The organism is Priestia sp. 3CA3 (assembly GCF_056836725.1).
Genome location: NZ_JBXENJ010000014.1, coordinates 1 through 54,368, shown reverse-complemented (window position 1 = coordinate 54,368; position 54,368 = coordinate 1). Strand labels below are relative to the sequence as shown.

Sequence of the window (54,368 nt, the reverse complement as noted above, 5' to 3'; positions counted from 1 at the left end):
CGTGAAAAGTGTAGTTGAGTCAATTTGTATATCAGGCCTTTCTTCTTCAAAAGTAATGGACTACCTATCAAATTATTTTAGAAGAGGATTTAGCTTTGGCAGCACTGTGTATATGGGGGATATGTCCAATGAGCCAATTAGACACTTATACAAAAATATTGAGAAAGAGCGTGTCTCCACACGCTTAAAAGATGGGCATGGAGAAACGTATGATATCCTGAAACGCTTAGCTTATGCTTTGGATTGCTCTCCTGCATTAGCAGCATCTTTCTTAATTGAAGCCAGTATAAGAAATTCAGATTTTGTTGATGAGTACATGACTAGGCATTTAGAAGAAGAATTGGACCAAGGGAGAATAAAGGAGCTAAAAGAGGTGTTAAAATTCATCAATAAAAATAACCCTTATAAGGAAGAGTACAGTTTACACAATTTAATTTCTTATATTATGGATGAACTAAAGGTAGGAGCAACTAGCTTGGGATCTTCTGTCCAAAACTGGTTAGAGAGTATACAACATAAAAAATAATTTAATAAAAACCTTTGAATCTAATCTTCAAAGGTTTTTTGCTTATCTTTTATTTCATTATATAAAATTTTTGCACCTAACGGACTTAGAACCACGTTATCTGCATATCTACGGTTTTGGGATGTTATCTCACCAGTGGTTAGACATTGATTAGATTATTTGTATTTTTTTATTTCTATATGGTCATCTTCCAGTAAAATCTCTACTTCATCATCTTTACCTATATACATTAGCTTTCTTAGCTCAATGGGAATTACTATACGCCCCACTGTATTTATCTTTCTTAACGTACTTAGTCCCTTCATGCTGACTCTCCTTTTATATGGTCATAAGTACAACTTTCGTATTATACTATAAATGTATAAATCGACCAATATTAATTTTGCAAACTAGGTTTTAAGATACAGGTTTAGAACTTTTTCTTAGGTTTCTCTTGTACATAAGTACACGTACGCTCATGTTCACGTGAGAAGAAATGATCTTGTTTATGATAAACTTTCACTCCACAAGAGGGGCAAGCAAAGAAACCCACTTTAGGATCTTGAGTCACTTCATGTGCATAAAACTCACCAGGTGTTTCAAACATCACTACATGGTTCGCTTTCTCAATCTTAGCTCTCATACCAGCATCTCCCACCTTATTTTGAGTTTAATTCCATAATAAGGGTTAATAGTGTGAATTGTAAAAGGAAATGTATAGATATCTATTATGGAGAAAAAGAATTTTATACCAACTATCCATAGACATACAAACCTAGTTACATATGCGTTATATCTGACATGGTAGCTTTTATACATAAGCTGATAAGAATACGAATTGCCATTTTTAAACTATATGGGTTAAAAAAAGGCCTGTATCTACTTAGACACAGGCCTTTTTTTCAGTTACCATAAATTTGATTATAGGAAGTAGACTTTTCAATCTATTACTTTGCTAAAGTTCGTAAAACTACATGCATTTTAAAGAACGTTCATAAATTGTTTTCAATTTTAAACGAACGCCGAGAATGATAATTTTTTTATACAAACACACATTCCGCAAACGTATACTTTTGCGGACAAGATATTTGATGTTCCTCAAAATGTTGAAGGAATAAAGCTAAAGGTTCTTTTAAGCTTTTTTGCTTTAACCAAAACAAAAAAAGTAAATTAATCCTTTTCAAGAATTAATTTACTTATATCTAAAGCAAGTCTTTTTAATAAGATTTTTTGCACCTGAATTATTTATTATATATAAATCTTATTGAATTTAATGCTTATCCTTATTAATCTAAAAAGCTATAACGTTGATCAACATATGCTGTCTTTTTAGTTTTATTTAAGCTTACAAGTTTAATTGTACTTCTAATTTCAAAATATTTCGTTCCACTGAATAAGCCTGCTCCGCCTTTAACACTGTAATCTCCATAACCGTTGATATCTTGTCCAGCTTTTGAAGCAGTACTATCTGTAACTTCTGTACTTGCAGAAGTTATGTCAAATACACTTAAATAACTTTCTGTAGGGCTTTTTGACGTATATCTCATTTTTAAACCATAGTCTCCAACTGAATAATGATTAGCTAAAGATATTTTACCAGCTTTTGCTCCAAATGAAGTAAACGTAATTGTTGCTGTATAGCGTCTGCTTCCATAGCCTTTAGTCTCTTTTCTATAAGGGGATAATGATTGTCCTTGCAGTACATAGTCATCATCTTCAGAAACATCACTAGCTTCGAATTTAACATCACTACCATCAGATAAGGTAATCTCATTTGATGTGTATCCTGTTTTCTGTAATTCCTCTGAGTCGAGACCTTCAGAACCTTCTTGTAGCTCTTCCATAATCTCCTCTTCATATCCTTCTTTCGCTTCCTCAGTAGCATTTTCAAAAATAGATTCTGTAATCTCTATTTTGTCATCATGATTCAAATCTGCAACTTCTGGATTTTCATTAACTTCTTTTAATGTTTCCATCAGCTCTTGTTCAGTCTCAATCGGCGAATTTTGAATGAATTCTTCTTTATCCGAGCTAGCAGCACTTGCAGGAATACTATTTAATACTCCAAAAGCTAAAGTTAATGTAGTTACACCTGTAAGAAACCTTTTTTTATTCAATATAAAAACTCCTGTCATTTGGTATTAACTATTTTAGAAAAAATTGTTGAATAATTTCCATTATTTGAGCTTAATAATTCGATTATGGTTTCATTAGACAATAATACATCTCTTTGAGACGCGTAATCTTTTAATAAGGCTATGAAACCTGACAATAATGCTGTAGATTGGGAGGTCCCGGATGTATATTCAATATGTCCAAATTGATTAATACTTTTAATTTGATCACCAGGTACGTTAAGAATTGTGTTACTTGGGTTATTAGTAAAGTTAGATACCGATCCGTCTTTTGAAATTGATCCAACAGAAATTACATTTTTTTTACTTGCTGGAAACATCAAATCATTAGTTGAATAATCACCAGACGCAGCTACTACAGTTATTCCTTGTTTTGTAGCCTTGTCAATCATATTAGACACATCTTGGTTATACTTATAGCTTCCTAGACTCAAATTTATAATTGTACAATGCAAGTCAATAGATTTTTGAATAGCATCTGCCATTGTAGAAGGTTTGATTAAACCTTCTGAGTCTACTACTTTAAGAGATATTACTTCAACTTTCGGAGCAATACCTAAAATTTCATTTCTATATCCTTTAATAAGTGAATACATCATTGTCCCATGTCCGACTTCATCATACTCATTGTCTAAGTTAGTAACATTTAATTCATTATTATTTTCCGTTTGAAACTTTGATATCCCACTGTCTATAAGTGCTATTTTTTGTGTTTTCCCTGTAGAATACTGATGCAATTTTTTGTATTCCATATATTTTACATGCCATCCATAATCCACTATAACTTTACTGCTAAAGGGAATAACAAATAATACAGACAAAACTACAATTAAAGAAAAACTTTTTAATAAATTATAACCTTTTAACCTTAGACATAAGTAAACAAACACAAACAAGCTAAGCAATAAGTAGTTCATATAATATTTAATCTCTTTCTAATTAAAAGTACTTTTAGTTGAACAGGTATTTCAGATTATTTTTTTACAAAAAATCCTTATATGTACAACTTTAGAACTATTCCGGAATATGTTAAAAATAACATTTATGCTACCTTTTGTAAATATATAATTTTGACATTATATTTTATTATGGTTAATTTAATAGTCTAACATTACCCAAAAGTAAGGCATATATTAAAAGAACACTGCTGTATATCCTAAAATAGCAAAGAAAATTAATACAGCTTGCATACATATTCCTATTACACTAAAGATTCCTCCTGTAATTGCATATCCCTTTCCTTTTTCTTGAGTACTTTTTATTTCTTTGGTACTTTGAATAGAAAATATAAGACCTGCAATTCCAATGATTATACCAATATAAGGTATAATCATCGCCAAGACTCCTAAAATAATTGAAATAATTGACTTACCGTTGTTTTTTTCCATAATATGAACCCCCAAAAAGTTTTATAGTCTTTTATACCATATATAACTATATTTGGATATAGTTTTTAAAATTTTTACTAACTTAATTTTTTGGATTTATATTTTCAAAAATTTAAAACCATAGGTCATTTTAAAGAAGAATTAGAACCTTTTATAAATATACTAATACTCACGTTGTATATCGTATACAACTTAAAAACAGAAAAACTTCCCCAATCCATTAAGGAAGTTTTCTGTTTAAAATCTGAATAAAAAAGTCCGTAGATGCCTAACGGAGTCTTATGTCGTTCGTTCAAGGAGCAAAAATAATATGTATTATTTTCAAGAACAATTACTTATTAAAAAAATATGTTGACTGAGTTTGGACATTGTAGACATAGAAATGTAGTTAAGTATTTGTTTCTTTCATCCCTTTTTGAAACCATTTATTAAATTGATGCGCAACAAATAATAAAAAAGCGAAAATAGGAATATTCAAAAGCTCGTTTTTAAGTGGTCTTGCCAGTTCCGTATAGTGTCCAATAAAAAAAGCGTATTGATTAGCTATAATAACAAATAGAGTATAGTGGAAAATAACTTTTGTTCGGCTACTTGAAGATGGATATGTTACTTCAAAGAACATAGCAAAAGCCGGATAGATTAGATAGTGAAGGGAAAATCTTAGGTTTGTTGCATAGGGAAATTCTCTGAATGGAAATTTTACTCGTTTAAAATAGACAGATAAAAAGACAGATATCCATGCAATAGCTTGACCAAACAAGAATGCCATTTGAGCTCTTCCTTTTAAAGGTGCAGGAATTTTCCATAAATACAGGCTGATTACTACTATCCATGAACAAATTAAAATTATAATTTCTTTTTTCATATTTCACCCTTTTAACCACTTTTTTCTAAAGTATATGTAATATTGATGATTTTAAAAATAAGGAAATCCATACTGTAATAAAAGTCCAATACCATCTCCACTCATGATACTGAACAAGGTTTGTTTTCCATTCCAACAAAACTTCCATAAGTGTAAAGAAAACAATGATAACCGTATAGTAAAGAAACCTGAACCATAATGGTTGTTGAGAAGGATAATTTAAGCTAAATAAAATAGCTACTACAGGAAATAAGAAAAATTCAAAGCTAAAACTAGCTCTATTCACCTCATTTGTCCGTGAGAATAATGCTACTGGATAGCTAATCCACCTCATTTCTACCACGAAAAGTCCAGAAACCCACGTAATACTTTGAAGAAATAGTCCTATAACCCAAGCCTCTCTTGCTCTTTCTCTAGGGGTAAACTTCCACAATAAAAATATACCAAATAATAAAGAAGCTACTAGCAACCATCGATCTAAACTTATTATGTCCACCCTCTTACTGTAAATATTTTCAGTCTTAGCCATATTGAAGAATTTTATTTAGAACCAGGAGGTTTTGTTCTGGTAAGCCGTTTTATGTTAACAAAAAATGTATACCTTTACGAACTTTTCTTTATTATGCAAATGATTTTAGATTGATTATTAAAACCAATAATGTTAATTATAAAGTTTAAAAGATTAATATTACTATCAAGGTTATTAATTACATAAAGGATGAGTAACGATGCAAAAACATACCCATAAAGTAGCCTGGTGTTCCTTGTGCGATCAAGGATGGGTAGAAATTTGTAAAGATATAAAGACTAAGGAACTTTTTGTAGTATGTGATGAATGTGAATCAAGATGGGAACATCCTCTTGATACTGTGAAGAGTAGTATAGCTACTACAATCTTTGATGAGGATATAGAAATCTCAGAACCAACTGAAGAAGAGATTGTTTTAAAAGGTTGGAAGAAATATATTCTTGATTCATATTGAATAAAATCATTATTTTTATGTAAATAAAATGTATAATTTTATATTTTTCAGAATGTCATTATTGATATAAAAAAGAAGCCATTACGATAGTTTGGCTTCTTTTCACGTGTACAATGAATTTAGTTTCTATTTTCGTCAGACCATTTGTCTTCACTATCGATCCATTTGTTCTTTTTTAAATCAAAAGATTCTATATCATCATGAAAGTCTAGATAAGCAGGCAGCTTTATTCCACCATCGGCAGCTTTATTCCAACAAGAAATAAACCAGTTTGAAATCAATTCTTTCTCAGCAGCAGATATTTCTTCTTCATTTTGTTCATAAAAATCCCAAAACTCATCTGAATGCTCGTCGGCTAGCTCATAGTATTCAAACCCTTCAAGTAGCTCATAACTACCTGAAAAAATGGCACGATCGTTTCCTTCATAGAAAACTTCGTTCGCTTCATTGTCCATAGAAAACATCATAATAGACAAATCAAATGGCTGAATGAAGATTTCAAAGTCCAGTAAATCAATGCCCTTATAATAATGAAAAGTATGTACTTTTTTGATATTGTTAATTAACTTATCTTCATTTTGTTCAAGTGTTTTCTTTAATGAACCTATATATGAATCAACCGTAAATAACTTATCACCTTTATTTTCTTCGTTTGTATGCTTCCAAGTATCAAAACGCTCATTAATCTTTGTATTAATAGCCTCATAATTATTCCACGTATCTTCTACCTCATAAAGGGATTTTATATGAGGAAATATAGCTTCATAATCATCTAAATAAGTTCCTTTATCGAAATCAAAGTAATCTTTTGTAAAGGCCCTTCCTTCCGCATTCAGCATATCGCTGGCAAAGACGCCATCCCATTCCATATATATTTCAGTTCCGGTCATATTCTTTTGTTTAAACTTTATAATATCCTGCGCAGCCTCTTCCTCAAATTCTTTGCTATATAAGTTTTCTTCAATAATCCAACCGAGATACATTCCAGTATGAACGAATGCCTGTTTTTCACTCAAGTTACTCGGGAAATCCCCTTCATAATGCCATTTAGCTTTATCATAGACGGTTGTCATGGTCTCTTCCTCTTCCTCTTTCTCTATATCTATATCTTCTATTAAGGTAGTTTCTTCTTGTTCACGACTACTTTTTTTATTTAATGAGTCTTCGCAGCCTTGCAGGAACAAAATAATAAACACAAAAAATGGAATGCACTTTAATTTATACAAAATTCCCTCCATGAATTACATTAAAAGTAAACGATATACTGCATTATATACTGTAGGGGTTAAACAATATATACTAAACCAATGAAAATAGGATTATAGCAAAAAAATGTAGTCTCTAAAAAACTGGTTTAGCTTAATCATTGTTTGCGGCTATAACTACTTTTTAATTGCTTTGGATCTAGTGGAGGTACACGAAATAATTGCTTTAGAAAATCATCGAAAGTATCTGCTATTTTGATATACTCCCATTCTGTAGTATCGTGTGTTAAACCTGAGAAGTTTTCTGCGATGTACATAACAGTAGGATCTTGTGATCTATTACGATAATCCAACACGACCCAATAGTGAAAATCCGTCCACAAAACTACAAATTCACCGGTGAGCTTGACTTCTTCTAATAGTTCTTTGGAAGATAAGATACTTACATCATCGTTTTCAAAATGTATAGGGTCAATTGCATTAATGCTTGCTCTTCCTCCATAAGGAATACTTTCGGTATCTCCATCGGGTAACATAAAGTATGGATAGTTTAATCCCCCACCATTTCTTACTTTCATTAAATCCAATAATGAACTAGGTAACTTAACACCTAAAATAACTTCAGCTTGCTTTATGATTTCATCATTTATCGGATAATCTATACGCTTATATTCACTATCGACGCTCCAAAAACTATCTCCCTGATAAAATTCTTTTTTCAAAACTTCACCTTCTTCAATCTAATGTCCATAAACTTTATAATTTTACTTCGGATATACTTTCTAGATTATCTGTAATCCCCTTAATTAATCCTTCTAGTTTATATACAAAATCATCAATTTGGTTTAATTCAGTAATAAGATAAAAATTCACGCGTGTTTTATCATCTTAATCTATTAATTGGTCATTAATTTGTACTACTCTTGATCCTTCTGGGAAGGTTGAGCACACTTTTTGTATGGATGAATATCTATCCTCGTTTGAAAACAAGAAAAAACCTGCTCCATCATGGAAAATAGTTATGAATGTAGTATCTTCTTCTGTCTTAAAGATAGGGATAGATACATTTTTCCACCTGCCCCATTCCTTAACTCTCTTGAGCTCAAAACTTAAATTTTCAGAATAAGAAAGTGAATAAAATTCGTTCATATTAGCAAGATAAAAGGTATGTTCTAATACTAAGGATAATGTACGCGCGTCTTTAATTGGTAAAGTAAAGCGTCGAGGGTGATAGGTAACCCGTTTAAAAAATGTATAGTAGGCTTGTTTTTCCTCTAATAATTCATACCTATATTCTATACCTAATTGGTTAAATTCCTCTTCAAACTCCTCTGCCATCATATCATCACAAAGGAATGTAAGATATAAAGGATACCTATCCTGCCCAATTAAGAAATTGCGTAAGAATTCCCTTTGTTCATCCCTATCGTCAACACTTTCCATTGTTTCAGATATAAAGTAAACAGAATCAATAGGTCCTTCCAATTGAACATAGTGCCCCACCATTTCATCAAACTCCACATTTAACTGCTCTTGTTGAATCCAAATTTCGCTCATATAAAACCTCCTTCCCATATAAAAGAACCTGCAAAAAAAACAGTAATTTTTCTTATTTGACCTCAAAAATTTGCTGCATCTTATATAGAAAAATAGTTAGGGTTTGAATTTGTATGTCTAAAACAGCCGTACAAATAACATCTGGTTTCTACTTGAGGCTTATAATCTATAATAGGAGCTTTCCCCTTATAAATTTCTCTAACTGCATTTTTAATGAAAGTAATCTCTTCCATTGTTTCTTCTTCGTATTCATCTTTAAAATCTTCTTCCTCATCTGGATCTTGAATGACTTCCTTTATCTCTTTTTCTTTTCTTTGAATAGTTTTAGAAGCAATGTCTTCGATTTCTTTTATTTTTGAAAGCTTCCATAACGAGTAAAAATAAGTTGGAAGAAATGCTTCTGAATAAAAATCCCAATCTAACTTAGAGTAGATATCAACAAATTCCTCATAATCCCCCAGAATATAATATATTTCAGCTATATCAGCTTCCAATGCTTCTTCCTCTTTTTCACTCAAAAAAAGTAATTCTTTTGCAACTTTTCTTGCTTCTGATCCCCTTCCTAGTTGTGCTAGACAAATTCCATAGCTAAGTAACGGAAACAAACTATAATTGTTACAGGATCGTAGTGGGTGCGCTTTATGAAAACATTCAGCAGCTTCAGGTAACATTCCTTTTTTGTAGTAACATAACCCAAGATTATTTAGATTTTCTAGTGAAGGTGTTAAGTGGATCCCTTTTTTTAATACATTTATGGCTTCTTCATACTTTTCTTTTTTTATGTACATCTCACCCATTAAGTTATAGATAAAATAATGCCCAGGTTTATTTTTCAATAAATCTTCCACTATATCAAATGCTTCTTTATCTGCCATTTCCCATGTATAAGACATGGATTCTTCTTCTGCCTCTTCTTCAAAACCTTGTGTTTCTTTAGTATTACTCGTAGCCTCTATAATTGGTTTTCCTTCTGTAAAATAAAAATAGGCTAAATTATAAAGGGTTTGAACAGAAGGTTTAATTTTAGCAGCAGTTTGTAGTTGAAAAAATGCTTCTTCATATTCATTTGTCTCCATAAGCACTATAGCAAGCTCATTTCTTAGCTTTACGTTGTGAGGGTCCTGTTCAACTTGCTTTTGCATTTCAAGCGCAATCTCTTCAAAATCTATTTCATCATACTTGCTCATATTCATACTCCTTCTAAACATTAAACTCAATTTTATCTGTAGGCTTAGTAAAGTTCCTTATGTACAACAACAAAATAAAAAGCCACCCAGTATTTGCAGGACAGGTGGCTTTTTACTATAAAATGCATGTGCAGACATATAATAACACATTTTTTACCTTACGGACTATATTTTTCTGTACGAGCATATGAATAAAAGGTGTGTTTTTTATGCATCATCTCTTCAACTACCTGTAAGGAGAATTCCGTCATATCAACGATGTATAAAAAACTGCATATTCTATAAAAGTGACCCTTGAAGAACCCTTACTTCCATAAGGGTTCTCTTTTTTGATGTCTTCCGGAAAGAGTGATTATGTAAACTGGTTTTGTATATGATATTCACTCTTAGTTAACAAATAGATTTAGAATTAAACTGGTATTCTATCTTCTTTGGTTGTTGGTTGAGAAATAACAAGAAATTCAACGTTTTCATTAGATTTGTTCATCATTTGATGAGGAACATGAGGAGGAACTTCTACACCTTCAAGGGGTGCTATATTTTCTAATTGTCCATCTACCTCTAGTGTAGCAGTACCATTTAATACAAAGAAAAATTGGCGAGATTTTGTATGATAATGACGTACTTCGGAGGTATTAGGTGGCATCTGTTCGTGAATTACACTTAAATCATTTTGATTTACCAAACGCCATCCATCACATTTGTCTCCCCATATATAATGTTCTGCACTTTCTTTACTAATTTTCATTTTTATCAATGTCCTTTCGTTGTTATCAGATAATTATGTAAAAACCAATAATACAACTATAACTTTCAAGAAGTTTTTTTACAATAAATCCCTTCCGATAATACGTTTTATGTTAACTAAAAATGAATGAAATATACATAAAAAGAGAGCTCATTCATGGTGCCAAATTTATAACACCAAAACAAGCATGGAAAGAAGCATTTAAATATATAAAGCTCTATTACAATACCATAAGAATGCACCTTCTTTGTGTTACCTTTCCCTATTGGATATGAAAAAGACTATTTATTATAATAGCTTAACTTAATATCTAGTGAATATTGACAAGTCCACCTTAATGTTATTACATAGGACATTCTACGTAATGCTTCGGAGCTGTTTACTTAATCGTAAAAGAGTTTCTTTATCTTTATTCATTAAAGCTTGTTCCATCTGCATCAAAATTTCTGTTTTTTGAACGTCGCGTAGATTTTTCATCGACAAGAGTTTATCAAACGTAGTACTCATGTCTTATATTCCTCCTATCCTTGCGCAACTTTGCGCATCTGGCTTATTTTGGTTTCTACATCTTTCGCTTTTCCACGTTTGAAACCTTTTTATTTAAGGTAGTAAATAATAACTATTACCTAATTATTATCTCTTTATTTATAGTTTGATAATAAAAGCCCTCTGCTCAAAATCTCGACACGATGAGATCTTTTCATTAAAGCGATCCTTTCTCTTTAATTATTTTTCCTAATACTTTATTAATTAGTTCCATCTGTCTCTTACTTAATCAATGTGAAAGCAAGATTTGTTTGTAACTTTCTCTCCCTTAAATTAGATAAAGCTCAAATCCTTCTTACCGTTTTGATTCACAATACCCTTTACAATTCTTAATAACCCTTCTGCATCATTAAGGTTAACTAATTCTACAGGTGAATGTGAGTATCTGCGAGGAGTTGATAAAATGCCTACTGGTATACCTTTGTTTGATGAGCTCAAGCTTGCTGCGTCAGTTGTATATCCGTCCCCAATGAGTGTAAGGACTTGTAAAGGGACACTGGCTGCTAGGGCCTGCTCTTCGATTATTTCCCTTACCTTAGGATGAATGTATTGAAAATTCATATTGCCTCTGACGCCATCGGCTATCGGACACACTGGTCCTTTACCCAAATATACCGGCAAGGCCTTTTCTGTTTGAATGTCAGGTGTATCACCAGCTGGAATGGTGTCTAACACGATCGCATAATCTGGTTCAATTGAATTTGCCACCATCATAGCGCCTCGAAGTCCAACTTCTTCCTGAACGGTAATAACTCCAAATAAAGTTCCTGAAAAATCCATACTTTTTAATTCTTTAAATAGTTCAATTAAAATAGCACAGTGTATGCGGTTGTCCACCGATTTTGTACATACTAAATCTTTATTATCCATTTCCATAAAATCACTCTGAAAAACAATTGGATCTCCAATCTTGATGCCCATCCGTTCTACATCTTCTCTGGATGAGACCCCTACATCAATATAGCATTCTCGAGTTGTTTTAACTCGGGTACTCTCCTCTGGAGTTTGCATATGTCCTGCTTTAATTCCAATGATGCCTGGTAGCTTATTTCTGGTTACCCACACCTTCCTTCCTAATAGCAACTGGTCAGAAATCCCTCCTATCTTATCGAACATAATAAACCCATCCTGCAAAATATTTTTAACACAGAAGCCTACTTCATCGGAATGGCTGGATATCATTAATTTTGGCCCTGGTGTACGTCCATTTTTAACAGCAATAACATTTCCATAAGCATCAATGTTTACTTCATCAGCATAAGGTAATAAGCTATTCTTTAAATATTTTACAACATCCTGCTCTGATCCAGATACACCAACTAATCCTGTTAAATCTCTAAGCGCATTCTTTATCTTTTCTTTTATCTCCTGCTTTTCTATTGGCAATACTTCCACCTTTTTTTCAATGATATTCTTCATTTACTCTTCCTCCTTTTTATCTACACATGACTTTCTTCAGAAGTTCATTTTATCGTTTTAGTTGAAACCTCATTTAAAAACGTGGCAATAAATAATTTTCCGATAATTAACATAGATCGTTCATCCACATCGAAATTTGGGTGATGATGAGGATAAACTGCTTCCATGTCTAGATTTCTCCCTCCTACCCAGAAGAAACAGCCAGGCACTTCCTTTAAGTAGTAAGAAAAGTCTTCCATTCCCATTTGTGGCATTACCTTCTTTACATTCTGTTCCCCTACGACCTTTTTAGCAGATAATTCAACTCTTTTTGTTTCTTCTGGATGATTCCACAAAGCAGGATATCCTCTTTGGTAGGTGTAAACCCCAGTAGCTCCAGCACCTTCGCAGGTTGAATTTGTGATTCGCCGGATTGCTTTCTCAATTAAACACTGTACGTCCTCGCTAAATGTTCGAACCGTTCCTCTAATTTTTGCTGAATTCGCAATGACATTATAAGCATCACCACTATTAAGTGAACCAACTGTGAGAACAGCTGGTTTGAGTGGATCGACGTGTCTACTTACGATCTGTTGGAGATTTAAAGTAAGTTGGCTACCAACTATGACAGCATCTATCGTTAGTTCTGGTGTAGCACCGTGGCCCCCTTTTCCAATAATATCAATTTCAAACTTATCACCGGCTGCCATTAGGTACCCTTCGTTCACGCCTACTGTGCCAAACGGAAGATGAGAAGCCACATGAGCCCCATAAATTACATCAACTCCTTGAAGGCATCCATCTTCAATCATTGGCTTAGCACCTCCAGGAATAACTTCTTCTGCGAATTGATAAATAAATACAACATCTCCCTCGATCTCATCTTTTACTTCACTTAATACTTTTGCGACACCAAGCAAAGCTGCCGTATGAATATCATGACCGCAAGCATGCATTACACCAGGAATACGAGACTTATACGCAACATTTTTTTGATCTTGAATAGGCAAAGCATCGAAGTCAGCTCGAAAAGCTACTGTCTTTCCAGGCTTACCTCCTCTTAAAATTCCTACTACCCCTCTACCTCCGACATTTTCCCTTACTACCAAACCAAAACCTCTTAAAAGATTAGCAATTTTATTAGGTGTTTCTTTTTCATGAAATGATAGCTCCGGATACATGTGAAAATCTCTACGTAGTTGCACGAGCCTTGGATAGAATTCTTCTAAACTCTTAAACAAATTTTCAATCATACTGTACATCTCCTTTTCAAATAGATTGAGAACTTGTTACCTTTGAATCAGCTATTGATTTTTTTGTGAATAAACTAACAGTTGTCATTAGAATTATGTTTATAACTAAAGCGACAACACCTACATTTAAGTCTTTTAATACCTGCGGCAGTAGAGGAAACAATGTACCTATGGTTACATTGGTTAGAGTCATATAGGCAACAGTAGCAATTCCACCTATCATGCCTAATGCTGCGCCCTGTTTTGTAACAACATTATTTCTAAATATACTAAAGAGAATTGGAGGAAATAACTGAGTAATGAAGTTATAGGCCATAAGAAGAAGAGTTACAATTGAATTTCCGCCATTTAGTGTAAAATACACACAAATAAGTGAAAGAACAGGGACTAGCATCTTAGCAAGATTGGAAATCTGCCGATCTGTAGCTGACGGCACACAAACTTTATATACATTTTTTGAGAGTGAAGTAGCTGCAGCCATTAAAAGCATAGAACCTGGAACTAAGGCTGTTAACAAACCAGCTGCTCCGATTACACCCACAAACCAAGGATCAAATGTTTGAATTGACAAGCGAAGTAAAGCAAGGTCGGTATTAACTCCTTTGAGATTTGGTACTTGTTTAATAGCTGCAAATCCAACAAAAAAGATGAACAATAACATTAAGGTGTACAAGGGGGTAATAACTGCGTTTTTACGAATAGCCTTTGAGCTTGATGCAGAATATGTAGCTACAAACAAGTGGGGCCACATTAATCCACCAATACTTGTAATGATGACAGTAGAGATAAACCAGGAAATACTCAGTCCTTCATCAGGTAACGTAAGGAATTCGGGATTTGAAGTTTGAATTTCTCTAAACATGGGCTCTATTCCACCGTAATAATGGAATGGAATATATAGACCAATAAATAGAACGACACAAAATATTAAAATATCCTTAATAACAGCTGTCCAAGCTGATCCATGTATGCCTGAAATCATGACATAAATAGTAACTACTGCTACTCCAATCCAAACAGCAACAGTAGGTGAAATCATACCGTAAGATGCTTCCGAAACAATAATGCCTAAACCCTTTAATTGAAGAACAATATAAGGAATCATGGATACAACACCAATTGTTGCAGCTAAGATACCTAAATAAGGGCTTTTATACTTGCTTGCAAAGAAGTCTGATTGGGATACTAAATTATATTTTTTTGCATATCTCCAAATGCTGGGATAAAACCAATAAAAAACACAGTAAGTTAGACTTAAATAAGCAATAATATAAAGTGCTGGTCCGCCTTTTCCATATGCCCAGGAGCTTGCACCAAGAAAGGTAAAAGTAGTATAGGATTCTCCTGCCATTAAAAGAAAAACAAAAATAGTTCCAAATCCCCTACCTCCTACAGTCCATTGTTCAAGATCCATATTCTTTCCTTTCCTGGCTTTAATCCCCATATAAATAACTATTGTAAGAAAACCCATAAGAGTAAAAAGTGAAGCATTCATTCGATATCGCCACCTTCTTGATTAGATGGATCTAATTTAAAAACAATTCCCATTATTACAGACGTTAGAATAACCCATAATACAATCCAAAACATGAGAAACGGCATTCCTAAAACATAAGGTTCTACTCGATTAACAATTGGAAGAAAACAAAGCATTCCTATAAAAGGTAAAAAACTTAAAAAATGAATTCCCTTCATTCTTTTGCACTCCTCTACTCATATTTAGACCTTAATGGAAATCTTTGATGATTAAATTGATTATATATTTACAGATAAGTATAAATTTTCAGAAAAAATGTTGCAATATAGGTTTTTCACTTTTAAACTTTACTTAGATGTAGGTTTTTACAATAAGGAGGATTTATGAAATGGATAGTACAAAACTTCTCCTCTCTTACTTAGAGAAACAGGTATGTACTAATTCTTATGAAGTGTGGATTCGTACTTATCAATTGGGTTATCAATATTATAAAGATGGAGTAAAAAGTGACGTAGAAAAAAAACCACCTTTTATCTGTCTTAATTCAATGAATAGTATAAGAAACAAAACTTTTTTTCATTTTGACTATTTAAAAAACTGCGAGATATTCATTTTAATAAATAAAGTAGAAATTAATCTAAATATGGAGTATTTGAATATTATCTATCACCATCTCTCTCAGCAAGAATCAATTCGTACAAAAGATTTAGAGGTAAATAATCTTATCGCTGGAACTCAATCTATTACGTCCTCCTTGGAACTAGAGGAATTACTAATCAAAATTATAGAAAATGCAGTAAAAGTTATTCCTGCTACTAATTCAGGTATATTGCAACTATATGAATCTAATATTGATAGACTTGTTCCGAAGGCAGCTGTAGGGTTCAAAAAGAACATTGAGTTATTTAAAGTGAAGGTTGGTGAGTCGATTACAGGAAAAGTATTCGAAGATGGTAAAGCCCGAATTTATTATTCAAAAGACGAAGTTTATGATGGTATGAGTAATCACCACATATCAGGAGAGAATTTCCAACATATCTTATCTGCATCTCAAACGCCCGATATTAAAGGTGCTGTATGCGTTCCGGTTGAAATTGAAGAAAAAAGAATGGGCGTTCTTATTGTACATCAGCTTTATAAAGAAACAAAGTTAACAGACTATCACTTGCACCTTCTAAAAGGATTTGCTTCTCAAGCAGCGATCGCCATTCGAAATGCCCAGCTTTATTTCGAACTAAAGATTCAATTAGATGAAGTTACCCTATTAAGCGAACAATTAAAAAAGAACAACGAATTTCTTACTAAAAGAAATCAAGTACATGGAAAATTAACACAACTTTCCTTAAAAAATGAAGGACCAGAAGCCATTTTATCAGAAATTAAACGCATGCTTAGAAAACCATTTTTTTACTATGATTACTTAGAAAATCAATGGTTTCCAAATGACAGGGACTTTATCCCGTTCCTAAGCACATTGGAAATTGAACAGTTTGTTATGGAAAAAAATCGCCCTGTATATATTGATATTTCCAATGATGATAAGAGCTATTATTTATACCCTATCACGAACGGTGCAGTTTTCTTAGGATGCTTTATAATACCTATACACGAGTCACTCTCTCATCTTGATCAAATTATAATTGAACAAAGTAGCATCCTCCTTGCTTTAGAGTTAGGGAAAAAATTAACAGTAGCCGAGCTATATTATAAAAAAACACAAGAAGTCTTTAATAAAATCGTACAAAGCCAAGACCCTAAGTGGCTTCAATCAAAAGGGAAAGAGTTTAATTTAGATTTTAACTCTTTTTTATTTGTTGCTGTCTTTGAATTAATTGATTATGATGACCTTCAAAAGTTAGAAGTAACCATTCATATCTTAATATTGCAAATAAAAAAAAGATTAAAACATATAGCGTTGATGATTTATGGTTCTCATAACAAAATAGTAGTTCTTATTTCCATGCAGGATTCGAACTTTTTCCCTAATATTATAAAAGAATTTCGCATAATGATTAAACAATGGACAGATGATAAAAATCTTCGTTTAAGAATAGGAACAGGTAACTTGTACAAAGGCATTGAAAATGTAAGAAAAACATATGATGAGGCTGGCCAGTCACTTGACTATATGCAAAAACGAAACAAATTGGGGATTTTATCTTATGATAGAATTGGAGTAAACCGTTTATTCTTACAACAATCTGAAATCGAAATTTCGAAATTTTGGGAAGAAGTATTCACACCATTATATACAGAGTACGCAATAAATAATGATCTAGAGAAAACTCTCCTTTTTTACATTAAGAACAACAAGTCAGCAATTAACACAGCTAAGCAACTTCATGTACATATTAACACAATATACCAACGATTAAGAAAAATTGAATTACAATTGGACATGCGATTAGATGATCCTGAAGATTCTTTAAAGATCCAGTTAGCTTGCCACTTAAGAGATACGTTTCATAATTATAAATAGTTACGAGTTCATTCTTAATGGTATCTTGTCTTATTAGCCAAAGAGTTCTGGTGCAAAATCATTTCCTATAAACGTAGAGAACCCAGTTTCTTTAATTTGTTAGTTTATGAAACGATTCCAAACAATCTATGAATGATTTTTTGGGGACAGGCTTCTCCTCTTGAAGAGTCTGTCCTTTTTTATTTTGTTTATAGTCTCTATCCCTGCAATAATTCGTTTTGCAGTTCGTAAAGGCTTGAATCCAAGCATCGGATATGTCAGTTTTTTAATAAAATGATGAACCTGTTCTAAAATATTGTTGAGATATTTAACTTGCCTCAGTTTGATGCCTTGAGGCATCTTCTTTTCTTCTTTTAATTCCTGCATTGCTATAGGACAGGCCTGGTTCTTGTCTACTGTAATTACAAAAGGTTTAGAAACATACAAAAAAGCCAATGCTTTCTTAAAAAACGCTTAGCTGCTTGTTTATCTCTTAATGCACTTAGGTAAAAGTTAATGATATGCCTTTTTAAATCTACTGTATGGTATAAGTACATTCATTTCACTTTTACTTTGATATATGTTTCATCTACTCTCCAAAAGTCATTTTTGCATCAAAACCATAATATTAATAATTGCCAAAAAAGAAAAATTAACAATATAAATTTTATTATTTTCATTTTTTCAGACTATTTTCGCATAGAAATGGAGCCCTTACAATGATATATGTAAGGGCTCCATTAAATTACTTTTAGCCTCCTTTAGGCAAATCCAAGGTTAGGGTACGATCAAAGAAATTCTAAGGCTTCAACATTGCATGTAACCATTCTGTAGGCATCATTGGCCACTCTTCAGCGCGTGCTACATGAGTTGCACCTGTTGTCATCCATACAACATTGTCTGTATTATCGATTGAACTATTATCAGCTGTATATTCACTTAGCCCGGTATCCTTTTCACTACGGTTAGGATATTTCCCTTCCGGATAACGCTCATCAGGGTTATAGTTTGTTACCCATAATTGTTTATCCATGGAGTTTACTCGCTTTATAAGCCAATCATCTTTACTAAATAATGCTCCTTTAGCAATTGGGTGAGTTCCACCTGCAAAAGGGATGACTTGATATGAAACAGGATTTCCGACTTTGTTTTCTTTGTTAAAGTTGCTTAATAGACGTATCGTTGAAGGATCAAATTTTTAAATAGACTCTTGCTCGGTTTTTACTGTTTTTTGTTCAGTAACAATAACACTCTTGCGAGGTCCTTCCTCTTGGTTTTTAGCTGCTTTTGGATTCACTTCCATTAGTGAATTTCTTTCTCCATCGACATCCATATCAAGCCTAAAATTATAAATATGTTGGTGGGTTGTTCCCACGATATTTTGATCAAGTAATGTACCGTAACGAGTGTCATCTTTAGCAGTCTCATCGTGCATTGTTTTAGATTTAACGCCTTTTACAGCTTCAATACCCGATGCTCCTACATCAATTTGAATCGTTCCATTTTGCTGTAGAACCCAATCAAAAATGTAATCATAGTTTCCTATTGTACTAACCCAACGAACTACTAGTTCGCGACGTTCACGACTTTGGTTCTCCTGTGTAGACGTGGCAAAATCTGCATGTCTGAATTCTGGACCTGCGTATTGTTCAAAGATAGCCATAGAATTCTTTATGTTATAAGGCTTTCCTTCATTATCTGCAATGGTAGAATTAAGCATTACAGCATTGTCTGGTACATCTGTTCCTCGTTCAAGAGGAGATGTTAATGCCCCCATTCCATAGTCTCCTGCATCCAAATAGGATTTGAAATACCAGCCGACGTCTGGATCACCATACGGAACAATCATACCGCCTAGTGAGCCTTCATACATAATTTTTCTTTTAGTGCCGTGATCATTATAGGTCATAGTGGATAAAACTGGCCCTACACGGGTGTCTAAACGCAAGTGAAAATTCCAGTTTTGCCAATGGATTGTATTTCCCTTAATTGTGTAGTTTTTTAAGTCAGGCTCTGTAATATTAAGAGGTTTTACATCTGCTTTTTCCTTATAATCTCTACCATCATATGCATTTAATTTCATAGGAATTGGAATAACCCCTTCATCTTCTACTTTAGTCACTTTCTTCTTCTCTAAGTCTACAATTGCAACTAAATTCTCGATTGGATGAGCCCAATAATTCCCGTCGCCATTATCTAGGTAGGAAACTACTTTCAATAAACGTTCATCATGCTTTAAACCCTCTTCTCCATCAAAATAACCTACTGTTAATGGCGTAGCTACAACTTCTTTCACATCTTTTATCCCACGTTTCTTTAGTGCCTTTTTAAAATCAGAACTTGACTCGATTGCTTTTTGAACAGTTGCAAAGTATTCTATCATAACTGCCCCGTGAACGCCTCTAATTTTGTTCCATAAAACTAATTTTTTAGTTGATAAATTTACTTCACCTTCAATGACCTGTTTACCATCTAATGCGATAAATTCTGCTGTTCTAACAAATCTTTCTTTTTTGTCTTTATCAAACGTCCATTTCCATACCTCTTGCTTGTCAGGTGATTTTAAGGTAATTTCAGTAAAACGAAGGGTTTTTTTATATTTTCCTGCTTTTTTTAACACGCTGACTGTCTTTTTAGTTTCTGCCGGTGTTAATGGGTCTAGTGGATGACTTTTATTTTTCACTTTAACTGTTGGATTCATTACTGGTAAAACTTCATTAATGAAATTGGGAGATACGTAAGTTTCTCCATCTTTTAAGGTAATAGGTGCTTCTAGCTTTACTATTTTACCGTTAACATCTGCTTTGCTGGAATCCGGTTTTATTTTTATAATTTTTTTATCTTTTTTAATGGTAATCTTATCTGAAAAAAATCCCAAAAACTTGATTTAACAGTGGCTCCCGTACCCTTCAAAGCTGTATCTAATTTAATAAATTCCTCTTCCCCCCCCATGAGCTGAGGTTTTATTCATATAGTTAAAACACAGAGGGGATAATGTTAAAGCTAGCACAGCAAACGTAGCAATTATTGACCTAATAAATTTTTGTAGTATTTTCATAAATCTACTCCGTATATTCAAATTGACGCCACGTAGATAAAGAAATATCTATTTGTATTTAAAGCACTGAATTAAAATCCCCCCTCTTTTCAATATCATTGCACTAATTTTTATTTGCCCATTTATTATTAAATGATAATGCTAATATACCTGAATTGGTTTTTAAGGTATTGGTGAAAACGGAACATAAAGCTTTATAGCATTTGAATGAACAAGTTACGTAAGTTACTTGAATAGTTATTTTTTTACTTACAATCAATAAAAGACTCTTACTTAAGAATAAGAGTCTTTTATTATTATCTTTTGGAGGTAGTATAGTTTCATGGGCACCATTTAATTAAGTCTTTACAATGATTTTTGAGAGGATGTGTCCGAAATGGAACGTAAACGTGCAGACAAAACATACAATGATGAGTTTAAGAAAACGATTGTGGATTTATATCATGCAGGAAACTCTGTTAAAAATTTAAGCAGCGAATATGGCGTATCAGAAGTAACAATCTATAAGTGGGTGAAAGCACTTACACCTATCAGCTCAGAAGAAGGATCTCTAACACCCAAAGAATTAGCTGAGATCCAGAAGGAAAACCTTCGGTTAAAACAAGAGTTAGACATTCTAAAAAAGGCTATGGCCATATTCGCGAAAAAGTAACGGAAGCAGAGCTCAACCATTTTATCGAGAAATATAAAGAACAATACAGTGTTCAGAAAATGTGCGAATTGTTAACGATTCCAAGAAGTAGCTACTACCATTCGGTCAAAAAGACAGTATCAAACCGCGAACAGGAAAATCGGAAGCTAACGAAAGAAATCGAACGAATTCAAGTAAAAAGTAAAGCGCGTTATGGCGCTCCAAAAATTCATAAGGTGTTAGTAAATAACGGGTGTGATCTAAGTCTAAAGCGTGTTCAGCGCTTAATGAAACAAGTAGGAATTCGTTCAATTACAAAGAAAAAATACCGTCCCTATCCGTCAAAAGAAAAGGTGATACAACTGACGAATCTGTTAAAATGAGATTTTTCTACCCAGACCATTAATGAAAAATGGGTGGCAGATATTATATACATTCCTACAGTAAAAGATGGTTGGTGTTATTTAGCATCCGTATTAGATTTACATTCTAAAAAAATCGTGGGCTATTCTTTTTCTCGTTCAATGACGTCTGAACTAGTCATTGAAGCACTTCAAAACGCTTACACTAATCAAAAGCCCCGAAAGGGCTTACTTCTTCATACGGATCTTGGCTCACAATACACAAGTAGTGAGTTTACTCAGCATGTCCACAAGTATCAAATAGAACAGTCTTTCAGCCAGAAAGGCTGCCCTTATGATAATGCCTGTATCGAGTCGTTTCATGCCATATTAAAAAAAGAGGAAGTCTATCATACGCAATACCTAGATTATTCAGCTGCCAAAGTAGCCATGTTTCAGTTTATAGAAGGATGGTATAACCGAAACAGAATCCATAGTATCCTCGGCTATCAAACCCCTCAGGCGATTGAGGATCAAATAAAAAAAACAGCTTAATACTTAACTTTTTTGTGTCCAAATTATTGACTCAAGTCCAATTCCTGCATGTCCACAATTATAGACACAACGTGTAGGTTTACCCCAAGACTCCCATAACAGATCTGCATCTTGAATATGAACGTACTGATCATGTTTAGCAGAAATTAGTAGTATATTTTCTTTATTCATTTTTGGAGGTGCTTGATTTGGCTCGGTTAATTCCCAATACTTCACCAGATCGTTGTAATTAACCCCATGAGACTCTAAGTCCCTTCTTATATACCTACCAGGAATCGTATTCCATATTGAATAACTAAGGCGATTAGAATAGAATATAGAAACTAATGCATCAATTTCTGACTCAAGTGTAGCAACTAAATTTGAGATAAAGCCACCGAGACTAACACCTATTATAATTACAGGACCTTGTTTGTTATTTTTTATCCATTGGATCAAAGCCCTGAGATCAACAATCGCTTGTCTAGTAGATTCAACGGTCCTATTAATGTTGGCACTAACCATAAATTCACCACTATAAAGTGATGTCTCTGGCTGACGTTCCAAGTGGTAAGGAAGCGTATAGTAGTACATATTCCATCCTAAGTTATTCATAATCGAATTATGAAAAATCTTCTTTACCCGATCAAATCCTTTCATTCGCCAACCATGTACAAAAATAACATTAGGCTTACTTTCAGCTTCATTTAAGAAAGACTCACCTCTTACGTAATCATTGGAATGATCCCCAGAAGGTATCAAACTTTCAAATCCAAATCCTCCTATGCTGTAGCCATTTTCTTTAGAAGTTATATTCAAATCAATATCTGCAAGTGATGATGGTAGTTCAAAAAAAACATCTCTATCTATATTCGTTTGTGCATGAGCAGAATCAATATGATATTGATTCTCTTTACTACGGTCTTTATGCAAATCATGCAGAGCATAATAATCTATCAATTTTGAAAGTAACAAGTTAATATCTCCCCCCCAGTCGATTCTCTATATTTTTGTTTTTTTACATTATTTCTCATGATATCAAACTCTCTACTATATTTACATGAATCAACAATCCCTTTATTTCTGATATACGAGAACCAATTAATCTCTTTTTGTTGACATTAAGATAAATAAAACTATTTTTTTACCAATTTTTGAATCGTGTGATAGTCTATAGACCTAACTTTTACAAAAAAAGAATTTTTGTCACTTTAATTAATGTTAAATGTCCCACTAACTGAGTAGACATTCTCTACATTTGGAATAGAAATTATCTTAATTCCATCCTAAAAACAGATAATGGACTGTTATTAGTTCATTTCAGAACCCACCCTATTTCTTTAGAGCAGAAATCGTCTTCATTCAAAACAACAAGTTCATCTTCAGTAGAACTTATTTTGGACTTAATAGCTATTTTTCAAGCAACCAAAGAACAAGTTCAACTAAATCAACTACAAGTTCACCATACATTCACCACAAAACACACTAACACTCATTTAAGTAGAACTTGAGTTAAACTAAAGTCATAACAATTCATAAAATAAGATATATGAGCAAACTCCAAACAGGAATTGTTGATTTTTTGTCGAAATCATATAAAATTAAATGAATAGGTGGCTGTGAATTGAGTGAACACATATAAACCTAACAGGTAAATAACCGTGAACTGAGTGAACATAATTAAATAAGGTGAGTGAATGACTGTGAACCGGATGAACTTCCGTAAAACTCGCAAATGAATGACTGTGAACTGAGTGAATGTACATAAAACCCTAATAAATGGTGGTGGATTACATGAATAATTCTGAAAGTGCAAACTTCATTGGTGTACCAGAAGCATCTGAATATACCAATATTCCTCCTGAAACATTAAAAAGGTATTTAATTAACCATGAACAGTTTTTGAATTTCAAAAAAGAAGGTAGACGTTATAAAATAAGTATTGAATCGCTAGATCTATTAAAGAAAATCCGTGAACTCTATAGCGAGGGGTTACTAAAAGAAGATGTAAACGATAATTTGGCAAGTGATGGACTTCCTATAACTATTACAGTCAAAAATCAAGAAGAAAAAGGTTCTATCTCTATAAACGATGAACTAAGTGAAATAAAAAAGATGTTACAACAACAAGAACAACAGATGACACAGCAGATGCAATTTAATCAAAAGTTAGTAGAAGAGTTACAGAAAGTTAGCCAAACCAATCAAGAATTAAAGCAAATGATAAATAGAAAAGATACTGAGTTAATAGGAGAGTTAAGAAAAGGATTATCAGAAAGTAAAAGGATGATTGAAGAAGCTTCTGCTAGTGCAGAGTTAGAAAAGAAAAAAACATGGTGGGAAAAATTAATAGGTAAATAATAAAAAGCTTCTACTAGTGGGCCAGTCCCCGAGATAGTAGAAGCTTTTTATTGTTATGTTGTAACTTGGTTATAAAATCCGTTGATTATAACACATTTTTAATATATTGAGGAGGGTTATTTTTTTGACCCTCCTCAATCTTTAAAATGAATTGTATGATAAAATAAATTTATTATTAAGGAAAAACAGCTCAAAAGAATTCTTTTGAGATATATTACTAATTTTTATTGAATTATGCGATTAATTAACGCTATAATAAAACTAACAAAAATGACCGGAATAGAAAAAAGACTTCAACTGTTTAAGAAGTGTTGGTAGCACTCTTAAACCGTTCCCCCTAGTTACAGTAGGGAAAACACTTGTCGAAGTCTCTTGTTAATAGATTTAGTTTTTCTATAAAATAAAACTTATGGTTTTATTTTATATGAAATAGCTCTCTATTTCAAGGGCTTAGTTCATCAAAATCACGACATTGTTTTCCTTTTTCCAGGGAAACAGTGTCTTTTTTTGTTCCTTAAAGGAGAAGATGAACAAATGACAAAAATATTGACCTGCTATTTAAAAGATGTAGACACCTTCAACGGACGGTTTAAGTGGTTATGGAAGAACAAATCCACACTTCGGAAAAAGAAAGAAGAGTTTTTAGAAATTATCCGTACTCATTATAAACAGAACCAATCAGCTATACATAAAGAATTTCCTAAAAAAAGAATGGAAATGCTTGATCATGTCATCTATAACCTAGTGGCTACAGGCATCCAAGCCATTCGTTCTGAAACACTCATGAAGAAATTTAAAGTTTCTAAAAGTACGGTTTCTCGTTTTGTACGTTCGTTAAAAGCGACACCTTTTATACTTGTAGCACGTTACATTAAAGAGGATGCAACAGGTACTCACCCTGATAGCTATGTATTTATTCTTAAAAGCCATAAGAACTTTAATCGGATTTGCGATGAAATCTTTTTTGCCCATGATACAACAGGTATACAAACGGTCCAACAAGAAGAAATGACAACTCCTGTGACGCTTCCTGTGATGTATCCAGAAAGTGCAGAAAACGTTGATACACCAAGCTTAAAGACTGATAAATCACCTGGTGCCTTTATTAACCTTGATTTACCTGTAAATCATATAAATAATCATTTAATGTCTGCTTCACAGTCATTTACCTATATCAAAGGTGTTCCTAAGAAAGTCAATCAAGTCTACGCAGGTAAGTATGGCCATCAATTAAGAGACTTTTATGCTCGCATTCAAAATGCTGCAAAAACGGTCAAACAAGATACAGAGATTGATATTACCAAAGGGCAAGTACATGAAATTGCGTATACCTCTATTATTGGATTAGACAAATATGTACATGAAGCTAATCATAAAGGAAAGTCTTTGTCTTTAGATAATATGTGCCAATTACTCTATAAAATTGCAAAAAACCAATTCTATCAGTTGGTGAATCCTAAAAATCAGGATTATTCATCAGTATATCCAACTCATGAGGAAGTTATACATAAAGAAGCGTCATCAACAAAATTGTTTATACCAAAACATATTATCCGTAAAGAAATCGTTCCTGATTGGTTAAAGGCTGAGCAGGATCAAGAGAAGGGTACAAAAAAAGTAGAAATATCTTTAGAACAACAGCTTGAAACGATTCAATTAAAGCAAGACCTAGGGCAAGAACTTACACCAGAAGAGGAATACTTGCTGCAAGAACACTGCTCTACGTACAGTTCATTAGAAATGGCGGAACTGAAACAAGATTTAGGACAAGCATTAACACCTGAGGAGCAAGAATTATTGCATCAACATGCTAAATTAAAGGAACCAGCTTCTTAATGTTTAAAAATAGTTAAAGCATAGCAAGGACTTTCACCATTTTTAACGTATTCAGTGTTTTAAGAGAGGACTTGGCAGGATTTGAACCCGCAAGACACCAAAGTTGTATAGTGTAATACGACTGGCTGCTCTGCTATTGAGCCACAAGTCCACACTCAAAGTATGCGCATCGTCTCTGTTTATATGTACGATAGGAGAAGATGTAAAAAGTAAAGAAATCCCTTATAAGCTGAATTATTATTAGGATATGTTTATTTAGAACACTGTTCTAAATAATAAATAAATCTATATCTACGCAGGAGGAGAACATTATGCCACATAAAATTACGTTAACTGGATCAGCCACAGGACCACTACGAGAATACGATCGCTATGTTGCCTTTGATATGCGTGAAAAAGGGTCACCATCTGCGCCTAAAGGCTTGAAGAAGAGTACGTTTATTACGTACACGGTATTTGTTGCAAAGAAGGCTTTTAACAAAACAGGTCTCACGAAAAAAAGTATTATGCAGGAAAAAATCTTAATTCAAGGAGAACCAACGTTAGACATTCCGATTGATGAATGCCCTGGTGAAGTAGGTGTAATCTGTTTTCAGATTACCGTTCTCCCGAATAAGAAAGACAAAGAAGACAAACAAGGCAATGAATCAAACGATAAAAAAGAAGACAAACAAGAGGCTTCTGCAGCGCAACAAGAAGTTGCTGCTACCAAACAGGAAGAAAAACCGGTAACTACTTCTCAACCTGCAGCAAAAGAAGAAAAGAAAGAAACAAAAGCTGTTCAGCCAGAAGTAAAGCAAGAGCCTACAGAAGAGAAAAAGGCTGAGCCTAAAAAGAATACACTACCGAACCAACCTAAAGGGACACAGGATTTGTTGAACTTTGATGATATTATCGTACCTGAAGAATTCTTAAAGACACGTCCAAATCCTGAAAAAACCCAAAAGGTCATTGATTTTGTAAAACGTACAGGACGCTTAGATGAGCCATTGACGATTGAAAAAGGATCGAATATCTTAAAAGACGGTTACCGTCGTTATGTTGTAGCTAAAACCGTTAAAATGGATAAAGTTCCAGTTATGTATGAATACCAAAAGTCATAATGTATTTCCTTGAAGATGACCTATTGCAAGGGGACTGATAAAAATGAGATTGGTGAAGGAAAGCGTCATTTATCCATTACCCGAGGAGCAAGACATTGCAAAAATAGAAGCTTCTTTTCGCATCCAATTGCCCAATGCGTATAAAGAATTCTTGAAACAATATAACGGATGTACAGTAATAGATTCTACACCACTAACAGTCATCAATAAGAGATGTCAAATTGAACGTTTTTTAGGCATTATTAAAAACTTTAATGAGCATCCTTATGGTGTGTATGATATTGGTTGCTGCGAAACTTCTTTAGGAGAACAAGGACGTAATTTTTATGATGAAGATCTCATTGGATCTGAATTAATTCCAATTGCGAAGCTAGCATGGGGAGATTATTTGTGTTTGAACTTTCACTATGATAAGAACAATCCGTCTGTTGATTTCCTAGATTACGAAGAATCATATGAATGTGATCCAGCTACATCAAAAGTGGCTGATAACTTTCAAGAGTTTTTGAGTATGTTATTATCTAAGGATACGAAATAGCAGAAAATGCTATTTTGCAATGAGATCATCTACTCATTTTGATTTTCAATCATAAAAGAGTAAGTGTCGACATGAAAAAATGGCTTTGGATCATGTTATCCTTTGGAGTAATTTTTCTCGTATTTATGATGAATTACTTCTTGGATAAAAACGAGCAACAGCCAAACATGATACGTAACGTCTCACTTACGACCAGCACATCTCATAATAAACAAAATATTGTTGAAGTAAAAAAGATGTATAAACAAACCACTGATTACTTTGATTATGAGCAAAAACAAAAGGCTGATTCTCTTAGAATGTACTACGGACAACCGGGAAGCACTCTTAACCAATATAAAGAGCTTCAAGGAATTCAACCTTCTATGATTCATGATGTGAATGTGCATTGGAAAAGTGACCAACATGTCATCATCAACATTATGAAAACGAATCACCAACACAAAAACAAGGTATACAAACGATTTAATTATAACCTTAGCGAAATGTAGGCTTCAAATCTATGGTTTTACGTGCCTTCATCATAAGTCTTATATGTGGTCTTACAATAGGAATAGTTGCTATCATTAGCTTTTTTATGGTGGTTTTCCGCCAGGATAAGCGAAGTTTACACGATTCGATGGCAGCTACCTATGTGAAACGTGTAGATCCTACCAAAGTAGACAGCTCTAAACTTATTTAAAGCTTTTTTTAAAAGAGCAATGTTATATATTCAACTCCTTTTTTACATTTCAAAAAGGAGAAACTTATATGAAAAAGTCAACACCTTGTCCAGGGTGTCAAAAGCCTATTACAATTGAGCATTTCGAAGATTTTTCAAGTCCTTTTACAATGAAATGCCCGTATTGTCGAGAAAAACTGAAGGAAACCAAAATGATCCCATGGTTATTGCTATTAGCTGTCTTCATCATTCCTTTATTGGTTTACCTAGGAATTACGGTTAAAAGTTTCTTGTCCGGCCATTTCCCTGTTGTTGAAAAGATACCAACGATGATTGTATTTATGGCTTTTTGTTACCCGGTGTATGCCTTATATGAAGCTTATAATGCCGTTATTATCTTTAATAAGGGAAATTTACAACTAAAAAAAACTAATTAATCTTTTATCTCTTTTCTATGAATATGTCTTTAGTAATAGCAATACTAGAGGCATATATTTTATTATTAGTGGATAAATTTAAAATATTTTATATTTTTTACCTTCCTTTTCAATCATGTTATCATCATCTGAGGAGCTATTTAGATAGATAAAGTGTTAATTTGCAAAAAGGGGAGAAATATAAAGTGGATCAAGTAACAAAACCAGCAGGATTTTGGATACGCCTATTAGGAAATCTGTTAGATGGCATTATTGTAAGTATTCCTTTAGGGCTTATTGGCTTTCTTATTATAGGAGACTTTGATCGTGAAGATCCCATTACATCACTCATAGGTTTCATCTATGCGGTTGCTGTACCTATATTATGGTATGGCTATACTATAGGGAAACGAATTGTTGGAGTTAGAATTGTCAAAGTCAATGGAAAGAAACTTGGAATTGGAGCAATGCTATTAAGAGTTCTTGTAGCTGGCATTGTTTATGGTATTACATTAGGTATTGCGCTAATTGTGAGTGTGTTCATGGTGATTTTCCGTAAGGACAAAAGAAGTCTTCATGACATGATGGCAGGAACTTACGTTACATATGCAAAGCCTGATGAAATAGAAGATAAACAAGCATTTGTAGATTAATACTTAATCAACAATGCCGAATACCCTCTATTTCTAATCTACTAGTGGGGACTATTCAAACCGCCTAAACATTAAGGTGTAGGCGGTTTTTCTGTGTATCAACTATCGGCTATGAGTACGATAGCTACATATCAGAAAGTTTCTTGAAGTATGAAGAGGTTAACTGTAGATTATTGAACATACTTATTACTTTCTTTTTTCACTATCCACACCAGTAACTCTTTTTCTTTGTCATTTAAATGTCGATCTAAACGTTTCTCAAAATTAGAAACTAATTCTTCAAAACGAGGGAGATTTTCCATCTATATTCCTCCTATGTCACAAGTCTAAATAGATACATTTAATATATATCTATTTCCTTATCTGTCGTTACTGAAATCATTTCCATTTTCCAAACGTTTTTAATCATATTTAGAACAAAGACCGCCCATTATGTATCATTGTATAAGGCGGTCTTAACTGTATTCATGCTATATGTTTATGACCAAAATATCGACACTATTCTAAAAAGACGTCAGGTGAAAAAGGCAATGGCTAAAATTGCTGCGACACAAGCTAAATAGATATTTCCACTCCAGTCCCTCTTTTCTTTTTCGTTCACCGCATAGCTATTATAAGAACCTTCAATCGGATCTATTTTTAGTTTTCGTTGTATCTCGAATTCTTCATCTAAAATCAAGTCTAATTCCTCCATTGTTTGATAATTGTAAGGTAGGAATCTCCCTTGTTCGTCTCTCAATCGGTTGCTGACGTCTCGTAATGCGTGCTGCCTTTTCATGGTTAGGGGACTGTTGGTTGGGTTGAATAGTTGCTCCTGACATTGGTTGGCCATCTGTTGATGCTCCAAGTAACGTAAAAGCGTTTGTAGACGTTCCTTTTCGCTCAAGGATATCATGGTTGCCTCCTCCTTTCTCTTCGGTGTTTGGTTCTTGTTCCATCCATAACTGGTGGGAAGAAGGTTCCCATGGAGAGGAGGGAAGAGGGACGTCACTCATTTTATACTGATTCATCAATGCTAAGAAAACAGGGTTGTGCGCTGCTGTAAAGAGCGCACACCTTATAATTTGATTTCGGTCTAACTCGGTAGCCTGAAAAAGGCTATCTACATATGTACGATAAATAGAGTGATACCGTACAGTTGGTCGATAGGTGTCTACTTGATTTTTAGCCTTCTTATTTTTCTTCATACGCGCTTTTTTCTTTCAAAATGACCTCTAATATCTGTTTACCCTCTACCGTTAAATAGACGTCTTTTCGACTTAATAATGAGATTGCTAATTCTTTTGTCATCTGATTCGCTCCATTCCTGATGGTTTATCCTGACGTCTTAAAGTGACGTCTTAGTAAATGATATGAGCGATAACTTGTCCACTATTCCGATATTTTCTTCAAAAATGTATGAAACTTCGGATTTTTGGACAAGACTGATGTTAAAAAGGTGATTATATATGTTTGGGTTAGGTAAACAACGTAGCAAATTAGGAAAATGGTTAGATCAAAGAGGAATTTCGCAGCAATGGTTAGCGAGCACTTCAAAGGTTAGTAGATCCACTGTTAGTGAGCTTTGTAAGCGAAATATAGAACATGCACCTACACAGCGAACTATGACCAAAATACTCAAAGCTTTAAGAAAAATAGATCCAAATTTAAAGGCACATGACTTTTTTGATATGTAGGTAGAAAATATTATAATTTTCTTGAGGACAATGCGTAAATTTATCGACTTTAACGCAGCAGAAAAGCCTACTTGGCCTTATACAAGTAGGCTTTTCATATTCATTAAGTGCTTAAAAGTATAACTCCTATTTACTTCTTATTATCCTTAGGTGTTTTTAAGATTTTTTACTGCGAATAAAGTTAGATAGATAATGAGAGAAATCTCTTTCTGTTTAGTTGGTGAGAAAAATTGTAGACGTCAAGTAGAATTGGTTCTTTCTCACTTTTGGTGAAGGTACTTTATAGATGATATAGTGAAATAAAAAGGAGCGAATTGTAACATGCCTTTTTCCTCTTTCACTAATATAGAATGCTTACGAGTTATAAAAGAAGATCAGTCTTATATGTATCTCGTAAAATCTAAAAGTTCTTCTTGCATATGTCCTTCTTGTCATACTCTATCTCACCGTATTCATAGCCGATATGTTAGGTCGCTTCAAGATGTGCCGACGCATGGTAAATCAACTTATGTACAAATACAAACGCGTAAGTTTTTTTGCGATAAATGTAGTTGCCCACAGGCTATTTTCACAGAAAGATTTACGTGGTTAGGAACCTATCAGAGAAAGACAAAGCGTTTACAAGAGATGTTGAAGTCAATTGCCTTATCTACGAGCTGCAAAGTAGCATCTCGGCTATCTAAGCACTTAGGTATTGTAACCGGTCATCACAAACTTTTACGCCTCCTTCATAGATTAAAACTGCCTTCTTATGAACTGCCGGTTCATATTGGTATTGACGACTTTGCATTCAAGAAACGTTGTCGTTACGGTACGATTATTATTAATCAAGAAACCCGAAGACCCATCGCTATCTTAAATGGTAGAGATAAAGAAACAGTCGTAAAATGGCTCGAACAGCATCCTACTATTCAAACGGTTACTCGGGATGGTTCTTCCACATACGCTAAAGCTATTTCTCAAGCACTGCCTCATGCTTATCAGATTACGGACCGTTGGCATATACTGAAAGGGTTATTTACAGCAATTAAAGAGACCTTACAACAATCTTTTCCTTCCACATGGAGAAAAACAGAATATAAGAATCACATATCTGAACCACTAATTATCCGCAAGACAGATATCCAACGCAACCTGTATGCGGAAAAGGTTTGGCAGCGTAGCTTAGAAGTAAAAGAGTGGAAAGTTAAAGGGAAATCCATCTCTTGGATTTCTCGTCATATGAATATCTCTCGTCCTACGGTCTATCAAGATTTAAGACGTAAGAAGAAAGAGCCTATTAGTCGTGTAAAGCTATTAGATCCCTTTCTGCATCAGTTACGTCAGTGGAATTTATCTGGGTGGACAACAAATCGTATGGAGGCAGAACTTAGAAAGATAGGCTACAAAGGATCTCGCTCTACTTTAAATGAAGCCGTTTCAAGAATTCGCCACGAATACAGAGCCAGTGCTACAACTCATACCCTATCTAGAGATTCCTTACTATGGAAAATATGGAGTGAAAAGAATAGTGACTGGCTGAAATCATTGCCTTCGGCATGTTTAAAAGAGTTTCCACTTATATCACAATTATTTGAATTGACACGTAGCTTTAAAGACATCGTTAGGAAACGTAGCAATAAAGGTATAACTGAATGGATTGAAACATATAAAATGTATTCATTTCCAGCTCTCAATACGTTTATAAGCTATATAGAAAAGGATTTACAAGGAGTAATGGCTGCTTGTGTTGACCCTTTAAGTAATGGGCTATCTGAAGGACATATACATCGTGTAAAGATGTTAAAACGTATGATGTATGGTCGCGCAAGTGATGAGTTGTTGAAAAAGCGAGTGCTCATACCATTATTATAGGTAGGGTTGTTTTTCTAAAAAAACAACTCATATCTTTGACACATGGCGACATCCGCCTTCACCAAAAGTGAGAAAGAACCATTATATTCTAGCGTTTACAGTTGTTTAAAAAATAAGGAATTTCAAGAGAGACACTCAGGTTTTAATGTAATAGTTAAGTTCTTATCCATTTACAGGCTTTACATTCTTTTCACACAGTTTTCTAGCATCAAAAGGAGTAGCGTTAAAAATTTTTATTTTCCCTGGTTCCTTACAAAATGCACATTTACAATTATAATTTTTAATTTTAGCTACATGAGGAGATTTAAATACTTGAAGTACCTTTAAAACGTGTTTCTGGCATACGATTAGCATCATTACAACTCCTTTACCATGACTAAATAAAAGGTCAATCAGTAAGAATTATTTTAAAAGTTCCTACTAACTAGTTTTATATACAAAACTTAGTTTTGTATATTTAACAATAAATCATTAGGAATTGACTGTCAATTATTTTTATGCTTTTTTATTACCTAATTCAACAGAGATTCTCACCTAATTGCAAATAGAAAAGTAAATGTTATTAAAGTTTATTAGTAATTTTTAATCTTTATTTATCTATATTGAATTAAAATTTGGAAAAATCTATAATACAGTTGTAAATATAATTATTATCAGTGGTAGCAGAACTTACAGGGTGAACTAATTTTAAATAGCTAATTTATTAATAAATTAAGGTAGTTTTCTTAGTTTTGTTATCCCTAAATGCTCATTACTTAATTAGTTTTATATACGCAAATATGTTTTAATAGAGAGAAGACTTAATTATTTTAATTATAAGTAAATGAGACTTTTTAGGTTTTTAATATTTAATTGAAAAGGTAGTTAATTTCTTATCGACAATCAGGAGAAGAATACGAATTCTTTATTTTATATAAATATAAGACAAGAAAATCAAAGTCTCCTCCGCTGAATACTCTCTAGCGATACAAAGAAATTGAGAATACGAATATAAGGGAGGAATACTGAAATGGCAAGTAAGGAGAATGAAAAATACAGTGCTAATTCATTGGTCAGAGGCTTAGAAATTATCAAGCTCTTTAATGAGGAACAACCCAGTTTATCACTTTCAGAAATAGCAAAACACCTTGGTGTAAGTAGAACGGTACCATACAGATTATTATTTACGCTTGAAAATATGGGTTACTTATCTCAAGATAAGAATACAAAGCGTTATAATTTAACACCTAAAGTTCTTGAATTGGGTTTTAGCTACTTAAATAGTTTGAAGTTTCCAGAAATCGTTCAGCCCTACATGGAAGCTTTACGCGATGAAATTGGAGCATCTTGTCATTTATCTATCTTAGATGGAACAGAAGTAGTTTATGTAGGAAGTGCTCCAATTAGGGGTGTGTCTGCTGTTAATGTAAATATCGGCTTGAGGCTGCCAGCTCACGCAATAGCTAATGGGAAGTTATTGCTTGCCTACCAGTCAAAAGAAACAGTAATGCAGATGTTTCATGTTTCAAGTCTAACGCCCTACACAGACAAAACTCTTACAATGCCAGGTGAGTTCCAAAAGCAGCTAGACTCTATTAAGAAACAAGGTTACGCACTAACGAATGGAGAGTTCCATCCAGGAATTAATTCTGTGGCAGCACCTATTTTTGATCGAACTGGAAAGGTTATTGCAGCTTTAAATGTTGTAGCGACAGAATCAACCTATCATGAGGATTTTATTGATAAGATTGCATTACCAAAATTATTAGAAGTTTCCAATCTACTATCAGACTATATGGGCTATACAGGAGCAAGGTTAACTCCAAGAAACTTTATTTCAGAAGATATTTAGATTATGAGATGTATTAGCATTATAATTTTTGAAAGTGTAGTTACTTCTAAACAGAAGTAACTACACTTTTTTATTTGGGAAATAGTAATGTATCGAGGTAGTTAGTTGGTTTTTTATTTCAGTTTACCTATAAATAAATCTTGTTTAAAAAAGACTAAATGATTAACTTTTAAAAATTTTCTAAATTCTTTCTTGACATTTTTGTGTTTTAAATCTTAAAATTAATTCATAAGTGAAACATTGTTTCGTATACGAAACAACTGTAATTCAATCACAAAAAATAAGGGAGGATTTTAAAATGACACAAAAAACGTTTTCTGTAAGCGAATTTGAAAAAAAGTATGTGGCAAGGCTAAAAGATCGCACACTCGACTGGAATGTATTGAAGTTTCAGGAAGAAATTGATCCATCCTATAAACGAGCTCAAATGAGATATATTGGGCGAGGTGCTACTGCAAATAATGATTCCAATGTTATTACTGGAGAGCACTTCACGTTAAGTACAATGGTACTTCCTCCAGGATGCGTAGGGCCTTTACATCTTCATGATGATGTAGAAGAAGTTTTCTTTATCCTGGAAGGAGAGGTTACAGCATTACTTCAGGAGGACAGTGACAGTGAGGTTCATGAGATTAAATTAAACGCCAGGGATTGTATTAGCACTCCTCCTGGAATATACAGAGGAATTAGGAACCATGGAAAAGAAGAAGCTCGCATGTTAGTTATGCTTGGAGCAATAAAACCTAATTTACCAACATATCCAGAAGGAAGTGCTCTTGAAGAACTACGTAAAGAACGATCCAAAGAAAGAGAAGCTATTATTAAAGATTAATTTATATAACTGAGGAGGAATAGCTGCATTGCCTGATAAAATGTAGCCTTCTCCTCTAGATAGTATCATTAGGAAATGAAAAAAACCTATATGTATAGTAGGAGGATAAAAAATGCTTGGTATTACTCATTTGAGACATATTAGTCTAATTACTCCTAATTTTGAAGAGCAGGTCGAGTTTTATGAAAAAACTTGGGGGCTAGATAAAGTAGATTCTCAGGGTCAGGAGGATATAGCATATTTTCGAGGAGCTGGACCTGAACATCACATTCTAAGCCTTCATAGAGGAAACAAACGTGGTCTGCACCATATTTCGTTTGGAATGGTTGATAAAAATGCAGTAGATCATGCAGCAACAGTGTTGCAGTCAAAAGGTGTAAAAATTATTAAACAACCTGGCTACTTAGACGAAGCTGGGTCTGGCTACGGATTACAGTTTGTTGATCCTGAGAATAGAGTAATAGAGCTGTCTGCTTGGGTAGAGGTCCAAACTTCCATCTGGAATAATAAAAATGTGGATCCTGTAAAGTTGAATCATGTAGTTATGAATACAAAAAACTTAGACATGATTGTCGAATTTTATACGGATATACTTGGCTTTAAGGTTACTGATTGGAGCGAACATCAGATGTCTTTTTTAAGGTGCAATCGCAAGCACCACTCCATTGCTTTTAATCAAGATAAGCATGCATCGGTTAATCATATCGCTTATGAAGTTGATTCAGTTGATGAATTAATGAGGGGTATCAGCAATGTTCGAAAAGCTGGACTTGAGGAATTATGGGGACCTGGACGACATGGACCAGGTAACAATATTTTTTGTTATTTCCAAGATCCAGGTGAATTTGTTATGGAGTATACATGTTATCTTGAAACAATTGAAGATGAGTCTGAGTGGAAGGCACGAGTATGGAAACGTGTGCCCCATTTAATGGATCAATGGGGAATTGCAGGCCCACCGAAACCAGAAGCTCGTCAGGCAATGGGCGGAGAACCGGATCCTGGATGGGTAGAGGTAAGTAAGGAAGATACAGTTAAAACTCATCACTAAAAAGGGAAAATAACCGATATAAAGGAAAAATAAAAAAATTCTTTACCTCATAATTTTATAGATTACAGAACAAATCCCAGAAAAAAGGAGTGAAGACATGGATTTAGGACTGAGGGGAAAGGTTGCTGTCATTATGGGAGGAACTTCAGGTGTTGGACTAAAAACAGCTGAATTGTTTCTGAAAGAAGGGGCTAAAGTCGCTATTTGTGGAAGAAATGAGAACCGAATGAAAAGTGCCCAAGATCATTTACTTTCATTAGCAAAAAAAGAAAGCGTTCTCCTGAAGGCTTGTGATGTTACTTTAAAGTCGGATGTTGAAGCCTTTATTACGTCTACAGCTGAAACCTTTGGTGGCATTGATATTTTAGTAAATGCAGCTGGACAGAGTGTGATGGGATATTTCTTTGATATTACGGATAAACAATGGGAAGAACAAATTCAACTAAAGTATTTTGCTATCATTTACGCGATTCGTGCTGTACACCCTTATCTTGTCAAAAGGGGTGGAGGCAGAATTATTAATATAAACGCAACCCTTGCTAAAGAGCCTGAACGTCACATGGTAGCTACAGCAGCTACAAGGGCTGGTCTTTTGAACTTAAGTAAGACTTTATCTCAAGAACTAGCTTTAGACAATATTTTAGTAAATTCAGTGAGTCTTGGTTTAATACGTACTGATCAATGGGAGCGTAGAAGGTTGAAAAATTCTCCAGATATGGATCCAGAAGATTATTACAAAGACCTTGCCAAAAAAAGAAATATCCCACTTGGACGTGTAGGCGAAGCTGAAGAAGTTGCGAGTGTTATTGTATTCCTTGCTTCAGAAAAAGCGAGCTATGTAGCTGGGTCTACTATTGAAACAGCAGGAGCAATTGGTAAAGCACTTTAATTATATTATTAAGCAAAGGTAGGAACCGAAAATGAAAAAACAAGAGGAGTTACAATTTACAACTGCCGATGCCATTGTAAAAGAGCTAGTACAAGCAGGTGTAGAAGTTGCTTTCGGAATCGTTAGTATACATAATATGCCTATCTATGACGCCATTCTTCGAGAAGGTAGTATCCAGCTCGTTTGTTCACGTGGCGAAAGTGGTGCAGTAAATATGGCAGATGGCTATGCACGTGCGACTGGAAAACTAGGTGTAGTAATTACAAGTACAGGAACAGGTGCAGGAAATGCAGCTGGCTCATTGGTAGAAGCTTGGGCTGCCGGTGTTCCACTTCTTCATCTTACTGGTGAGGTTGCGTCTCCCTACATTGGAACAGGTAAAGGTTATATACATGAATGCAAAGATCAACTTTCAATGATGAAAGGCGCATGTAAAAGTGCCATAAGACTTAGAAACCCTCAACAAACAGCTGCAATAGTAAGAGAATCTATTAAAAATGCTTTAACTGCACCATCAGGTCCAGTATCACTAGAAATCCCCATTGACTTCCAATCAGCAATCATTGACGATGTTTCACTTGAAGAAATTGAATCTGTAGCTTCTAATCAAAAAACAACAATAATGATTTCGAACCAAGCCATTAACACCATTCTAAATGCTCGACGTCCGGTAATATGGGCAGGTGGCGGCGTTATTTCTGCTGGTGCTTCTCAGGAGTTACAAAAATTAGCGAAAGAGATAGGTGCAGCAGTAATTACAAGTCAATCAGGAAAAGGATCAATTCCCGAAGATCATGAACAATGTATAGGACATTTTGCTGCCTATGAATCTACAAAGGAGTTTTTGCAAAAAGCAGACTTGTTGATTAGTGTAGGCGTTCGTTTTAGAGGAAATGAAACATCTAACTGGAAAGTGCCAGTACCCCATAATCATATTGCCATTGACGCCGATTTGCAGGCGATTAATCGTAATTATAAAGCTACAGTTGGATTAGTTGGAGATGCCAAAGATATATTAACAGGTCTTGTTGAAAAGCTTGAGGGCAAAAAAACGAATGTACACCCTTCTTATATAGAAGAGATTAGTTATCTTAGAAGCAAAATACGTTCACAACTTCGCGGGACTCTTGGACCATACGAACAAATTCTAGATGGAATGAGAGAAATATTACCGCGGGACACAATTTTGGTACGTGATGTAACTGTACAAGCTAATGTCTGGGGAAGCCGACTGTTTGAAATTTATGAGGCTAGAACTTCTATCCACGCGTCTGGTGGTGGAATCGGCCAAGGGCTCCCAACCGCCATTGGTGCACAAATAGGTTGTAAAGATAAAACTGTGGTGCTGATGGCGGGAGATGGCGGATTTATGGTTAATGTCGGGGAGATGGTCACAGCTGCAGAAGAGCAGTTACCTATCATTATTGTGTTATTTGATGATTCAGGTTATGGAGTTCTTCGTAATATTCAAGAGGCTGCCTATGGACGTCAAGTCGCTGTTGATTTATTAAGTCCTGATTTTGTGAAGCTTGCAGAATCAATGCACTTTAATGCTGTAAGAGTAGGTTCTGGCCATGAATTTATTAGTGAACTGAGAACAGCAAAGGAAAAATGTAAACCTTCCATGATTGTTGTGGATATGGAGGCAGTCGGGCCAATGGCTAAGCCTTTCGGCGGACCTCCCGGTGCTGCTGAAGCATTCAAACCTAAGAAATTATAAGGGAGGATATATAATGATTTCGACATACCCCAGTGTTTCAGGAAAATATCTTATTAATGCAGAATGGATAGAAGTCAAGGAAACAGCTAATGTTATTAACCCAGCAAATATCTCAGAAGTTGTAGGTGAAGTGGCATTATGTACTAAGGAAATAGTAGATAGTGCAATAAGTGTTGCATCGGATTCTTATAAAACGTGGTCTCTTACTAGTGTAGAGGATCGAGCTCTTCATATGAATAATGCAGCTGATGCATTAGCAAAGATTATTGAAGAAAATGTTACATTATATGTCCGAGAAAATGGAAAAACGCTTATAGAAGCGAAAAAAGATTTGCTTCGCTGTGTTCAAGTGATGGAAGAGTGCGCCGCAGAGCTAATTAACTGGTGGAAACCAGAAGTCCTTCCTGGTAATCAAAGCGTACAAGTTAGAAGAAGGCCAAGAGGTGTAACAGCAGTTATAACCCCATGGAACTCGCCACTGATTTTGACATTTAAACGAGTTGTACCAGCAATTTTAGCTGGAAATACAGTAGTTGTAAAGCCTGCAACAAATTGTCCGTTAACTGTTATGACTTGCCTAAAAGTAATAGCTGAATACTTTCCACCCGGTGTTATTAACATTGTAACAGGTTCTGGAAAAATGATTGGTAACGTACTATGCTCTGATTCCCGTGTCCGTACTATTGCCTTTGTGGGAAGCACAGAAACTGGAAAAGAAATCATGAAAAAATCTGGAGAGCGCCTCCAGAAAGTATATATGGAACTAGGCGGCAATGATCCTGCAATTATTTTAGGAGATGCTAACCTTAATGAAGAGGCAATTAAACGTCTGAGAATGGGAATTCTAAGAGCTTCAGGGCAAGTATGTTCAGCTATCAAACGAGTATATGTACACGAATCACGTTACGAGGAATTTGTAAAAAAACTAAAAAAAGAGTTTGAAAGAGTTGTGGTAGGTGATGGGATTCAGCCAGATGTAACAATGGGACCATTAAACAATAGAGCTCAATTTGAGTATGTGAGTAATTTAATCAAACGTACAATTCAATCTGGTGCTAATGTGATCACTTCTGGGATTCAACTTGACCCCGAAACATGGGAAAAAGGTTACTATATTCTTCCATCAATTGTAACAGGAGTTAATCAAGACAGTGAGTTAGTGCGAGCCGAACAATTTGGTCCAGTCATCCCAGTTCTATCATTTTCCGATATTGATGAAGTAGTGGAACTGGCCAATGATAGTGAATTTGGTTTGAGGGCATCTGTATGGACAGAGAATGAAAAATTAGCTATTCAACTGGCCGATCGTCTTGAAGCAGGAGCTATTTTTCATAATAACCATACTGTTTTTAGTGATTTAGCTCTTGATTTCCCAGGTTTAAAAGAAAGTGGAGTTTCTCGGGAAACACGACATTGTAGTTTAGAGTTATTTACAGATTCATATGGTTTTGCAGATTAAGGAAGGGTGAAGCAAGATGAGATTAGGGTTAATTGGTTGTGGTAACATAGGCGAATTTCTACTTCAGGCAATAAATAAAGATGGCCTTCTCTCAGGCGGAAAAGTTGTTTCGATATATACCCGTCGCGAGGAAATCGCACTTCAATTTGCAAAAAAGTATGAAACAAATTCATATCAAGACTTTGAAACATTTCTACATTCCGATATAGATTTTATTATAGAAGCAGCAACAATTGAAGCTGCTAAAGAATACTCGTTAAAAATATTAGAGAGTGGAAAAGATTTATTATTAAGTAGCATAGGGGTAATGGCAGATTCTGCGTTTGAAAAAAGTATACAGGAACTTTGTTCAAAAAATAATGTTAATATCTTTCTTCCTTCTGGTGCAATTGGAGGCCTCGATTTAATTAAATCAGCAAAAGCATTGGACGAACTTGAGTATGTATCAATTACAACTAGAAAGCCGCCAAGTGCATTACCGGTAAACACTTTGTTAAAGAAAGAAAACCTTTTGTTTGAGGGTACTGCTGCTGAAGCAATTAAGAAATTCCCAAGAAACATTAATGTTGCTGTTGTATTATCTTTAGCTGGACTTGGGTGTAAAAAAACAAAGGTAAAGATTATTGCTGATCCAACGGTACTGAAAAACACCCATCTCATTGAAGCGTCAGGTTCATTTGGAAAGCTTAAACTAGAAGTGGAAAATGATCCAATGCCTCATAATCCTAAAACAAGTTATTTAGCTGCGTTAAGTTTACTAGCTACGTTACAAAATAAGAATAAACCTATGCAAGTAGGTTTATGATTTGAATTAAGCTGAAGAGAGGAGAGTACAAATATGCTTAAAGCTGACAAATCTTTAGCAAAAATGTCTAAAAAAGAAATAGTGAACTATTTATGTGAAACGCTTAAACCGGAGGAGGGGATAGTTCCAGCATACCTTTTAGGTGATCCAACTGTTTACGATTTAGAACATGAAAAAGTGTTTTTAAAAACATGGGTTTTTTTAGGGCATGAATCCGAAATACCTAATACTGGAGACTTCATAATACGTGAACTATCTGGCTATTCCGTTATTATTAGCCGCGATAACGAAGGAGAAATCCGTGCTTTTTATAACATGTGTACACACAGAGGAATGAAGCTATGTCGTGCTGATAAAGGAAATAAATCCTTATTCACCTGTCCTTATCATGGATTTAACTTTAAAAATACAGGTGATCTAGTCGGAGTTCCACTTCAAAAAGATATTTATGGAGGAGAACTTGACCGTTCGAAGATGGGTCTTCATAAAGTTCGACTTGAATCTTATAAAGAGCTTTTATTTGGAACATGGAATGAAAATGCAGAGCCTCTTGAAGATTTTCTAGGTGATTTTAAATGGTATTTAGATATTTTAGTAGGTCGTGCAGAAATGGAGGTAATTGGGGCTCCTCAAAGATTTATTGTCAATTCTAACTGGAAAATAGGATCTGACAATTTCGTGGGTGACTCCTATCATACAATGGTGACTCATGGTTCAATTGCAAAATTAGGCATGGTGCCAAATGCTACATACTCCAAACGAGGTTTTCAAATTTATACAAATAATGGACATGGATTAAATCTTGGAACACCTAATCCTGACTTTGCTTTCCCTGAGGAACTAAAAGATGAATATAAAAGCAATCTAACTGAAGAGCAATATCAGGTATTATCAACTTTAAAAAACATGATTGGGAATGTGTTTCCAAATCTATCTTTTTTAATATCACATACAAAAATAAAGGATCAGTTAATTTCTAATACTTCACTAAGAATGTGGCGTCCAATTGGTGTTAATAAAATGGAAGTAATAGCATGGATGCTTGTAGAAAAGAATGCTCCCCAAGAATGGAAGGATCGTTCGAGAGATTCATTTATTTTAACATTTAGCCCGTCTGGTATTTTTGAGCAAGACGATACAGAAGTATTTACTGATATTACAGAAGCAGCGCAAGGTCCCATGCCTTTTCAAAAGAACCTTACCTATAATTACACAATGGGACTCCACCGTGATCCCGTTGAATTTATTGGGCCAGGTGTAGTGTATGATGATAAATTTACGGAAGCTAATCAGCGTAATTTTTATAAATATTGGTTGGAGTTGATGGCAAGGTCATAGTAAAGAGAGGAGAAAGAAGAGAAATGAATATGGAAGAAATGATTTTAAAATATGAGTTTGAGAAATGGTTATATACCGAGGCTCAACTACTTGACGATATTCGATTTGACGAATGGTTTGATTTAATGCATTCAAGTTTACGTTATCAAATGCCTGTCCGAATTAACAAAGAAGGAACAGAGCGTCCAGATTATTCAGCCGATATGTTTACATTTAACGATGATATTGAACTGCTAAAACTTCGAGTAGAACGTTTAAAAACAGATTATGCTTGGGCAGAGATACCACCCTCTAGAACTCGACGATTTGTTAGTAACGTGCGTGTTATGGATTTTATAGAGGGAACACAAGCAGTTGTAAAGAGTTACTTACTTATTTATCGAAGCCGTAGCACAGATATTCATCACGATTTAATTTCAGGTGAGCGCAATGATGAATTTATATTTGAGGATGGACATTGGAAGCTTTCTAAACGGGTATTCATTGTAGATCAAACAACAATAAATACGAGAAATCTTGCCATCTTTGTATAAAGAAGTTTAAAAGCAAAAGGAGAGGCTGGGAGTAAAATGATTTTAAAACATAAAGTAGCATTAATTACAGGTGGCGCGTCTGGAATAGGCGAAGCTGTGGCAAGACGCTTTGTAAGGGAAGGGGCAAAGGTATGCATTATGGGGCGTTCAAAAGAAAAGCTAGCAAGAATGAAAGCCGAATTTGGTGAAAATATTCTTACCTACCAGGGGGATGTAAGTAAATATGAGGACAATGAGGGCGCGGTTAAAGCTACTGTTAATCAATTTGGAAAGTTAGATATTTTTATTGCTAATGCCGGTGTATTTGACGGATTTGCTAAATTTGTGGATGTTACTCCTGAAGCTCTTTCAGAAGCATATGATTTCCTTCTTAATATCAATGTAAAAGGATCTTTTTTTGGAGCAAAGGCAGCGCTTACAGAGTTACAAAAGACAAACGGAAATATTATTTTTTCAGTTTCGGGTGCAAGCTTCTATCCTGATGGCGGAGGTGTTTGGTATACGGCGAGTAAACATGCTCAAATAGGGCTTATGCGCCAACTGGCATTCGAACTCGCCCCAACAATTCGAATTAATGCGGTAGCACCAGGGGGAACACTTACAGAGCTCTCTGTCATTCCGCCATTACTTCCGTTTGTTAAAGTTGTAGATAATGATACAAAAGCGAGCAGTATTAAAAAACGAAATCCTCTCCAACTTGCTCAGATGCCAGAAGATCACGTCGCTGCTTATGTATTATTAGCATCCGACGAATCACGCGCTATCACAGGAGAAGTTATTTCGAGTGATGGTGGGTTATCTGTTCGAGGTCTTGGTTAACCTACAAACGAAGTTAAAAGAAGCTTCAGAAAGAGGTTGCGTTAACATAATGAAACCACTATTAGGTAATAGAAATATTAATCAGATTGCATTTGTTGTAAATGATATTGAGGTCGCTAATGAAGCCTTTACAAAATTACTTGGCATTAAAAAAGTTGAACCTTTTCTTACTGGTGATAGTTCTATATCAAAAGTGGTTTTTAAAGGTGAATCTACAAACTCTCAGTCTAAATTGGCTTTTCTAAATACGCCTACCGTTCAATTTGAGCTGATTGAACCGGATAAAAACCCTGGAACCATGCGTGAATTTTTAGATAATCAGGGGGAGGGAATTCATCATATTGCTTTTGATGTAGATGCCATTCAAAAAAAGCTTCCGGTAATGAAAAAAAACGGATACGCAGTATTGCAGACAGGTGAATTTACCTTAACGGATGGTCGATACGCATATGTCGATACACTAAATGATTATAAAACTTTAGTTGAACTCCTTGAAAGTTCGGAACCAAGAGAGACAAATTGGGAACAAGTAGCAGATGAAAATTTGCAACCTCTATTGGGAACAAATAAGGTGGAACAGATTGCATTTGTTGTGAAAAATCTCAATGCAACTGCTGATGCTTATTGCAAGTTACTAGGCGTTAAAAAACCAGAGATTATTAATTCGGGGCCATCTGAAGTGACAAATGTAATTTATGAAGGAAAAGCTACTGAAGGAACATCAAGATACATGTTTATTAATACTCCATTAATCCAAATCGAACTGATTGAACCTGGTGATACTCCAAGTACATGGAAGACGCACCTTGAAAATGTAGGAGAAGGAGTCCATCATATCTCGTTTGTTGTTAAAAACATGGAAGAAAAAATAAGAATGTTAGAAGAAATGGGGTACCCGGTCATTCAAACAGGGAACTTTTTTAATGGAAAAGGACGATATGCATATATGGATACAAGATCAACATATAAGGTAATTATTGAATTACTTGAACGTAAGGAAATATAGATAACCCCCTTGTCTAAGTTATTAAAAAGATTCTGTACTTTCACCGTATGCTTTACTGATAGAGGCGATCGTTACTTACGGGCTAGGCATCTTAAAATTCCTAGTTTTCGTTTTAAAAGGGTTATTTAGAGATAACATGCGAAAAATTTCAAAGGAGAAATATGTTATGCCCTATGTACAAGTTGAAGACCTGAATATTCATTATGAAATAGAAGGGGTAGGAGAACCTTTAATATTATTGCATGGCATGAGCAATAATTCTCAATCATGGACAGAACAAATAAAAGATTTAAAAAAATATTATACAGTTATTGCATGGGATGCTCCTGGATATGGAAAGAGTTCAGATCCAGCTGAGGAATTTAATTATTTTAAGGATTTCGCACATGTTTTAAATGGCATGTTAAAACAGTTAAATTTAGAGAAAATCTACCTTCTAGGTCATTCAATGGGAGCAGCAATCGCAATAGATTTTTGTACACTTTATCCGCATAAAGTTAAAAAACTTATACTAGCTGATCCAACTAGAGGTGCTGCTGCTCTAACTTTAGAAGAAAATGAATCAAAATTAAAAAATCGATTATTTTCAATTGAAAATCTTTCACCCGAGGAGATTGCGGAAAAGCGAATAGGTGCATTATTATCCCCCTATGCATCTTTAGATGTTCAAAGAAGGGTAACTGCAATTATGAAACAAGTAAGACCAATGGGATATCGCTCAGTTACACACTCACTCTATCATTTAAATCAAATGGATCTATTAACTAATATAGAAGTTCCAGTTCTCATAATTTGCGGTGAATTAGATTCTGTAACTCCATTAAGTGAGGCAAAGGCAATTTATACTAAGTTACAGAATGCTCATCTAGTTATTATTCCTGAAAGTGGACATTTATGTTACCAGGAAAGACCGGAAGATTTTAATTCCAGCATTAAAAGTTTTTTGGAAAGAAATAATCGAGAATAAGATACATTAAAAACCACCCCTATTTTCCCCATGATGTATAGATGAATTTTGAGAGGAGAAAAAGTAGGATGCCCAAATACACAATTGTAGATAAGGATACATGTATTGCCTGCGGAGCCTGCGGTGCAACTGCTCCCGATATCTTTGACTATGATGAAGAAGGAATAGCGTTTGTTACGTTGGATAGTAATAAAGGTAGATCAAGCGTCCCTAATGAACTTGAAGATGATGTATTAGATGCTGTAGAAGGTTGTCCTACAGAATCCATAAAATTGGCCCAAGTACCTTTTGAACTGAACTTTTCTAAATAGATTGAGGGAGTAACTGTTCGTTATTGAGTATTACTATTATAAAGATTTAAGAGTGAGGGTGGATATTTATGATTAAAGAACATAGAGTTTTTGATATCACAATTATTGGTGGTGGACCAGTTGGTCTTTTTACAGCATTCTATGGAGGAATGAGACAAGCAAAGGTCAAAATTCTGGAGAGCCTTCCGCAACTAGGGGGACAACTGACAGCCTTGTATCCAGAGAAATTTATATACGATATAGCAGGATACCCAAAAGTAAGAGCCCAAGATTTAATAGAAAATCTAAAAAATCAGATGAAAATATTTGAGCCAGCTATCTGTCTTGGAGAGTCTGTAGAGCAGATAGAGAAGCAAGCCGACGGGGTATTCAAGATTATTACAAATCTTGATTTTCATTTTTCTAAATCTATTATTATTACTGCAGGAAACGGAGCTTTTCAACCTCGTAAGTTGGAAATTGAAAAGGCAGCACATTTTGAATATCATAACTTACATTATTTTGTAAATGATATGAATAGATTTAGAGGAAAAAAAGTAGCAATTTTAGGTGGGGGAGATTCAGCTGTTGACTGGGCTCTTATGCTAGAGCCTATTGCCGAAAAAGTGATATTAATACATCGAAGAGATAAATTTCGGGCTCATGAACATAGTGTAAAACAATTAATAAATTCTTCTATTGAAGTGAAGACTCCTTATGTGCCTTCTGAATTATTAGGGTCTAATCAAATTAATCAAATTCTTTTAGAACATACTAAGACAAAGGAAAAAGAAGTAGTTGATGTAGATGATCTAATTGTTAACTATGGATTTGTTTCTTCTCTCGGTTCCATTAAGGAGTGGGGATTGAACATAGAGAAGAATGCTATTGTAGTAAACTCTAAACAGGAAACGAATATTGAAGGTATTTACGCGGCAGGAGATATTTGCACTTACGAAGGAAAGGTCAAACTCATTGCAACAGGATTTGGCGAAGGTCCTACGGCAGTTAACAATGCTAAAGCGTATATAGACCCTCAAGCTAAACTGCAGCCAATGCATAGTACTTCCTTATTTAATTAATATCATAATAAAACAACATAAAACTATGCTTAATAATTATATTTGCTGAATTTTCTCTAGATACTTCTGTTAATTACAATTGGCATTTAGTATACAAAACATCATCTCTTAAACAAAAAAACTTTTTTAATACTATTTATTAAGAATACCTGACAATAAAATTATACAGCAAGCTAAGTTTGATATATAAAACATAGTTCGCTGTATAAAGCAGGAGGAGAGAGTATGTTACAAGGACAAAAAAGGTGGTTGTATATTGCAGTTCCTATTTTTTTCTTTTGGTTTTTCGGCCAGATTGATAAAGTGGGGATTTCCGTCGTTCAAACAGACCCTGGATTTCTAAATGATCTTGGCCTAACTGGCTCAGATAAAAATGCTAAAATAGGATTAATTTCTTTTATTTTCATGATTTCGTATGCATTGTCTAATATTTTTTGGGGGATTCTTATTGACAAACTAGGAGCTCGAAAAACAGCCGTTTTAGGTTTACTAGCATGGACAGCTACTATGATCATGGGTGGTCTCTCTTCTTCATATGAAATGTTTTTAATCAGTAGGGTTATTTTAGGTATAGGGGAAGGTATGATGATTCCTATATCGGGGAAATTTATTTCAGCCTGGTTTAATAAAAAAGAGCTTGGTCGGGCTCAATCTTCCTGGATTACTGGAAATTACCTTGGCCCCGCAGTAGGTGCCATATTACTTACTGTAGTTATCTCTACTTTTCATTGGCAAGCTGCCTTTTTTGTTCTAGCTGCTTTTAATCTATTTATTAATATCCCAATGTTTCTTTTTCTAACTCGTAATAATCCAGAAGAACATCCAGGTGTTAGCAAAGAAGAAATTACTTATATCAGACAGGTTGATCAAGTAGAAAAGTCACAGTCAAAACTATTTTTCGCTAAGAATTACCGATATTGGGTAGTCTGGTTTGGTAGTTTAATGTCTTCGTTTCTTTTCTTTGGACTTAGCATCTGGTTACCTACATACCTTGTTGAATCAAAAGGTTTTGAAAGAGAAGCTATGACAGGCATTACCTCTTTATCGTGGTTATTCGCTCTAGGTTTTGTCCTAATTGGTGGATTTTTAGCAGATAAAACTAGGCGTCCTGGACTGCTTGCTATGATTCTTTTCTTATTAACTGCGTTATTTTTAACGGTTTCAGTTGTAGTATCCAATGCTGTCATCGCAGCTATTTCTATGGGACTTGCAATGGGGGCTCAAGGTGGTACATTTCATCTAGCCAATTTGTTTATTGTAAAACTATCAACGCCTGAAACAGCAGGACGTGCTGCTGGTATAATGGGTTTTACAAATATTATGGGAGGATTCTCAAGCTATATCATGGGATGGAGTCGCGACTTATCAGGAGGAAGTTTTGGCCCTTCCATTAATATGTTAATAATATCAGCAATTTTGGGTTTTATAGCTTATTTGTTTATTGTTAAAAATGAAGCCATAGAATCAAAATTGGGTGAGGTCCCCGATAGTAAGGCTATATATAAATAATTATCCTTTGTGAAAAGTAATAAAAACAGCACTGCCCTATCCAATTTGAATAGGGCAGTGCTGTTTTTATTAGCTATTTCTAATGTGTATTCCATACATTTTTAGTTAACATAATGTCTCTTTCCGGAACCCACGCAAAAAGAGAACCCTTTTGGGAGTAAGGGTTCTTAGGCAGAAAAATATATATGGTATGCAGCTTTTTATACATCCTTGATTTATCAACGTTTGGCCTCGGGCTGAGTGACAAATAGATGCATAAAAAGCGCACCTTTTATTCATATGCTCGTCCTCATAAAAATAGTCATAATGTAAGTCACTCTAAAAGAGAGGCTTTTTTTGTGGCTCTTGTTCAATTAAAACGCTCTATAATGGAATAACTAAGATGCTTATATTAACTGGTATAGTTCTATAAGAACAGTAAAATTTAAATTTGAAGAGCTTTTTGTAATGATCTTTTCATTGCTTCTACAAAGTTCTGACGTGTTTCTTCGGATAATTCTAGTAAGGAAAGGTAGGGATTTAAATCTTCTAATTCGACTAATAAAAGCTCCCCTTGTTCGCTTCGACAGGCATCAACTCGCTGAATTCCCCAGTCAAGATTATTCCAATTGATGAAACGCTTAGCAAAGGTTAAATCTTCTTCCGTAGCTACATACTCTTTCAATTCCCATCTTTTATCTTTATCTGGTGCATAAAGAGCATACTGAAATTCTTTGTCGATAAAATAAAATGAGACTTCGTATTCAAAATTGATAAATGGTTGTACCAACGTATTTTTCGATTCTGAACTAACTTTTTCACTCAATTCGTCTTTTGTAACAAGTTCCATTCCAATAGAATCTGCTCCATCTTTCGGCTTTACGATATACGTGTCTACACTAGGAAGTTTATTTAGGGAATCAAGGGTATCAATCGTTGGAATAACAGGAAAATGAGCATTTGTAAGTTCAATTAAATATTCTTTTCCGTTCATATCGGCCTTTCCATTAAACGAATTGTATGTGTTTAAATGTTTACGGACAATTCGGTTGCGGAATGCTTCATATTTGCCTTTGAAATTTGCAACTGGACCTGCATTTCGGAAAACAATTAAATCAGCATTATCTTCAAATGCTTCAATATCTTCAGGATGACAGATGACCAAATTAAAGGCTTCTCTAAGTTTAGAAGTTAGAAATAAATCCTCTTCATAATAGTCTCTTCCTTTTGCTTCATAATATAAATCTGTCACAAATAGTAACGTCTTCATTACGTCTTCACCTGCTTTTATAGATTTGATTTTTGTTCAATACCTCTTTTGAGTTTATAATGTTAAAGCTATTCCACTAAATTTTTTTATAAAGATGGGTAGAAACTGGTTTTCCGTCACATCTTTTGTTGATTAAACTTCCTTGGTTGTGGAGAAATTACGAATGTACATTTTGATTCAATAGAAGTTGTTATTTTTAAGAAAGGCCGTTTTCTTATGATTAATTTAAAGGTTTTATATACCATGCATTCATAGCAGAATGTTCGGAACCTAATAGTGGTTCAGGTAAGAGTGCAAATCCAAATTTCTCATATAATTTACATGCAGCTTTTAATTCATGCTGTGTTTCTAAGTAGCACTTTGCATAATGTTTAGAAGCAAATGACAAAGCTGTTTCCATTAGCTTCTTTGCCAATCCTAAACCTTGTGTTTTAGGGGTTAGGTATAGCTTTTGTAATTCACAAACGTTGTCATGTTCGTTAAACGGCGCTATACCAATTCCTCCAACAACTTCATCCTCCATTTCTACTACCCAGTAATTTGCATGTTTTAAATTAGTATAATACTGGTGAAAATCGTTAAGTTGAGGATCAAAATAAGCCGTTCCAGGAATCGCCAGGCCAAGTGATTTTAATGAATTCTGTATGATTTCTTTTACTTTTGCATTGTCTTCCTTTTTTATTTCTCGAATTATCATATATGATCTCCTTCAATTAAATTTTAATAAGGATTGCTAAAGGTTTGTGAAAATGGCTCACCTAATATGTTGACTTTGTCCACGTTTTAAGAATATAGTTATATTAATCTTAAATGTGGACAAAGTCAACAAAAGGAGAATGTATGAATAAAGAAATTATTGGTGATATCAGACAATTTAACCGATTTTATGCAAAGGTACTTGGTTTATTTGATACGAAAATTTTTGATACAGATTATTCATTAACTGAAGCACGGATACTATTTGAAATTAGAGAGAGGACTGAGTGTATTGGGAATAATCTCGTGCAAGAACTTAATATTGATAGGAGCTATATGAGCAGAATTTTACGCAAATTAGAGAAGGAAGAATTAATAAAGAAGAAAAGTTCAGCAACAGACAATAGAAAAAACTTTCTCTTCTTGACAACAAAAGGAGAGGATCTGCTAGATAAAATTAATATTCAGACGGATCAACAAATAAATACATTGTTTAATGGACTAACCGATAGTGAGATTAATGAAATTTGGTTTTCCATGATGACAATAAAAGAAAAGTTAGATAAAAATACTTTTTAAAGTAGCTAACAGAGGATTGAGATAACATGAGAAGCTTTTCAGAATGATTATACCTTAAAAGAAATTAAGGAAGAATTAACGGGGGATAAGCAGGAAATGGAGAAAATAGAAAAGCGTGTTGAAACAAAACAGCCGGCTAACAAAAGACACTATTCTAACCATTTTAATGGTTTTTCAGAACGTAATTAAGTCCCCCATCCATAAAGATTGGGTTTGAGCAAGGCAATGCTTATATTTTGTCAAAAACAGTCCGTAAAAGTATATGTTTGCGAACTTCTCTCTTATATAGAAAACCTGTCATTTTCATCGTTCGATTAAGTTTGAAAATAAATGACGAACGTCTTCTAAAACTATACACTTTTACGAACGTTTCTGATAGGGAAATAGATCAAGCTAGTGGTTTGCCGTTGTTAAACATGACTGGCAGAACCTATATTTTTAAAAGTTAGTTTATAAATCTCCTTCAACAAATAAATAACACAGTTTTTGTGCGCGCTTTAGGGTTTATAAGTATGAAATAACAATCAGAATAACAAGAGGATTATCAATACACGGGGTAAATATATTCATTATTTCACTTTATCTATCAATCTCGCATAAACGACGTCAAAAAGGTTAATAATGTTTAAAGAGAAGAAAAGATAAAGGGGTTGATTTTTAATGGAAAATAATGCACTTAAAAACATTGATCCAAGTTTATGTGATGAAATGCTTGCTGAATTGTTTTTGATTCAAACGATTAACGACTTCAAAAGAAGTAAGATCCTTAAGGAAATAGACCATTCTTTAAAGAATAAGGATAAACAAGCTTTTTTACTTTTGACAGAGGAACTTAAATCTGTATCTTAATAAAAACGATGTAATATAGTAGAAATTCATTAAAAAGAAGCCTTCTTTTTTAAAGACTGAGGCTTCTTTTTATTTCTTTTTAAATTAGCATAAGTAATATTTCTAAAATCAAAAAAGAACCAAAATGACTCATTAAAATGAGCATAAACAGGCAATAAAATAAAAGAATTTACTTTCATTACTAAGGGTCATTTCTTTTATTCCTAAAAGTCCTGGAGGTTATATTAAATTCCAACAGGTATTCTCACTAAATTCTAGAAATATTACTTATCAAAAAAACTTTAAAATATTTCTAAATTCGATAAAAGAAGGTGATCGAATGGAACGAAAGAAGTTTACTGAACACATTGATAAGTTAATAGAGCAATCTGATGTGTGGAGAAAAGGGAAGACTGGAACAGTGCATGTTTTTACCAAGGCGAGGTCAAAGCTTATGAGAGAGTAAAGAGATTGGTTAATCAGCAGTTACATGCATAAATAAAAATTATAACCCTAACTCAGAAATGAGGAGGGTTTGACTTATTTCTTTTTCTAGTTTACATAAGATATATTCTAGGAACCATTATTTTTAGAAACATGTTGTAATTATTAAAATGAGATTAATTTTCCTATATAAATGTTTCCATGCTTTTCGTTCTCTTATTTGGTTAAAACATCTTGATAGGTTTGCTATGTGTCGGAATCGACGATATATGTGCCTGCTGATAAATACAAGACTTCTGTGACGTACATAAGAGAGGTATATTTTTTATTGTCTAAGCATCGAGGAATTATTGTTGTACGGGGTAAAACAGTTATAAATTAGAATAAGAAAAGACGCCTAATAAAGGTGCCTTCTCTTATTAAGATGCTACTTTAATTAATTATGTTTCTTTAAAGTGATCAATCATATTCTATTTATCTGCTATACAGTTAACAATTTCTTTGGAATGAAATATTTCTGTTATATGAAACCAACAATTTTCATTACGAATAATAATATATTCCTTATAAGGATACGTAGACTTTAAAATTGAATGAGGAAGATAGCTATTACTTAACTCATCATATTCCCTAAATCCGTGTGATACAATGACCCTTTTATTTTCCATACTGTTTAACATTTTACCAATTGGGATATTTTCGGTACTTAGTCTGTTTTGAATAGGTTTATCTATAGTTGAAATGTCAAAATAGACAACATTTTCAGAAAGAGTGCGGTTCTCAAAATTTAAAGATGTAATTCTTTTAACAAACGGACCTTTACTCTTAAAAAATACTTTAACATCAGAAGGTAAATCATTGAAAGTGACTATCTCTTGATGAATAATATTTAAGCTAACCTTGTTCATGATTAAGGATTCTAATGCTAAGGTGGTTGAGCCATTTGTTGACAAAATAATACGTAAACAATAATTAATCATTTCATCAGGCGTATTAACTAAATAAGTATTTATTTGTAAGCCCTCCTCATAATTCTATATAAAATAAACTTACTAATTAAGGTTTCTAAGCTAT

The 54,368-nt window shown here is 34.1% G+C and carries 56 protein-coding genes, 1 tRNA gene and 5 pseudogenes; 33 read left to right on the top strand and 29 right to left on the bottom strand.

All coding sequences use genetic code 11. The annotated features are described in order from the left end of the window. Positions 1–526, top strand: a 526-nt coding sequence (locus tag AC1VNJ_RS24305; protein ID WP_482641452.1) for a hypothetical protein, incomplete at its 5' end; no start/stop codon positions are given. A gap of 20 nt (positions 527–546) precedes the next feature. On the opposite strand, the pseudogene AC1VNJ_RS24300 reads toward AC1VNJ_RS24305, so the two are convergent. The 8 genes and pseudogenes from AC1VNJ_RS24300 to AC1VNJ_RS24265 all read right to left on the bottom strand — a co-directional run. Beyond that, positions 547–660 (bottom strand): annotated as a pseudogene (locus tag AC1VNJ_RS24300) (AbrB family transcriptional regulator); the annotation flags it as partial. 21 nt (positions 661–681) lie between these two features. After that, entirely contained in the window at positions 682–831 is a 150-nt protein-coding gene (locus tag AC1VNJ_RS24295; protein ID WP_482641451.1) for an AbrB/MazE/SpoVT family DNA-binding domain-containing protein, read from the bottom strand. Between the two features lie 104 nt (positions 832–935). Continuing rightward, positions 936–1,148 (bottom strand): hypothetical protein, encoded by a 213-nt coding sequence (locus AC1VNJ_RS24290; protein WP_482641450.1) that lies wholly within the window; start codon positions 1,146–1,148, stop codon positions 936–938. 643 nt (positions 1,149–1,791) lie between these two features. After that, positions 1,792–2,622, bottom strand: a complete 831-nt coding sequence (locus AC1VNJ_RS24285) for a hypothetical protein (RefSeq protein WP_482641449.1) — start codon at positions 2,620–2,622, stop codon at positions 1,792–1,794. Positions 2,623–2,636: 14 nt separating this feature from the next. Next, on the bottom strand, positions 2,637–3,557 hold the full coding sequence (locus AC1VNJ_RS24280; RefSeq protein ID WP_482641448.1) for a S8 family peptidase: 921 nt from the start codon (positions 3,555–3,557) through the stop codon (positions 2,637–2,639). Between the two features lie 216 nt (positions 3,558–3,773). Next, positions 3,774–4,028 (bottom strand): DUF4190 domain-containing protein, encoded by a 255-nt coding sequence (locus tag AC1VNJ_RS24275; RefSeq protein WP_482641447.1) that lies wholly within the window; start codon positions 4,026–4,028, stop codon positions 3,774–3,776. Positions 4,029–4,416: 388 nt separating this feature from the next. Continuing rightward, on the bottom strand, positions 4,417–4,893 hold the full coding sequence (locus AC1VNJ_RS24270) for a CBO0543 family protein (protein WP_482641446.1): 477 nt from the start codon (positions 4,891–4,893) through the stop codon (positions 4,417–4,419). Between the two features lie 25 nt (positions 4,894–4,918). Then, the gene (locus AC1VNJ_RS24265; RefSeq protein ID WP_482641445.1) at positions 4,919–5,422 is read right to left on the bottom strand and encodes a CBO0543 family protein; all 504 of its coding nucleotides are present in this window, start codon (positions 5,420–5,422) and stop codon (positions 4,919–4,921) included. A 199-nt stretch (positions 5,423–5,621) separates the two neighbouring features. On the opposite strand from AC1VNJ_RS24265, the gene AC1VNJ_RS24260 reads away from it, so the two are divergent. Beyond that, positions 5,622–5,876, top strand: a complete 255-nt coding sequence (locus tag AC1VNJ_RS24260) for a hypothetical protein (RefSeq protein ID WP_482641444.1) — start codon at positions 5,622–5,624, stop codon at positions 5,874–5,876. 659 nt (positions 5,877–6,535) lie between these two features. Here the strand turns inward: AC1VNJ_RS24260 and AC1VNJ_RS24255 are convergent. The 5 genes and pseudogenes from AC1VNJ_RS24255 to AC1VNJ_RS24235 form a co-directional block, all read right to left on the bottom strand. Continuing rightward, a pseudogene (locus tag AC1VNJ_RS24255) lies at positions 6,536–6,949 on the bottom strand (DUF7832 domain-containing protein); the annotation flags it as partial. A gap of 290 nt (positions 6,950–7,239) precedes the next feature. Next, positions 7,240–7,803, bottom strand: coding sequence for an SMI1/KNR4 family protein (locus AC1VNJ_RS24250; RefSeq protein WP_482641443.1), 564 nt, complete (start codon positions 7,801–7,803; stop codon positions 7,240–7,242). Positions 7,804–7,969: 166 nt separating this feature from the next. Next, positions 7,970–8,638: a hypothetical protein gene (locus AC1VNJ_RS24245; RefSeq protein ID WP_482641442.1), complete on the bottom strand. Its 669-nt coding sequence runs from the start codon at positions 8,636–8,638 to the stop codon at positions 7,970–7,972. An 80-nt stretch (positions 8,639–8,718) separates the two neighbouring features. Continuing rightward, a complete protein-coding gene (locus AC1VNJ_RS24240; protein WP_323600331.1) occupies positions 8,719–9,825 on the bottom strand; it encodes a tetratricopeptide repeat protein in 1,107 nt (368 codons plus the stop codon). 409 nt (positions 9,826–10,234) lie between these two features. Further along, positions 10,235–10,573: a cupin domain-containing protein gene (locus AC1VNJ_RS24235; protein WP_482641441.1), complete on the bottom strand. Its 339-nt coding sequence runs from the start codon at positions 10,571–10,573 to the stop codon at positions 10,235–10,237. Positions 10,574–10,695: 122 nt separating this feature from the next. Here AC1VNJ_RS24235 and AC1VNJ_RS24230 point away from each other — a divergent pair, with 122 nt between their 5' ends. Further along, positions 10,696–10,848, top strand: coding sequence for an IS3 family transposase (locus tag AC1VNJ_RS24230; protein WP_482641440.1), 153 nt, complete (start codon positions 10,696–10,698; stop codon positions 10,846–10,848). 82 nt (positions 10,849–10,930) lie between these two features. Here the strand turns inward: AC1VNJ_RS24230 and AC1VNJ_RS24225 are convergent, their stop codons facing one another. The 5 genes from AC1VNJ_RS24225 to AC1VNJ_RS24205 all read right to left on the bottom strand — a co-directional run bounded on the left by AC1VNJ_RS24225 (position 10,931) and on the right by AC1VNJ_RS24205 (position 15,465). Further along, positions 10,931–11,080, bottom strand: coding sequence for a hypothetical protein (locus AC1VNJ_RS24225; RefSeq protein ID WP_482641439.1), 150 nt, complete (start codon positions 11,078–11,080; stop codon positions 10,931–10,933). A 312-nt stretch (positions 11,081–11,392) separates the two neighbouring features. Then, complete coding sequence (locus tag AC1VNJ_RS24220) at positions 11,393–12,538, bottom strand: M42 family metallopeptidase (RefSeq protein ID WP_482641438.1); 1,146 nt, start codon at positions 12,536–12,538, stop codon at positions 11,393–11,395. 44 nt (positions 12,539–12,582) lie between these two features. Next, complete coding sequence (locus AC1VNJ_RS24215) at positions 12,583–13,770, bottom strand: M20 metallopeptidase family protein (RefSeq protein WP_482641437.1); 1,188 nt, start codon at positions 13,768–13,770, stop codon at positions 12,583–12,585. Positions 13,771–13,786: 16 nt separating this feature from the next. Continuing rightward, the gene (locus tag AC1VNJ_RS24210; RefSeq protein WP_482641436.1) at positions 13,787–15,265 is read right to left on the bottom strand and encodes a sodium:solute symporter family protein; all 1,479 of its coding nucleotides are present in this window, start codon (positions 15,263–15,265) and stop codon (positions 13,787–13,789) included. Further along, positions 15,262–15,465 (bottom strand): DUF3311 domain-containing protein, encoded by a 204-nt coding sequence (locus AC1VNJ_RS24205; RefSeq protein ID WP_482641435.1) that lies wholly within the window; start codon positions 15,463–15,465, stop codon positions 15,262–15,264. Before AC1VNJ_RS24205 ends, AC1VNJ_RS24210 begins: the two co-directional genes overlap by 4 nt. Positions 15,466–15,635: 170 nt before the next feature. Here AC1VNJ_RS24205 and AC1VNJ_RS24200 point away from each other — a divergent pair, with 170 nt between their 5' ends. Further along, positions 15,636–17,726, top strand: coding sequence for a helix-turn-helix domain-containing protein (locus tag AC1VNJ_RS24200; RefSeq protein ID WP_482641434.1), 2,091 nt, complete (start codon positions 15,636–15,638; stop codon positions 17,724–17,726). Positions 17,727–17,830: 104 nt separating this feature from the next. On the opposite strand, the pseudogene AC1VNJ_RS24195 reads toward AC1VNJ_RS24200, so the two are convergent. Further along, positions 17,831–18,313, bottom strand: a pseudogene (locus tag AC1VNJ_RS24195) (IS6 family transposase); the annotation flags it as partial. A 191-nt stretch (positions 18,314–18,504) separates the two neighbouring features. Continuing rightward, positions 18,505–20,583: pseudogene (locus AC1VNJ_RS24190) on the bottom strand (copper amine oxidase). Positions 20,584–21,139: 556 nt separating this feature from the next. Between AC1VNJ_RS24190 and AC1VNJ_RS24185 the strand changes: the two are divergent. Continuing rightward, a pseudogene (locus AC1VNJ_RS24185) lies at positions 21,140–22,290 on the top strand (IS3 family transposase). Between the two features lie 3 nt (positions 22,291–22,293). Here AC1VNJ_RS24185 and AC1VNJ_RS24180 read toward each other — a convergent pair. Further along, positions 22,294–23,244 (bottom strand): alpha/beta hydrolase, encoded by a 951-nt coding sequence (locus AC1VNJ_RS24180; protein ID WP_482641433.1) that lies wholly within the window; start codon positions 23,242–23,244, stop codon positions 22,294–22,296. 819 nt (positions 23,245–24,063) lie between these two features. Here AC1VNJ_RS24180 and AC1VNJ_RS24175 point away from each other — a divergent pair. Together AC1VNJ_RS24175 and AC1VNJ_RS24170 are read left to right on the top strand one after the other, a co-directional pair. Beyond that, the gene (locus AC1VNJ_RS24175; RefSeq protein WP_043981748.1) at positions 24,064–24,630 is read left to right on the top strand and encodes a hypothetical protein; all 567 of its coding nucleotides are present in this window, start codon (positions 24,064–24,066) and stop codon (positions 24,628–24,630) included. Between the two features lie 534 nt (positions 24,631–25,164). Continuing rightward, positions 25,165–26,466: a replication protein gene (locus AC1VNJ_RS24170; RefSeq protein ID WP_482641432.1), complete on the top strand. Its 1,302-nt coding sequence runs from the start codon at positions 25,165–25,167 to the stop codon at positions 26,464–26,466. Between the two features lie 66 nt (positions 26,467–26,532). Here AC1VNJ_RS24170 and AC1VNJ_RS24165 read toward each other — a convergent pair. Then, positions 26,533–26,617: transfer RNA gene (locus tag AC1VNJ_RS24165), tRNA-OTHER, on the bottom strand. A gap of 160 nt (positions 26,618–26,777) precedes the next feature. Between AC1VNJ_RS24165 and AC1VNJ_RS24160 the strand changes: the two genes are divergently transcribed. The 6 genes from AC1VNJ_RS24160 (at position 26,778) to AC1VNJ_RS24135 (ending at position 29,837) form a co-directional block, all read left to right on the top strand. Next, positions 26,778–27,569, top strand: a complete 792-nt coding sequence (locus AC1VNJ_RS24160) for a ParB N-terminal domain-containing protein (RefSeq protein WP_482641431.1) — start codon at positions 26,778–26,780, stop codon at positions 27,567–27,569. Positions 27,570–27,612: 43 nt separating this feature from the next. Beyond that, positions 27,613–28,107 (top strand): SMI1/KNR4 family protein, encoded by a 495-nt coding sequence (locus AC1VNJ_RS24155; protein ID WP_482641430.1) that lies wholly within the window; start codon positions 27,613–27,615, stop codon positions 28,105–28,107. A gap of 71 nt (positions 28,108–28,178) precedes the next feature. After that, positions 28,179–28,598 carry a hypothetical protein gene (locus AC1VNJ_RS24150; protein WP_482641429.1) on the top strand — a complete coding sequence of 140 codons (420 nt, stop codon included), beginning with the start codon at positions 28,179–28,181 and terminating at the stop codon, positions 28,596–28,598. Positions 28,599–28,609: 11 nt separating this feature from the next. Next, entirely contained in the window at positions 28,610–28,789 is a 180-nt protein-coding gene (locus tag AC1VNJ_RS24145) for a hypothetical protein (protein WP_482641428.1), read from the top strand. Between the two features lie 68 nt (positions 28,790–28,857). Next, positions 28,858–29,205, top strand: coding sequence for a hypothetical protein (locus AC1VNJ_RS24140; RefSeq protein ID WP_482641427.1), 348 nt, complete (start codon positions 28,858–28,860; stop codon positions 29,203–29,205). 185 nt (positions 29,206–29,390) lie between these two features. Continuing rightward, positions 29,391–29,837, top strand: coding sequence for an RDD family protein (locus tag AC1VNJ_RS24135; protein ID WP_482641426.1), 447 nt, complete (start codon positions 29,391–29,393; stop codon positions 29,835–29,837). 170 nt (positions 29,838–30,007) lie between these two features. Here AC1VNJ_RS24135 and AC1VNJ_RS24130 read toward each other — a convergent pair whose 3' ends face one another. From AC1VNJ_RS24130 to AC1VNJ_RS24120, 3 genes are all read right to left on the bottom strand, one after another. Next, positions 30,008–30,139, bottom strand: coding sequence for a hypothetical protein (locus AC1VNJ_RS24130; protein ID WP_482641425.1), 132 nt, complete (start codon positions 30,137–30,139; stop codon positions 30,008–30,010). A gap of 212 nt (positions 30,140–30,351) precedes the next feature. After that, the gene (locus AC1VNJ_RS24125; protein WP_162213431.1) at positions 30,352–30,516 is read right to left on the bottom strand and encodes a hypothetical protein; all 165 of its coding nucleotides are present in this window, start codon (positions 30,514–30,516) and stop codon (positions 30,352–30,354) included. Further along, positions 30,503–31,024 (bottom strand): hypothetical protein, encoded by a 522-nt coding sequence (locus AC1VNJ_RS24120; RefSeq protein ID WP_482641424.1) that lies wholly within the window; start codon positions 31,022–31,024, stop codon positions 30,503–30,505. Before AC1VNJ_RS24120 ends, AC1VNJ_RS24125 begins: the two co-directional genes overlap by 14 nt. A 261-nt stretch (positions 31,025–31,285) precedes the next feature. On the opposite strand from AC1VNJ_RS24120, the gene AC1VNJ_RS24115 reads away from it, so the two are divergent. Both AC1VNJ_RS24115 and AC1VNJ_RS24110 read left to right on the top strand, forming a co-directional pair. Continuing rightward, positions 31,286–31,513, top strand: a complete 228-nt coding sequence (locus tag AC1VNJ_RS24115) for a helix-turn-helix domain-containing protein (RefSeq protein ID WP_336064350.1) — start codon at positions 31,286–31,288, stop codon at positions 31,511–31,513. A 321-nt stretch (positions 31,514–31,834) separates the two neighbouring features. Beyond that, positions 31,835–33,367: an ISL3 family transposase gene (locus tag AC1VNJ_RS24110; RefSeq protein WP_482641423.1), complete on the top strand. Its 1,533-nt coding sequence runs from the start codon at positions 31,835–31,837 to the stop codon at positions 33,365–33,367. Between the two features lie 162 nt (positions 33,368–33,529). Here AC1VNJ_RS24110 and AC1VNJ_RS24105 read toward each other — a convergent pair whose 3' ends face one another. Next, positions 33,530–33,724, bottom strand: a complete 195-nt coding sequence (locus tag AC1VNJ_RS24105) for a hypothetical protein (protein ID WP_482641422.1) — start codon at positions 33,722–33,724, stop codon at positions 33,530–33,532. Between the two features lie 652 nt (positions 33,725–34,376). On the opposite strand from AC1VNJ_RS24105, the gene AC1VNJ_RS24100 reads away from it, so the two are divergent. The 15 genes from AC1VNJ_RS24100 to AC1VNJ_RS24030 all read left to right on the top strand — a co-directional run bounded on the left by AC1VNJ_RS24100 (position 34,377) and on the right by AC1VNJ_RS24030 (position 49,498). Then, complete coding sequence (locus AC1VNJ_RS24100) at positions 34,377–35,198, top strand: IclR family transcriptional regulator (RefSeq protein WP_482641421.1); 822 nt, start codon at positions 34,377–34,379, stop codon at positions 35,196–35,198. 298 nt (positions 35,199–35,496) lie between these two features. Continuing rightward, positions 35,497–36,030 carry a cupin domain-containing protein gene (locus AC1VNJ_RS24095; protein WP_482641420.1) on the top strand — a complete coding sequence of 178 codons (534 nt, stop codon included), beginning with the start codon at positions 35,497–35,499 and terminating at the stop codon, positions 36,028–36,030. A gap of 112 nt (positions 36,031–36,142) precedes the next feature. Next, positions 36,143–37,081: a VOC family protein gene (locus AC1VNJ_RS24090; protein ID WP_482641419.1), complete on the top strand. Its 939-nt coding sequence runs from the start codon at positions 36,143–36,145 to the stop codon at positions 37,079–37,081. Between the two features lie 97 nt (positions 37,082–37,178). Beyond that, on the top strand, positions 37,179–37,970 hold the full coding sequence (locus AC1VNJ_RS24085) for an SDR family oxidoreductase (protein WP_482641418.1): 792 nt from the start codon (positions 37,179–37,181) through the stop codon (positions 37,968–37,970). Positions 37,971–38,001: 31 nt separating this feature from the next. After that, positions 38,002–39,690: a thiamine pyrophosphate-binding protein gene (locus AC1VNJ_RS24080; protein WP_482641417.1), complete on the top strand. Its 1,689-nt coding sequence runs from the start codon at positions 38,002–38,004 to the stop codon at positions 39,688–39,690. A gap of 13 nt (positions 39,691–39,703) precedes the next feature. Further along, positions 39,704–41,149: an aldehyde dehydrogenase family protein gene (locus AC1VNJ_RS24075; RefSeq protein WP_482641416.1), complete on the top strand. Its 1,446-nt coding sequence runs from the start codon at positions 39,704–39,706 to the stop codon at positions 41,147–41,149. Positions 41,150–41,165: 16 nt separating this feature from the next. Further along, positions 41,166–41,954 (top strand): aspartate dehydrogenase, encoded by a 789-nt coding sequence (gene nadX, locus AC1VNJ_RS24070; protein ID WP_482641415.1) that lies wholly within the window; start codon positions 41,166–41,168, stop codon positions 41,952–41,954. Between the two features lie 33 nt (positions 41,955–41,987). Continuing rightward, positions 41,988–43,292: an aromatic ring-hydroxylating dioxygenase subunit alpha gene (locus AC1VNJ_RS24065; protein ID WP_482641414.1), complete on the top strand. Its 1,305-nt coding sequence runs from the start codon at positions 41,988–41,990 to the stop codon at positions 43,290–43,292. A gap of 23 nt (positions 43,293–43,315) precedes the next feature. Next, entirely contained in the window at positions 43,316–43,825 is a 510-nt protein-coding gene (locus AC1VNJ_RS24060; protein ID WP_482641413.1) for an aromatic-ring-hydroxylating dioxygenase subunit beta, read from the top strand. Positions 43,826–43,861: 36 nt separating this feature from the next. After that, a complete protein-coding gene (locus tag AC1VNJ_RS24055; RefSeq protein ID WP_482641412.1) occupies positions 43,862–44,644 on the top strand; it encodes an SDR family NAD(P)-dependent oxidoreductase in 783 nt (260 codons plus the stop codon). A 49-nt stretch (positions 44,645–44,693) separates the two neighbouring features. Further along, positions 44,694–45,650, top strand: coding sequence for a VOC family protein (locus tag AC1VNJ_RS24050; RefSeq protein WP_482641411.1), 957 nt, complete (start codon positions 44,694–44,696; stop codon positions 45,648–45,650). A 166-nt stretch (positions 45,651–45,816) separates the two neighbouring features. Beyond that, on the top strand, positions 45,817–46,617 hold the full coding sequence (locus AC1VNJ_RS24045; RefSeq protein WP_482641410.1) for an alpha/beta fold hydrolase: 801 nt from the start codon (positions 45,817–45,819) through the stop codon (positions 46,615–46,617). A 68-nt stretch (positions 46,618–46,685) separates the two neighbouring features. Beyond that, positions 46,686–46,928, top strand: a complete 243-nt coding sequence (locus tag AC1VNJ_RS24040) for a ferredoxin (protein WP_430044760.1) — start codon at positions 46,686–46,688, stop codon at positions 46,926–46,928. Between the two features lie 68 nt (positions 46,929–46,996). Next, positions 46,997–47,989 (top strand): NAD(P)/FAD-dependent oxidoreductase, encoded by a 993-nt coding sequence (locus tag AC1VNJ_RS24035; protein ID WP_482641409.1) that lies wholly within the window; start codon positions 46,997–46,999, stop codon positions 47,987–47,989. A 225-nt stretch (positions 47,990–48,214) separates the two neighbouring features. Then, entirely contained in the window at positions 48,215–49,498 is a 1,284-nt protein-coding gene (locus AC1VNJ_RS24030; RefSeq protein ID WP_482641408.1) for an MFS transporter, read from the top strand. A 424-nt stretch (positions 49,499–49,922) separates the two neighbouring features. Here AC1VNJ_RS24030 and AC1VNJ_RS24025 read toward each other — a convergent pair whose 3' ends face one another. Beyond that, complete coding sequence (locus AC1VNJ_RS24025; RefSeq protein WP_114895392.1) at positions 49,923–50,747, bottom strand: ATP-grasp domain-containing protein; 825 nt, start codon at positions 50,745–50,747, stop codon at positions 49,923–49,925. A 220-nt stretch (positions 50,748–50,967) separates the two neighbouring features. Next, on the bottom strand, positions 50,968–51,444 hold the full coding sequence (locus AC1VNJ_RS24020) for a GNAT family N-acetyltransferase (protein ID WP_482641407.1): 477 nt from the start codon (positions 51,442–51,444) through the stop codon (positions 50,968–50,970). 143 nt (positions 51,445–51,587) lie between these two features. Here AC1VNJ_RS24020 and AC1VNJ_RS24015 point away from each other — a divergent pair, with 143 nt between their 5' ends. The 3 genes from AC1VNJ_RS24015 (at position 51,588) to AC1VNJ_RS24005 (ending at position 52,871) form a co-directional block, all read left to right on the top strand. Then, positions 51,588–52,022, top strand: coding sequence for a MarR family winged helix-turn-helix transcriptional regulator (locus AC1VNJ_RS24015; protein WP_482641406.1), 435 nt, complete (start codon positions 51,588–51,590; stop codon positions 52,020–52,022). Positions 52,023–52,085: 63 nt separating this feature from the next. After that, positions 52,086–52,211 carry an FbpB family small basic protein gene (locus tag AC1VNJ_RS24010; protein ID WP_372586806.1) on the top strand — a complete coding sequence of 42 codons (126 nt, stop codon included), beginning with the start codon at positions 52,086–52,088 and terminating at the stop codon, positions 52,209–52,211. Positions 52,212–52,682: 471 nt separating this feature from the next. Next, entirely contained in the window at positions 52,683–52,871 is a 189-nt protein-coding gene (locus tag AC1VNJ_RS24005) for an IDEAL domain-containing protein (protein ID WP_482641405.1), read from the top strand. An 893-nt stretch (positions 52,872–53,764) separates the two neighbouring features. On the opposite strand, the gene AC1VNJ_RS24000 is transcribed toward AC1VNJ_RS24005, so the two are convergent. Next, positions 53,765–54,274 (bottom strand): chorismate pyruvate-lyase family protein, encoded by a 510-nt coding sequence (locus AC1VNJ_RS24000; RefSeq protein ID WP_482641404.1) that lies wholly within the window; start codon positions 54,272–54,274, stop codon positions 53,765–53,767. Positions 54,275–54,368: the final 94 nt, after the last annotated feature.

What these genes read in the sequence shown, in the direction of transcription:
- AC1VNJ_RS24295 (WP_482641451.1), bottom strand. Translation starts at nt 831, where the DNA reads ATGAAGGGACTAAGTACGTTAAGAAAGATAAATACAGTGGGGCGTATA.
- AC1VNJ_RS24290 (WP_482641450.1), bottom strand. Translation starts at nt 1,148, where the DNA reads ATGAGAGCTAAGATTGAGAAAGCGAACCATGTAGTGATGTTTGAAACA.
- AC1VNJ_RS24280 (WP_482641448.1), bottom strand. Translation starts at nt 3,557, where the DNA reads ATGAACTACTTATTGCTTAGCTTGTTTGTGTTTGTTTACTTATGTCTA.
- AC1VNJ_RS24275 (WP_482641447.1), bottom strand. Translation starts at nt 4,028, where the DNA reads ATGGAAAAAAACAACGGTAAGTCAATTATTTCAATTATTTTAGGAGTC.
- AC1VNJ_RS24270 (WP_482641446.1), bottom strand. Translation starts at nt 4,893, where the DNA reads ATGAAAAAAGAAATTATAATTTTAATTTGTTCATGGATAGTAGTAATC.
- AC1VNJ_RS24265 (WP_482641445.1), bottom strand. Translation starts at nt 5,422, where the DNA reads ATGGCTAAGACTGAAAATATTTACAGTAAGAGGGTGGACATAATAAGT.
- AC1VNJ_RS24260 (WP_482641444.1), top strand. Translation starts at nt 5,622, where the DNA reads ATGCAAAAACATACCCATAAAGTAGCCTGGTGTTCCTTGTGCGATCAA.
- AC1VNJ_RS24245 (WP_482641442.1), bottom strand. Translation starts at nt 8,638, where the DNA reads ATGAGCGAAATTTGGATTCAACAAGAGCAGTTAAATGTGGAGTTTGAT.
- AC1VNJ_RS24240 (WP_323600331.1), bottom strand. Translation starts at nt 9,825, where the DNA reads ATGAGCAAGTATGATGAAATAGATTTTGAAGAGATTGCGCTTGAAATG.
- AC1VNJ_RS24235 (WP_482641441.1), bottom strand. Translation starts at nt 10,573, where the DNA reads ATGAAAATTAGTAAAGAAAGTGCAGAACATTATATATGGGGAGACAAA.
- AC1VNJ_RS24230 (WP_482641440.1), top strand. Translation starts at nt 10,696, where the DNA reads ATGAATGAAATATACATAAAAAGAGAGCTCATTCATGGTGCCAAATTT.
- AC1VNJ_RS24225 (WP_482641439.1), bottom strand. Translation starts at nt 11,080, where the DNA reads ATGAGTACTACGTTTGATAAACTCTTGTCGATGAAAAATCTACGCGAC.
- AC1VNJ_RS24220 (WP_482641438.1), bottom strand. Translation starts at nt 12,538, where the DNA reads ATGAAGAATATCATTGAAAAAAAGGTGGAAGTATTGCCAATAGAAAAG.
- AC1VNJ_RS24215 (WP_482641437.1), bottom strand. Translation starts at nt 13,770, where the DNA reads ATGATTGAAAATTTGTTTAAGAGTTTAGAAGAATTCTATCCAAGGCTC.
- AC1VNJ_RS24210 (WP_482641436.1), bottom strand. Translation starts at nt 15,265, where the DNA reads ATGAATGCTTCACTTTTTACTCTTATGGGTTTTCTTACAATAGTTATT.
- AC1VNJ_RS24205 (WP_482641435.1), bottom strand. Translation starts at nt 15,465, where the DNA reads ATGAAGGGAATTCATTTTTTAAGTTTTTTACCTTTTATAGGAATGCTT.
- AC1VNJ_RS24200 (WP_482641434.1), top strand. Translation starts at nt 15,636, where the DNA reads ATGGATAGTACAAAACTTCTCCTCTCTTACTTAGAGAAACAGGTATGT.
- AC1VNJ_RS24175 (WP_043981748.1), top strand. Translation starts at nt 24,064, where the DNA reads ATGAATAATTCTGAAAGTGCAAACTTCATTGGTGTACCAGAAGCATCT.
- AC1VNJ_RS24170 (WP_482641432.1), top strand. Translation starts at nt 25,165, where the DNA reads ATGACAAAAATATTGACCTGCTATTTAAAAGATGTAGACACCTTCAAC.
- AC1VNJ_RS24160 (WP_482641431.1), top strand. Translation starts at nt 26,778, where the DNA reads ATGCCACATAAAATTACGTTAACTGGATCAGCCACAGGACCACTACGA.
- AC1VNJ_RS24155 (WP_482641430.1), top strand. Translation starts at nt 27,613, where the DNA reads ATGAGATTGGTGAAGGAAAGCGTCATTTATCCATTACCCGAGGAGCAA.
- AC1VNJ_RS24150 (WP_482641429.1), top strand. Translation starts at nt 28,179, where the DNA reads ATGAAAAAATGGCTTTGGATCATGTTATCCTTTGGAGTAATTTTTCTC.
- AC1VNJ_RS24145 (WP_482641428.1), top strand. Translation starts at nt 28,610, where the DNA reads ATGGTTTTACGTGCCTTCATCATAAGTCTTATATGTGGTCTTACAATA.
- AC1VNJ_RS24140 (WP_482641427.1), top strand. Translation starts at nt 28,858, where the DNA reads ATGAAAAAGTCAACACCTTGTCCAGGGTGTCAAAAGCCTATTACAATT.
- AC1VNJ_RS24130 (WP_482641425.1), bottom strand. Translation starts at nt 30,139, where the DNA reads ATGGAAAATCTCCCTCGTTTTGAAGAATTAGTTTCTAATTTTGAGAAA.
- AC1VNJ_RS24120 (WP_482641424.1), bottom strand. Translation starts at nt 31,024, where the DNA reads ATGAAGAAAAATAAGAAGGCTAAAAATCAAGTAGACACCTATCGACCA.
- AC1VNJ_RS24115 (WP_336064350.1), top strand. Translation starts at nt 31,286, where the DNA reads ATGTTTGGGTTAGGTAAACAACGTAGCAAATTAGGAAAATGGTTAGAT.
- AC1VNJ_RS24110 (WP_482641423.1), top strand. Translation starts at nt 31,835, where the DNA reads ATGCCTTTTTCCTCTTTCACTAATATAGAATGCTTACGAGTTATAAAA.
- AC1VNJ_RS24105 (WP_482641422.1), bottom strand. Translation starts at nt 33,724, where the DNA reads ATGATGCTAATCGTATGCCAGAAACACGTTTTAAAGGTACTTCAAGTA.
- AC1VNJ_RS24100 (WP_482641421.1), top strand. Translation starts at nt 34,377, where the DNA reads ATGGCAAGTAAGGAGAATGAAAAATACAGTGCTAATTCATTGGTCAGA.
- AC1VNJ_RS24095 (WP_482641420.1), top strand. Translation starts at nt 35,497, where the DNA reads ATGACACAAAAAACGTTTTCTGTAAGCGAATTTGAAAAAAAGTATGTG.
- AC1VNJ_RS24090 (WP_482641419.1), top strand. Translation starts at nt 36,143, where the DNA reads ATGCTTGGTATTACTCATTTGAGACATATTAGTCTAATTACTCCTAAT.
- AC1VNJ_RS24085 (WP_482641418.1), top strand. Translation starts at nt 37,179, where the DNA reads ATGGATTTAGGACTGAGGGGAAAGGTTGCTGTCATTATGGGAGGAACT.
- AC1VNJ_RS24080 (WP_482641417.1), top strand. Translation starts at nt 38,002, where the DNA reads ATGAAAAAACAAGAGGAGTTACAATTTACAACTGCCGATGCCATTGTA.
- AC1VNJ_RS24075 (WP_482641416.1), top strand. Translation starts at nt 39,704, where the DNA reads ATGATTTCGACATACCCCAGTGTTTCAGGAAAATATCTTATTAATGCA.
- nadX (WP_482641415.1), top strand. Translation starts at nt 41,166, where the DNA reads ATGAGATTAGGGTTAATTGGTTGTGGTAACATAGGCGAATTTCTACTT.
- AC1VNJ_RS24065 (WP_482641414.1), top strand. Translation starts at nt 41,988, where the DNA reads ATGCTTAAAGCTGACAAATCTTTAGCAAAAATGTCTAAAAAAGAAATA.
- AC1VNJ_RS24060 (WP_482641413.1), top strand. Translation starts at nt 43,316, where the DNA reads ATGAATATGGAAGAAATGATTTTAAAATATGAGTTTGAGAAATGGTTA.
- AC1VNJ_RS24055 (WP_482641412.1), top strand. Translation starts at nt 43,862, where the DNA reads ATGATTTTAAAACATAAAGTAGCATTAATTACAGGTGGCGCGTCTGGA.
- AC1VNJ_RS24050 (WP_482641411.1), top strand. Translation starts at nt 44,694, where the DNA reads ATGAAACCACTATTAGGTAATAGAAATATTAATCAGATTGCATTTGTT.
- AC1VNJ_RS24045 (WP_482641410.1), top strand. Translation starts at nt 45,817, where the DNA reads ATGCCCTATGTACAAGTTGAAGACCTGAATATTCATTATGAAATAGAA.
- AC1VNJ_RS24040 (WP_430044760.1), top strand. Translation starts at nt 46,686, where the DNA reads ATGCCCAAATACACAATTGTAGATAAGGATACATGTATTGCCTGCGGA.
- AC1VNJ_RS24035 (WP_482641409.1), top strand. Translation starts at nt 46,997, where the DNA reads ATGATTAAAGAACATAGAGTTTTTGATATCACAATTATTGGTGGTGGA.
- AC1VNJ_RS24030 (WP_482641408.1), top strand. Translation starts at nt 48,215, where the DNA reads ATGTTACAAGGACAAAAAAGGTGGTTGTATATTGCAGTTCCTATTTTT.
- AC1VNJ_RS24025 (WP_114895392.1), bottom strand. Translation starts at nt 50,747, where the DNA reads ATGAAGACGTTACTATTTGTGACAGATTTATATTATGAAGCAAAAGGA.
- AC1VNJ_RS24020 (WP_482641407.1), bottom strand. Translation starts at nt 51,444, where the DNA reads ATGATAATTCGAGAAATAAAAAAGGAAGACAATGCAAAAGTAAAAGAA.
- AC1VNJ_RS24015 (WP_482641406.1), top strand. Translation starts at nt 51,588, where the DNA reads ATGAATAAAGAAATTATTGGTGATATCAGACAATTTAACCGATTTTAT.
- AC1VNJ_RS24005 (WP_482641405.1), top strand. Translation starts at nt 52,683, where the DNA reads ATGGAAAATAATGCACTTAAAAACATTGATCCAAGTTTATGTGATGAA.
- AC1VNJ_RS24000 (WP_482641404.1), bottom strand. Translation starts at nt 54,274, where the DNA reads ATGATTAATTATTGTTTACGTATTATTTTGTCAACAAATGGCTCAACC.